General features: G+C 58.5%; 41 protein-coding genes and 4 pseudogenes (1 of these 45 only partly in view). 26 read left to right on the top strand and 19 right to left on the bottom strand.

What is annotated here, in order from left to right:
• The first annotated feature begins 172 nt into the window (after positions 1 to 172).
• The 5 genes and pseudogenes from FHX05_RS25425 to FHX05_RS25410 all read left to right on the top strand — a co-directional run bounded on the left by FHX05_RS25425 (position 173) and on the right by FHX05_RS25410 (position 3,576).
• Positions 173 to 936 (top strand): IS5 family transposase gene (locus FHX05_RS25425; protein ID WP_183875332.1). Its coding sequence is split into 2 segments (ribosomal slippage): positions 173 to 488 and positions 488 to 936, totalling 765 coding nucleotides; the frame shifts between segments, so codons are not numbered across the junction.
• Between the two features lie 11 nt (positions 937 to 947).
• A pseudogene (locus tag FHX05_RS25420) lies at positions 948 to 1,844 on the top strand (IS3 family transposase); the annotation flags it as partial.
• 78 nt (positions 1,845 to 1,922) lie between these two features.
• Positions 1,923 to 2,576 (top strand): NAD(P)/FAD-dependent oxidoreductase, encoded by a 654-nt coding sequence (locus FHX05_RS30520; protein ID WP_246699090.1) that lies wholly within the window; start codon positions 1,923 to 1,925, stop codon positions 2,574 to 2,576.
• Positions 2,573 to 3,058: a hypothetical protein gene (locus tag FHX05_RS30515; protein ID WP_246699089.1), complete on the top strand. Its 486-nt coding sequence runs from the start codon at positions 2,573 to 2,575 to the stop codon at positions 3,056 to 3,058. The genes FHX05_RS30520 and FHX05_RS30515 overlap by 4 nt, the downstream gene beginning before the upstream one ends.
• 227 nt (positions 3,059 to 3,285) lie before the next feature.
• Positions 3,286 to 3,576: a hypothetical protein gene (locus FHX05_RS25410; RefSeq protein ID WP_183875331.1), complete on the top strand. Its 291-nt coding sequence runs from the start codon at positions 3,286 to 3,288 to the stop codon at positions 3,574 to 3,576.
• Between the two features lie 332 nt (positions 3,577 to 3,908).
• On the opposite strand, the gene ugpC is transcribed toward FHX05_RS25410, so the two are convergent.
• The 9 genes from ugpC to FHX05_RS25365 form a co-directional block, all read right to left on the bottom strand.
• Complete coding sequence (ugpC, locus tag FHX05_RS25405) at positions 3,909 to 4,970, bottom strand: sn-glycerol-3-phosphate ABC transporter ATP-binding protein UgpC (RefSeq protein ID WP_183875329.1); 1,062 nt, start codon at positions 4,968 to 4,970, stop codon at positions 3,909 to 3,911.
• Between the two features lie 83 nt (positions 4,971 to 5,053).
• Positions 5,054 to 6,352: a D-tagatose-bisphosphate aldolase, class II, non-catalytic subunit gene (locus tag FHX05_RS25400; protein ID WP_183875327.1), complete on the bottom strand. Its 1,299-nt coding sequence runs from the start codon at positions 6,350 to 6,352 to the stop codon at positions 5,054 to 5,056.
• Entirely contained in the window at positions 6,349 to 7,302 is a 954-nt protein-coding gene (locus tag FHX05_RS25395; protein ID WP_183875325.1) for an SIS domain-containing protein, read from the bottom strand. Before FHX05_RS25395 ends, FHX05_RS25400 begins: the two co-directional genes overlap by 4 nt.
• Positions 7,303 to 7,314: 12 nt before the next feature.
• The gene (locus FHX05_RS25390) at positions 7,315 to 8,172 is read right to left on the bottom strand and encodes a carbohydrate ABC transporter permease (protein ID WP_183875323.1); all 858 of its coding nucleotides are present in this window, start codon (positions 8,170 to 8,172) and stop codon (positions 7,315 to 7,317) included.
• Positions 8,172 to 9,089 carry a sugar ABC transporter permease gene (locus FHX05_RS25385; protein WP_183875321.1) on the bottom strand — a complete coding sequence of 306 codons (918 nt, stop codon included), beginning with the start codon at positions 9,087 to 9,089 and terminating at the stop codon, positions 8,172 to 8,174. Before FHX05_RS25385 ends, FHX05_RS25390 begins: the two co-directional genes overlap by 1 nt.
• Positions 9,086 to 10,342 carry a sugar ABC transporter substrate-binding protein gene (locus FHX05_RS25380; RefSeq protein WP_183875319.1) on the bottom strand — a complete coding sequence of 419 codons (1,257 nt, stop codon included), beginning with the start codon at positions 10,340 to 10,342 and terminating at the stop codon, positions 9,086 to 9,088. The genes FHX05_RS25385 and FHX05_RS25380 overlap by 4 nt, the downstream gene beginning before the upstream one ends.
• Positions 10,335 to 11,333, bottom strand: coding sequence for a BadF/BadG/BcrA/BcrD ATPase family protein (locus tag FHX05_RS25375; RefSeq protein ID WP_183875318.1), 999 nt, complete (start codon positions 11,331 to 11,333; stop codon positions 10,335 to 10,337). Before FHX05_RS25375 ends, FHX05_RS25380 begins: the two co-directional genes overlap by 8 nt.
• Positions 11,330 to 12,124 (bottom strand): DeoR/GlpR family DNA-binding transcription regulator, encoded by a 795-nt coding sequence (locus FHX05_RS25370; protein ID WP_183875316.1) that lies wholly within the window; start codon positions 12,122 to 12,124, stop codon positions 11,330 to 11,332. Before FHX05_RS25370 ends, FHX05_RS25375 begins: the two co-directional genes overlap by 4 nt.
• A 187-nt stretch (positions 12,125 to 12,311) precedes the next feature.
• Positions 12,312 to 13,628, bottom strand: coding sequence for an alpha-glucosidase/alpha-galactosidase (locus FHX05_RS25365; RefSeq protein WP_183875314.1), 1,317 nt, complete (start codon positions 13,626 to 13,628; stop codon positions 12,312 to 12,314).
• 255 nt (positions 13,629 to 13,883) lie between these two features.
• Here FHX05_RS25365 and FHX05_RS30510 point away from each other — a divergent pair, with 255 nt between their 5' ends.
• Together FHX05_RS30510 and FHX05_RS30505 are read left to right on the top strand one after the other, a co-directional pair.
• Positions 13,884 to 14,270 carry a hypothetical protein gene (locus FHX05_RS30510; RefSeq protein ID WP_246699088.1) on the top strand — a complete coding sequence of 129 codons (387 nt, stop codon included), beginning with the start codon at positions 13,884 to 13,886 and terminating at the stop codon, positions 14,268 to 14,270.
• On the top strand, positions 14,255 to 14,605 hold the full coding sequence (locus tag FHX05_RS30505) for an AraC family transcriptional regulator (RefSeq protein ID WP_246699087.1): 351 nt from the start codon (positions 14,255 to 14,257) through the stop codon (positions 14,603 to 14,605). Before FHX05_RS30510 ends, FHX05_RS30505 begins: the two co-directional genes overlap by 16 nt.
• Positions 14,606 to 14,890: 285 nt before the next feature.
• Here the strand turns inward: FHX05_RS30505 and FHX05_RS25355 are convergent, their stop codons facing one another.
• The gene (locus FHX05_RS25355; protein ID WP_183875312.1) at positions 14,891 to 16,678 is read right to left on the bottom strand and encodes a PAS domain-containing methyl-accepting chemotaxis protein; all 1,788 of its coding nucleotides are present in this window, start codon (positions 16,676 to 16,678) and stop codon (positions 14,891 to 14,893) included.
• 432 nt (positions 16,679 to 17,110) lie between these two features.
• Between FHX05_RS25355 and ligD the strand changes: the two genes are divergently transcribed.
• From ligD to FHX05_RS25330, 5 genes are all read left to right on the top strand, one after another.
• A complete protein-coding gene (gene ligD, locus FHX05_RS25350; RefSeq protein ID WP_183875310.1) occupies positions 17,111 to 18,154 on the top strand; it encodes a non-homologous end-joining DNA ligase in 1,044 nt (347 codons plus the stop codon).
• Between the two features lie 370 nt (positions 18,155 to 18,524).
• Positions 18,525 to 18,674 (top strand): hypothetical protein, encoded by a 150-nt coding sequence (locus FHX05_RS25345; RefSeq protein WP_183875308.1) that lies wholly within the window; start codon positions 18,525 to 18,527, stop codon positions 18,672 to 18,674.
• Between the two features lie 479 nt (positions 18,675 to 19,153).
• Positions 19,154 to 19,474 carry a DUF736 family protein gene (locus tag FHX05_RS25340; RefSeq protein ID WP_085421452.1) on the top strand — a complete coding sequence of 107 codons (321 nt, stop codon included), beginning with the start codon at positions 19,154 to 19,156 and terminating at the stop codon, positions 19,472 to 19,474.
• Positions 19,475 to 19,568: 94 nt separating this feature from the next.
• Complete coding sequence (locus FHX05_RS25335) at positions 19,569 to 20,012, top strand: DUF3846 domain-containing protein (RefSeq protein WP_183875306.1); 444 nt, start codon at positions 19,569 to 19,571, stop codon at positions 20,010 to 20,012.
• A 2-nt stretch (positions 20,013 to 20,014) separates the two neighbouring features.
• The gene (locus tag FHX05_RS25330; protein WP_183875304.1) at positions 20,015 to 20,254 is read left to right on the top strand and encodes a hypothetical protein; all 240 of its coding nucleotides are present in this window, start codon (positions 20,015 to 20,017) and stop codon (positions 20,252 to 20,254) included.
• Positions 20,255 to 20,443: 189 nt separating this feature from the next.
• On the opposite strand, the gene FHX05_RS25325 is transcribed toward FHX05_RS25330, so the two are convergent.
• The 6 genes from FHX05_RS25325 to traC form a co-directional block, all read right to left on the bottom strand.
• Positions 20,444 to 20,764: a helix-turn-helix transcriptional regulator gene (locus FHX05_RS25325; protein ID WP_183875302.1), complete on the bottom strand. Its 321-nt coding sequence runs from the start codon at positions 20,762 to 20,764 to the stop codon at positions 20,444 to 20,446.
• Positions 20,761 to 21,135, bottom strand: a complete 375-nt coding sequence (locus tag FHX05_RS25320) for a type II toxin-antitoxin system RelE/ParE family toxin (RefSeq protein WP_246699086.1) — start codon at positions 21,133 to 21,135, stop codon at positions 20,761 to 20,763. The genes FHX05_RS25325 and FHX05_RS25320 overlap by 4 nt, the downstream gene beginning before the upstream one ends.
• A gap of 94 nt (positions 21,136 to 21,229) precedes the next feature.
• Positions 21,230 to 21,490, bottom strand: coding sequence for a WGR domain-containing protein (locus tag FHX05_RS25315; protein ID WP_246699098.1), 261 nt, complete (start codon positions 21,488 to 21,490; stop codon positions 21,230 to 21,232).
• Positions 21,491 to 21,925: 435 nt separating this feature from the next.
• Positions 21,926 to 23,869 (bottom strand): Ti-type conjugative transfer system protein TraG, encoded by a 1,944-nt coding sequence (gene traG, locus FHX05_RS25310; RefSeq protein ID WP_183875300.1) that lies wholly within the window; start codon positions 23,867 to 23,869, stop codon positions 21,926 to 21,928.
• A complete protein-coding gene (locus FHX05_RS25305) occupies positions 23,856 to 24,071 on the bottom strand; it encodes a type IV conjugative transfer system coupling protein TraD (protein WP_183875298.1) in 216 nt (71 codons plus the stop codon). The genes traG and FHX05_RS25305 overlap by 14 nt, the downstream gene beginning before the upstream one ends.
• 4 nt (positions 24,072 to 24,075) lie before the next feature.
• Entirely contained in the window at positions 24,076 to 24,372 is a 297-nt protein-coding gene (traC, locus tag FHX05_RS25300) for a conjugal transfer protein TraC (RefSeq protein ID WP_183875296.1), read from the bottom strand.
• 255 nt (positions 24,373 to 24,627) lie between these two features.
• On the opposite strand from traC, the gene traA reads away from it, so the two are divergent.
• The 14 genes and pseudogenes from traA (at position 24,628) to FHX05_RS25230 (ending at position 38,171) form a co-directional block, all read left to right on the top strand.
• Complete coding sequence (gene traA / locus FHX05_RS25295) at positions 24,628 to 27,930, top strand: Ti-type conjugative transfer relaxase TraA (RefSeq protein ID WP_183875294.1); 3,303 nt, start codon at positions 24,628 to 24,630, stop codon at positions 27,928 to 27,930.
• A pseudogene (gene traF / locus FHX05_RS25290) lies at positions 27,927 to 28,292 on the top strand (conjugative transfer signal peptidase TraF); the annotation flags it as partial. The gene traA and the pseudogene traF, both read left to right, overlap by 4 nt.
• A 28-nt stretch (positions 28,293 to 28,320) precedes the next feature.
• Positions 28,321 to 29,037: an IS6 family transposase gene (locus FHX05_RS25285; RefSeq protein ID WP_183875290.1), complete on the top strand. Its 717-nt coding sequence runs from the start codon at positions 28,321 to 28,323 to the stop codon at positions 29,035 to 29,037.
• A gap of 275 nt (positions 29,038 to 29,312) precedes the next feature.
• Positions 29,313 to 30,725 (top strand): hypothetical protein, encoded by a 1,413-nt coding sequence (locus tag FHX05_RS30500; protein ID WP_246699085.1) that lies wholly within the window; start codon positions 29,313 to 29,315, stop codon positions 30,723 to 30,725.
• A gap of 1 nt (position 30,726) precedes the next feature.
• Entirely contained in the window at positions 30,727 to 31,173 is a 447-nt protein-coding gene (locus FHX05_RS25275) for a hypothetical protein (RefSeq protein WP_246699084.1), read from the top strand.
• A gap of 81 nt (positions 31,174 to 31,254) precedes the next feature.
• A pseudogene (locus tag FHX05_RS25270) lies at positions 31,255 to 31,943 on the top strand (IS6 family transposase).
• A gap of 233 nt (positions 31,944 to 32,176) precedes the next feature.
• The gene (locus tag FHX05_RS25265) at positions 32,177 to 32,977 is read left to right on the top strand and encodes a hypothetical protein (RefSeq protein WP_183875286.1); all 801 of its coding nucleotides are present in this window, start codon (positions 32,177 to 32,179) and stop codon (positions 32,975 to 32,977) included.
• A gap of 134 nt (positions 32,978 to 33,111) precedes the next feature.
• Positions 33,112 to 34,089: pseudogene (locus FHX05_RS25260) on the top strand (IS5 family transposase).
• Positions 34,090 to 34,186: 97 nt separating this feature from the next.
• Complete coding sequence (locus tag FHX05_RS25255; RefSeq protein ID WP_183875284.1) at positions 34,187 to 34,645, top strand: hypothetical protein; 459 nt, start codon at positions 34,187 to 34,189, stop codon at positions 34,643 to 34,645.
• Between the two features lie 123 nt (positions 34,646 to 34,768).
• Positions 34,769 to 34,909 (top strand): hypothetical protein, encoded by a 141-nt coding sequence (locus FHX05_RS25250; protein WP_183875282.1) that lies wholly within the window; start codon positions 34,769 to 34,771, stop codon positions 34,907 to 34,909.
• 170 nt (positions 34,910 to 35,079) lie between these two features.
• Positions 35,080 to 35,433, top strand: coding sequence for a hypothetical protein (locus FHX05_RS25245; RefSeq protein WP_183875280.1), 354 nt, complete (start codon positions 35,080 to 35,082; stop codon positions 35,431 to 35,433).
• A 191-nt stretch (positions 35,434 to 35,624) separates the two neighbouring features.
• On the top strand, positions 35,625 to 35,921 hold the full coding sequence (locus tag FHX05_RS25240; RefSeq protein WP_183875278.1) for a DUF1778 domain-containing protein: 297 nt from the start codon (positions 35,625 to 35,627) through the stop codon (positions 35,919 to 35,921).
• Positions 35,918 to 36,415, top strand: coding sequence for a GNAT family N-acetyltransferase (locus FHX05_RS25235; RefSeq protein ID WP_183875276.1), 498 nt, complete (start codon positions 35,918 to 35,920; stop codon positions 36,413 to 36,415). The genes FHX05_RS25240 and FHX05_RS25235 overlap by 4 nt, the downstream gene beginning before the upstream one ends.
• A 613-nt stretch (positions 36,416 to 37,028) precedes the next feature.
• On the top strand, positions 37,029 to 38,171 hold the full coding sequence (locus FHX05_RS25230) for a polysaccharide biosynthesis/export family protein (RefSeq protein ID WP_183875274.1): 1,143 nt from the start codon (positions 37,029 to 37,031) through the stop codon (positions 38,169 to 38,171).
• 11 nt (positions 38,172 to 38,182) lie between these two features.
• Here FHX05_RS25230 and FHX05_RS25225 read toward each other — a convergent pair whose 3' ends face one another.
• The 3 genes in view from FHX05_RS25225 to tssM are tightly spaced (at most 23 nt apart) and all read right to left on the bottom strand, a layout consistent with a single transcriptional unit that may run on beyond the window.
• A complete protein-coding gene (locus tag FHX05_RS25225; RefSeq protein ID WP_183875272.1) occupies positions 38,183 to 39,067 on the bottom strand; it encodes a protein kinase in 885 nt (294 codons plus the stop codon).
• 23 nt (positions 39,068 to 39,090) lie between these two features.
• Complete coding sequence (tagF, locus tag FHX05_RS25220; protein ID WP_183875270.1) at positions 39,091 to 40,476, bottom strand: type VI secretion system-associated protein TagF; 1,386 nt, start codon at positions 40,474 to 40,476, stop codon at positions 39,091 to 39,093.
• 10 nt (positions 40,477 to 40,486) lie between these two features.
• Positions 40,487 to 42,169: the final stretch of a type VI secretion system membrane subunit TssM gene (gene tssM, locus FHX05_RS25215; protein WP_183875268.1), read on the bottom strand. 1,800 nt of this gene lie beyond the right edge of the window; the window shows 1,683 of its 3,483 coding nt (coding positions 1,801-3,483); its start codon lies beyond the right edge, outside the window; the stop codon is at positions 40,487 to 40,489.

Below are 42,169 nucleotides of genomic sequence, written 5' to 3'. Positions count from 1 at the left end.
TCCAGCGTCGTCTCGATTGATGCACCAATCATCCATGACCTCCGAATCATGGAGACCTATAGATTCAGACCATGGATAAATGTGCAACTGTAATGCTACGGCGTAAACTCATTAAATTGCTTGTCGTTTATGATCCGCTCTGGTTCAAGGCTTCCAACGAAGGAGGCATTTGATGACGCGTCGTCGCTACGAACTCACGGACCACGAATGGTCAATTATTTTGCCTCTGCTGCCGAACAAGCCTCGCGGCGTTCCTCGTGTCGATGACCGGCGGGTCCTGAATGGCATCCTTTGGCGCTTCCGAACCGGCTCGCCGTGGGCGGAAGTTCCTGAACGTTACGGGCCGCCAACCACCTGCTACAACCGCTTCGTGCGTTGGCGGAAGGCCGGTGTCTGGGATCGTCTTCTTGAAGCGGTTTCAGAGGCTTATGACGGCGACATCGTTATGATCGACTCGACCTGTGTTCGCGTTCATCAGCACGCGGCCACGGGAAAAAAGGGGATCGAGACGATGGTGGCATGGGACGTTCCCGCGGCGGGCTCACGAGCAAAATCCACGCGCTCGTCGATGCCGAAGGTCGGCCAGTCACGCTCCGTCTGACCGGCGGCCAGATTGCCGACTGCACTGAAGCCGATGCGCTGACGGACGACCTCGGCGAAGGTGATATCCTGCTTGCCGATAAGGGCTATGACACCAACGCCATCCGAGCCAAGGCGGCCGAGCGCAAGGCCTGGGCCAATATTCCGCCGAAGACAAACCGCAAGGGCTCCTTCGTGTTCTCGCGCTGGGTCTATCGACAACGCAACCTCGTGGAACGCTTCTTCAACAGGATCAAACAGTTTCGAGGCATCGCAACCCGCTATGACAAGCGTCCGGAAAATTACCTCGCCGCCGTAAAGCTCGTCGCCGCAAGGGTCTGGTGCCAGAGTTTATGAGTCGACGCCGTAAGAATGCACTGAGGAACTGGTACCGCGAATACGAGCAGCATCGAGATCTGCGCGTTCGTTCTGTGGCTCGCGGGCCGAAGTTTTCCGAGGCCCAGAAGCAGGCTGCGCTTGAGCACTCCCGCACTCACGATCGCTGTATCCCTTCAACGATGAGAGCGTTGGGCTATCTAGGTCGGGGGACTCTGACGGCATGGGTTCGAGAGGTGTTTCCGGAGGCGAGGACTTCGATGGTCGGTCGATCCTGGCGTCCGGCTTATCCCGAGGCCTTGAAGCAGGCCGCGGTCCTTGATCTTTGCAATGGAGAAGAGAGTGCCCAGGAAGTTGCCGACCGGCTGGGCGTATACCGGCCAACATTGTACAGTTGGAGGAATGAGTTACTCGGTCATGAGGCTGCCTCATCGATGAAACGCCGCAAAACCTCTGCGCCGGCACCTGAGCGCGAGGAACTTGAGCGACAGCTTGAGGCCCTCCAACGCGATGTCCGCCAATTGCAGCTCGAGCATATCTGCTGAAGAAGGCAATGAATTCTTAAAAAAGGGCCTGGGCGTCGATCTGCAGACCCTGAGTAATCGGGAAAAGACACAGCTGGTTGACGCCCTCAAAGATATCTATCGATGCCAGAGCTGCTTGCGCAGTTGGGAATTGCGCGAAGCTCCTACTTCTACCACCACGCCCGAGCGAACCTGGAAGACAAGTATGTCACGATCCGTCGCAACCTGGCGGAAAACTTCGAAAGCAACCATCGCTGCTACGGCTATCGTAGACTGCAGGCGTCTCTGGCGAGGCAGAGTGTGACAATCTCGGAAAAGGTGGTGCAGCGATTGATGAAACAGGAGCGCCTGGTCGCCGCCGGACCACGGCGACGGCGTTTTGGCCCGTACCTGGGAGAAATCAACACGCATGAGCATGCGCGGAACGTTGTGATGATGTAACCTCAAGCGCTGAAGGCAAAAGCTTGCTTGAGGAATCGCAACATGGGTGACAAGGAGACAGTCATCATCGGCGCAGGCCCGGCCGGATTGGCATGCGCCGCGGCGCTCCGTGCAAGAGGTCGCCGTTCCATTATCCTTGAAGCGACAAACAGGCTCGGCGCATCGTGGCGGAGACACTACGACCGTCTTCACCTCCATACTGATAAAAGCCACTCAGCGCTTCCGGGAAGGCCGATGCCCGCCCGTTTTCCAAAATATCCGTCGCGATTGCAGGTCATCGAGTACCTAGAAAGCTATGCGCTGGAAAACAGCCTTCGAATTCTCACCGACAAGACTGTCGCGTGCGTAGCCAAAGAGACGGACTGGATTGTCGAGACCACCGACGGCGATGTGTTCCAGGCGGGAGCTGTTGTAATCGCGACCGGTCTCTCGAGGATACCTGTCGGACCGCATTGGACCGGTCAGGATAGTTTTCCAGGAACCATCATTCACTCTTCCGTATACCGTAACGCTTCCGCCCTCGGCGCAGGTCGACTCCTGATAGTCGGCTTCGGAAACTCCGCAGGAGAGATCGCGCTGGAATGTGCCGAAGCGGGTCTTGATGTCGCCATGTCGGTGCGCGGTCCGGTCAGGAGATATTTGGTGTGCCAAGCGCGACGATCGCCATCGTTCAACAGCGATTTCCTTACAGAATGATCGACGCATTTAACGCGCCTTTTCTGCATCTACGCTATCGCGATATCGAGGAGCTGGGTCTCAAGCGTTGCCGGCAAGGCCCTTTGGCCAGGATGATAGAGCAAGGCAGGACTCCCTTGATCGACATCGGTACCATCGCGAAGATCAGGGATGGTCGGATCAAGGTATACCCTGGCATCGAAATGTCGGACGGTGCGAGCGTGTTCTTCGCCGATGATCGGTCTGCGGAATTCGATGCGATTGTGCTAGCGACAGGCTTTAAGCCGTCTCTGGAGACGCTTCTGCCTGACTTGACACAACGGTTATCGAATGCGGGGAAGCCGGCACGGGGCGAGCTTCAACCGGGAAATGACGGTCTGTACTTTTGCGGCTTTAACCCGGCGACGACAGGCCTGCTTCGCCAGATTGGCATCGAGGCGTCGCAAATCGCAAACTCGATCGCGGCGGCAGGCGCGCAAGCTGTTTTATCTCGACGGAGTTGAAGCGGAGAAAGCCGTATAGGTGGGCACCGTTCCGCGGTCTCGAGCAGGACGATCCAAAACTCAGTCTAAATGCACGGCGATGATGCCTTGATCGCTTCCGGGAGATGATGACGGCAACTGTACGGTTATGAACGAGCTCTTGCGCAGTACTCTGCCTCTGATCGACAGGCTGGAACAATATTCCACTTTGGCAGTTGATCATGAGTGAAATTAAGGAGGATACGCAAATGCGAAAGATCATTATTGCCTGCGCCGCCGCCATCACCATCGGTGCTGCTTTGCCTGCGGCCGCCGAAGAGGTCATCGTCGACGGGCCTTCCTATGATCAAGGCTATCGTCACCATCGTCATCACCACCCCTATGTTGCGCTAAGTGATCGCGGCATCGCCGTCGGAACGGTTCGCGATCGCGACCGTTACGATCGCTATAATGACCGCGGTCGATGCATGACACGGAGCGTCACCCGCACGGATGAAAACGGCGATCAGGTGACCAGAACCATGAGGCGTTGCGAATAGCGATGACAATGGGGTTCACAAACCTACGAACGTTGCTCGTCCCGAAGACGACCATGCCTTCGCCTTGTTAGCGTGCCCCTGATCGTGGTTTTCTATCAAGTTGCTACGACCGAAATGAGCCACTTTTTACGATGTAGCGATTGTCTCCGTCATGGCGGAGGTCATCATTCAGGACTTTGAAACGATCGACGTCGCACATTTGGCGATATCTCCCGTTGCGGGCGCTGCCTTCCAAAGGAGACTGAGCAGTTCCTGCACGGAGCGCGGGATGCTGCGGGGAGGGGCGGTCTGCAACCCGAATTATCCCATGTTCTTACCAAAGCTAAACATTCTCATAGTCGTTGGCCTGTCGTGCCATCGAAAAGGTGAAGTTTGTCGATATCGGGCTTCACGGAAATGATGTCACCGGCTCCCGATACCACGCGCTCGCGCAATGCCAACACCAGTTGATCTGACCCCACGCCTGCGACGATCAGCGTCTCTGCTCCGGTCGGCTCCACGACGACCACGTGGGCATCGATGCCGTCCTCCCCGATCGAAATGTTCTCCGGCCGAATACCATAAATGATCTCGACTCCTCGCGAGACGTGGAGTCCTTCGGGCAAAGGAAGGCGCGCTCCACCATCGGCGACGAATTCCAGCGGGCCGGCACTACTGATCTTGCCGCGGATGAGATTCATGCCCGGGGAACCGATAAAGCCAGCGACGAAGAGGTTGGCGGGCCGGTCATATAGTTCGAGCGGCGAGCCGATCTGCTCGACATAGCCGTCACGCATGACGACGATCCGGTCCGCCATTGTCATGGCTTCGATCTGGTCATGGGTGACGTAGATCGTGGTCGTACGCAGGCGCTGATGCAGTTGCTTGATTTCCGAGCGCATCTGCACGCGAAGTTTAGCGTCCAGATTGGACAATGGTTCGTCAAAGAGAAACACCTGCGGCTGACGTACGATCGCACGGCCCATGGCGACGCGCTGGCGCTGGCCACCGGACAGATTGCGCGGATAGCGGTCGAGGAGGTTTTCGAGACCAAGAATTTGCGCCGCATCGCGCACACGCTGTCGGATCTCTTCCTTCGGCGCCTTGGCCAGCCGAAGCGAAAAGCCCATATTCGCCTCGACCGTCATATGCGGATAGAGCGCGTAGGATTGGAACACCATGGCGATGTCGCGGCTCTTGGGTTCGACATCGTTGACCACCCGGCCGCCGATCACGACGTCACCGCCGCTGATCTCCTCAAGACCGGCAATCATGCGAAGAAGTGTCGATTTTCCGCAGCCCGAAGGGCCGACGAGAATAACGAATTCGCCGTCCTCGATATCGATATCCACTCCATGCAGAACTTCGAAGTGACCGTAGCTCTTGCGGACACTCGTCACGCTGACCGATGCCATTATGATCTCCAATTAGAAAAGCGTGCGTCTGATCGCCAACACCCTTGCCGACCACAAGGGGTCGGGCAGGGTGGCACGGCGACCTATGCGATCGTGGCTGCAGAATAGGGTTCCAAGGCCGCGTCGATCGTCGCAATGCAGAGATCGCGCGCTTGAGGCAGAACCTTCTTCGCGACCACTGCCGGATAGACCCGGCCGAGATACTGGCTAATGAGCGTTTCCGGAATATCGCCCTCGAAGCGCGCAAGCAGAGCCTCGACTGCCGCGGCGGCCTTCTCGTTCGGCCAATAATAGCGGATGCGGTCGCTATAGCTGAAATGGCGTTGCAAGCGCTGCTCGTCGACGGAGCCGCCGTAATGGGAACTCCAGTTGGCCGGATTTTCGAGCATGACGGCCTCCATCGTCGCATGGATCGCATCGGGTGGAACCCTTCCGGCGAGAACCGACGCGATGGTATCGAGGCCATAGAGCGCCTCGCGCAAGGCAAAGGTCAGGCCTGGCCCGACCTTGAGGATGGCGAAACCGCCGTCCACGAGGGCGGCAAGCGCATCCGCAGGTTGATAATCCGTGGAATGAGCCTCGAAGAGCAGGCCGGGCATTTGATCCAGAGCGCCAATCAAGGCATTCGCGCGGTCCGGTCTGTAGAGGACGACATTGGCATTGCCGAACTCGACGCCGGGCTGGACGACGATGGCGATCACCCGCTCCAGAGCGCCTTCGACACCCGCCTCGGTAAAGGCGGCACGATGCACTGCCAGCGTGTTTATCGCCGCCTCTGGTCGCGTCACCTCGAGCTCGTCGAGGGCATGGGTGGCGCCGCCCGGCGGCGGGACCTCGGTTCCGATAATATAGACGGGTGGCCGGCGGCCGGAGCGAAGAGCGATCTGTTCGGCCACGCGGGCAAGCTGCGCGGCACGCTCCGCCGTCAGCTCGTCGGCCAGGGCCACCGGCTCGTCCGCGCAGCCCATCGAAGTATCGAGGTGGATCTTTTCGAAACCCGCCTCGACATAGGCGGCAATCATCGCCTCGGCCTTCGCCATCGCTTCCTTAGCGGGCAGCCTCCTCCACGGGTTCGGCCCAAGATGGTCGCCGCCAAGGATGATACGATCCACAGGAAAGCCGATTGCGGCGGCCATGTCTTCGACGAAGCGGCGGAAGTCGCGTGGCGTCATTCCGGTATAGCCACCATCCTGATTGACCTGATTGCAGGTCGCTTCGATCAATGCGACCGCCTCATCTAAGGCTGCACGCCTCAGTGCCGCCTCGATAACGAGCGGATGCGCCGAGCAGACCGATGTGATCCCGCGCGGCATTGTCTTGACGCGATCGCCGAGAAGCTTCTTCAGCGCAATGCTGCGATTGTGTTCGACAGAGTCATTCATCCGAGCATCACGACCTTGGTCAGATGGCGGGGCGATACCGTATCGACACCCTTCGACTGCGCTGCCCGTTCGCCGAGGATCTGCAGGGCCGGCAGCACGCAGAGGCCCGCAAGTGTCGGATCGCAATCGACGGGCAGCTCCAGATCGCCCGGACCGCCAAAGCCGATGACGGTCGCACCTTTTTGCCGCAGCTCTTCGACCAGCAGCGCTTCCGCAACCTTCTGATCGGCGCTGTAGAGCATGACGACCGCTGTATTTTCATCAACGAGGCTGATCGGTCCATGGCGGTATTCCAGCGGATGGAAGCCCTGGGTGATGATCTGGCTCATTTCCATCAGCTTCAAGGCACCTTCCAGGGAGATGCCGTAGAGCGGCCCGCCGCCGAGGAAAACGAAATGCGACCGACCTTCGATGATCTTCGGAAGAGCCGCATCGAGCTGATCGGCCAGACGGCGTGCGGACTGGACAATCGATGGCGGGATCTCCACGCCGACCATCTGCATGCCCAGAAGCAGCATGAGGCTCGCCGAGACCGTCATGACGATCCCTTCATCGCCGTGGGTCGCCGCTTCGATCAGCCGGTCGCAATTCCTAGCGAGCGAGCTTTCGGGCTCGACCGTGATGGCGGTAACGAAAACGCCGGCTTTGCGGCTAGTCTTGGCGGCAGCGACGGTTTCCGTCGTCTCGCCGCTGCGCGAAAGGGCCACCAGATGGACCTTCTGCCAGCGCGGCCAGAAGGCGGCCGGCCGGCTCAGCCATTCCGCACCCGGTACGGCAATCGCCGGATAGCCGGCAAGATTGGCGTGAGCCGCAAGCGACAAGGCGAGATTGTAGGATGTGCCGCAGCCCAGAAAAACCGTCAGTTCGGTATCATGCGGGGCGGAGACCGGTCCGATCGCCTTTTCCCAATAAGGGAATTGTTCGAAGATCACCTTTTCCGTCGTATTCATGCTAGCTCCGATTTACTTGACCGATCCGGCCAGCAGACCGCTGACGAGGTATCGATTGAGAAAGATGACGACCAGGACGGGAATGATGATGGCAATCGATCCGCTTGCCGTGATCAGCCCATAGTCGACGAAGTTCTTGGTGACGAATTCCGGGATCAGCACCGTCAACGGCTTCGTCGCCTGCGGCGAGAAGATGAGTGGGACGAGATACTGCCCCCATGCGCCAAGAAAGGTCAGGATCGCCGCCGCCGTCAGGCCAGGGCCTGCGAGCGGCAGGACGATGTTGAAGAAGATGTAGAGCCTGCCGGCGCCATCGAGCTGCGCCGCCTCCTCAAGCGCGATCGGCAATGCCTCGAAGACGCTTCGCAACAGCCACAGGGACAGGGGGAGGTAAGCCGAGACGTAGATCAGCGCCACGCCGACATAGGTATCGACCAGATGCAGGCTGATCATGATCCGGTAAAGCGGAATGAGCACCGCATAGCCGGGGATTGCGAGCGTCGCGACGATGGCGGCAAACAGAAAACCCCGGCCGGGAAACTGGATCCGCGTGAAGGCATAGGCGCCGAGTGCCGATATCGCCACGCAAAGAAGCGTTGCGGCCACCGACGTCACGATGCTGTTGATCAGCGCTGCGCGGAACTGCGACCAGACCTGGACCCCGCCGATCCTGGCAATATCGATGCCGAAGAGACGCGAGAAATGATCCAGCGTGAAATGCCGCGGAAAGAAATGGATCGGTCTAGCCGAGAAGTCCTCGGTCGGCGTGACGGAGCTTGCGAGCGTCCAGTAGATCGGTCCGAGCGACCAGATCAGGAGAACCGCGACACCGGCCCAGATCAGCAAATGATGGGAAAGGCTCTGTTTCATCAGTCAAACCGGGTGTTGCGATAGACGCGCAGGACATAGACGAGCGAGACCAGCAGTGAGACCAACGTGATCACGAGAGATAAGGCCATGCCATAGGAGAAGCGCAGGTTCTGGAAGGTCTCGAGATAGATCTGGACGAGAACCGGTCGCGTCTCGAGGCTGGAACCCGCCAAGACCCAGGCCTCGTCGAAGAGGTTGAATGCGTTGACGGTCGCGTTGGTCATGGCAACGGCAATGGCGCTGCGCACCAGCGGAAGCGTAACAAGGGTAAACATCTGTGCGCGCGTTGCACCATCGATGCGCGCGGCCTCATAGAGATGAGCGGGAATGCTCTGCATGGCGGCCAACACGATGACGACGGTCAGGGGCATCATTCGCCAGACGTGAACAACCGTGACTGCGATGATGGCGCTGGTGCGATCGTTGAACCAGACGTGGTTTTCGAATGGCAACCCGATGGCCGAGAGAACGCCGTTCAGCAATCCCGCACCCGGTTGGTAGATCCAGAGCCAGATCACCGCATTGACGACACCGGGCAGCGCCCAGGGCAGGACGACAGCTGCGAGCAGCCATTGCCGGCCGACCTTGACCTGATTGATGAGGGCGGCGGCAAGCACGCCGAACACCGTCTCGGCCACGACCGCGAGCACAACGTAGACAAACGTATTGACCCAGGTCGTGCCCAATGGCCCGTCGGAGAGCATGCGGGTGTAGTTTTCCAGCCCGACAAAGGGCGTTCCCGCCTGCATCGGATTGACCCTGTGGAGGCTATCCCACACCGTTCTTCCGATCGGGTAGAAGACAAGGGCCGCCATCGTGATCAGTATCGGCGAAACAAGCAGGATACCCAGCATGGTGTCGGCCTTGACGCCGGCACCACGCCTGCTCCTGCCACCGGCAGAGATTGCGATTGTCATTGCGCCGATGCCTGCTTTGCCGCTTCGGCGATGTTCTGCATGGCCTGATCGACGGTGACCTGGCCCTTCGCCGCACTATTGATGGCCGTATTGACCGCGCTTGAGAATTCCGGATACCAGGGGGGCGTACCCTGCGGGAACAGCGGCTCGACGGTCTTCGACTGCGCGACGAGCGTGTCACCGCTCAGCAGCTGGCCGGCGGCATTGAGTTCAGACAATGCCGATGTGCGGGTCGGCAATGCGCCATTGGCCGCATTCTTCTTCTGGAAGTCCTTGCTGGTGAACCATTTGACGAAGGCGATGGCGGCTTCCCTATTCTGGGAAACGCGGGGGATGGCGAGCGCTTCGGGAAGGCCGAAGCTGCGGGTCTCGCCGCTTGCGGTCGGCACCAGGATCGCCTCGATCTGACCGGCCACTTTCGACTGCTTGGGATCGTTCATCTGACCGATCCTGCCCGGCTCACCCGAAATCATGATGCTGGTGACGCCCTGGGCAAACATGCTCTCATTGATCTGGCTGTCCTTGAGGCCGGTGGAGGCGGGATCGACGAGACCTTCCCTCAGCAGCATCAGTTCGAAGGCCAGCGCCTTGTAGCCGGCCGAATCCTTCGAGACGAAGAGCGGCTTGAAATCCTTGTCGAACAGTTCGCCGCCAAAGGCTTTCGTCAGCAGATACCAGCTGGTCGATGCGCCTTCGGTGGCCGAGAGCGGCAGGCCTATCGGATAGGTCGCGATCTTCTTTTCCTTGATCTGCTTGGCGGCAGCGACAAGCTCGTCGAGTGTCTTCGGCATCGTCGTGATGCCCGCGTCGGCGAAATGCTTCTTGTTGATCAGCATGACGCGGAAGTCGTTGGTATAGGGCACGCCGAGCAGATTGCCGTTGACCGTGAAGATCTTGGAGACTCCGATATCCTTGACCGTATCGGCGTCGATCACCTCGTTGAGCGGCAGATACCAGTCCGCGGCGCTGAACTGGCCCGTCCATGACCAATCGAACTCGGTAACATCGGCCGGTGCTGTGCCTGCGATCAGCGAGGTGACGAGCTTCGGGCGGATATCGTCCCACGAGAGTGTCTGCATATTGACGTGAATGCCGGTCTCGGCTTCGAAGTCGCCGGGAATGTTCGGTGCCTGCGGCGAAGGCATCAGCACCGTGATCGATTGTCCGGCAAGCGGTTTCGCATCCTGGGCGAGAGCCGGACCGGCGGCAACGAGCGCCGCGAGAGCGACGAATGGCAAAGTAAATTTACGCATGTTCCCTTCTTTCCTTGTTATTGAGGCTTGCTTCACTGGAATGCACCGCTGCGGTCTTTGACGTCGCGGCGATTTGCGTGATCCAGCCGTCATCCACCGGCCAGTCGAGAAGGCGGGCAGCCGCCAGAAGGGCGCCGCCGATGGGAGGAAGCTTCGGGCTTACGGCCGGGCGGCCGATGCGCCGCTCGAGTGCGGCAAGCAGGGCGCGGCTTGCAAATGTTCCGCCGGCATGGGTCCAGTCGGCGGCCGGATCGCAATGCGGCGCTATGGCTTCGACATGCTTTGCCAGTTCCGATGCGGCCTGTTCGATCAATTGTTTCGCTGCTCCGTCACCGGAGCGCGCAACGCGATCGACGAGAATCGATAGGGCAGCGATCTCGGCGCGAGGGTTTTCGAGTTCGCTCACCCATCCTCCCAGCGCATTAACCGGATCGATGCTGTTGAGGTTGAGGAATTCGAACATGGCCTTCGCCAACGCGGTCGGGCCTGCCCGCCCGTCGAGGCTCTGGCTGACGAGGCTGAGAGCCGCCCGCCCGATCCAATAGCTGCTGCCCTCGTCGCCGATGACGTCGCCCCATCCGCCGACGCGCGCCGATGCGCCAGCGCTGTTGCGTGCCCAAGCCATCGAACCCGTGCCGGATAGGATCAGAATACCAGGCTTTCCGGCGAAAGCGCCGAGATGAGCCGCATCGACATCGTTGAGAATATGCCGCTTCGCCGTGGAGAAGCTGGCCTCGATCGCCTCGCGCTGCTGTTCCGACAGGCGTGCCACTTCGCCATAGGCCGGCAGCGCGGCAGCGACGGCCGCCGGCGGTTGCCGCTCCAGGAAGGGGCGCAGGGCAAGATCCAGTTCGCGCCGCCAGTTTGGATTGTCCATCGGATTGACCCCGCCGTTGCGCGACATAAGCAGCACGTTGCCGGCTCGGTCGGCGAGTGCCGCCAGCACCTTGCTGCCGCCGCCATCGATGCCGAGGATCAGGTCGTCGCTCATTCCGGCGCTCCGAGATCCGCGATCGTCGTTTCAACGCCGAGATTGACAAGTTCGCTGCGCCAATGCGCGGAAAGAGCCGCATCGGTAATCACCCTGGCAGCCCTCAAGAGGGCGACCTTGTAGGTCGCCATCGTGCCGAACTTCGAGGAATCGGCGAGCACGAAGCGGTGCGCCGAGCGGCTCAGCATGCATTTGTTAAGGCTCGCTTCGGCGCTGTCGACGCTATAGATCGCGCCGTCCGGGCTGATGGCGCTTGCGCCGAGGAAGAGCTGATCGAACCAGATGCTCTCGAGCATCGCTTCGGCCTGCGGCCCGACAAGCGAAGCATTTTCGCTGCGAAGCTGCCCGCCGAGCAACACGACTTCCAGATTGGGGATGTTGAGGAATTCCTGCGCTACCGTCAGGCCATTGGTGAAGATGCGAAGCGGCATTGGGTTCAGGCGGATGAGGCGGGCAAGCTGCAGCACCGTGGTTCCGGCATCGAGAAAGATCGCCGTGCGCGGCGTCAGCAAATCGTAGGCTGCCGTTGCGATCGCGCGTTTGGCCGACAGATGCCGCTTGGCCCGCTCCTGAAAGGCAAGCTCCACCGATGAGCCCTCGGCGATGCGAGCGCCGCCATGCACGCGGTCAATGGCGCCTTCTCGTTCGAGAACCTGCAGGTCCCGGCGCACCGTCGCCAGGGAGGCGCCGATGGCGTCAGCGAGCGCCTGGATGGTCGAAAACCCGTTCGCATATAGATGGCTGCGAATAGCGTCGAGACGATCGACTTTCAGTCCCCCGGCCTGACTCAACGAAGGTTCCTCTCTCGTAGTCATTTCTATTTCGCTCAGATTTCCACCCAATAAGATCAATGTCAATCATATTTCTGATCTTTTTTGATCTATCCGTAATCCGCATCGAACCAAAAAAGCAAACGCGCGGCCTCCTCTCTCGAAGAGACCGCGCTCGTGAATTACCGTCGATCAAGACATGGTGGGGCTAGTGGTAGGCAGGCAAAAGACTGCCGTGTTGCTCGATCATATCGTCAACAAGCGCCCATATTTGATCGGGCGATAGCTCCGCCGCGGTGTGCGGATCGAGCAGGGCCGCCTGATAGATGCAATCCCGTTTCTTCGTCAGTGCCGCCTCGACCGTCAGCTCCTGCACGGAAACGCTTAAGCGCATGACGGCTGCGAGCTGCGAGGGTATCCGCCCGATGCGGATCGGCTGGATGCCGTTGTGATCGACATGGCATGGAACTTCGACGATGCATTCGTTCGGCAGATTCTGGATCAGCCCGTTGTTGGGGACATTTCCGTAGATCAGCGCGGGCTGGCCGGTGACTGCCGCATGAATGATGCTGGCCGCATATTCATTGCTCCGGCAGACGCCGATCGGCTTACCGCCTTCAAGGTCGCGACGCAGTTCATGCCACTCGGCGATCTGGACCTCGCAACGGCGGATATATTCGTCCAAGGGAATGTTGAGGCGCTCGATCAGATCGCTACGGCCTTCCTTGATGTACCAGGATGTATATTCCGAGAAATGCTCGCTCGATTCCGTGACGAAGTAGCCGAGCCGTTTCAAGACGTCGAAACGCACCCGATCGTCCAATGGGACCTGTCCTTGCTCGGCCAGGGCGTGGAGGCGAGGATAGAGATCCTCGCGACTACCATCGGGGTGCAGTTTTTCATATTTGAGAAAGAAGGCGACATGGTTGATGCCGGCCGAGAGATAGTTGATATCGGCGACGTCTTCGCAAAGGCAATCGGCAAGATGGGCCGCCGTATGCTGCACGCTGTGGCAAAGCCCAACGGTGCGGATGTCGGGCGCAATCTCCTTGATCGCCCAGCAATTGATCGCCATCGGGTTGACGTATTGCATCAGCAGAGCATTGGGGCATACCTCTTGCATATCACGGCAGATTTCTTCGAGAACGGGAATGGTGCGAAGCCCACGGAAGACGCCGCCGATCCCGAGCGTATCGGCGATGGTCTGCCGGAGGCCATGCCGTTTTGGGATCTCGAAATCCGTCACCGTGGCCGGTTTGTAGCCGCCGACCTGCATCATCAGGATGACGAAATCCGAACCTTTCAGCGCTTGCCGGCGATCGAGCGTCGCCTCGACGCGCACCGTGTCGAGATGAAGCGCCTCGCAGAGCCTGCGGGCAACGATTTCGGATGTTTTCAGTCGCTCCGGATCGATGTCGAAGAGGCTGATGGCGTAATCGCCGCCGCTCCGACTGGAAAGGACGTCGCCCAGAATATTCTGGGCAAAGACGGTGCTGCCGGCACCGATCAGGCAGATCTTTGGCATGAAGGGATCTCCACATGGAATGGCTTTGAACCTCAATGCCTCTTTCAATTGGGAATTTCCTCCTGCTATCAATGAAACTATTCCCGGATTCGCGCCACCCGGACAGACCCCATGCCGAAACCCAGCAATTCCGTCGAGCGTGAAGCTCTCATCACATCCGCCGGCGGCTTTCTGATCGAGCGGCATATCGCCGATGCCATGAGCGCCGCGCATTAGCACGACCATGTCGAGCTGAACTTCCTCATGGAAGGCCAGATGACCTATATTTTCAACGGCAGGCAGAATCTGGTGGAAGCGGGACGACTGGTGCTGTTCTGGGCCGCCATTCCGCACAGGACGATTGCAGTTAGCCCCAATGCTCCGCTCATCTGCATCTATCTTCCCCTCGTCGATTTTCTCGGTTTGCCGATCGACCGCGGCGCACGCGGTCGCATCATGCAGGGGCAGATCTTATATGAGCCCCGCCAAAACCCCATCGATGGTGCTGTTTTCCAGCGCTGGCTAGACGAATGGACCATCGGTGATGCCGCGCGGCGCGAACTGGTCTTCGACGAGGTCAAGTTAAGGGTACGCCGCCTTTTTTTTACAATGACGGGGAAAACGAAAGCGCGTTACGTCATTCTAAGATGGCGAATTCCGTAACCGCCGTTCGTCACACCGAGGCCCTCACTGATCTCATCAACAAACATTTCGACGAGCCGCTCACAGTTCCACAATTGGCCAAGCTCGCAGGGGTGCACCCAACCACCGCCAACAAGGCGTTTCAGAAAGTCCTTGGGATGTCCCCCAATGAATATTTAATTCGATATCGGATAGCCCGAGCGATGAAGTTGCTTGCTGACACCGACGATCCAGTATTGAAGATCGCTTTTGATTGCGGTTTTGGCTCCAGCAGTCGATTTTACAAGCTGTTCACGGATCGAACAGGCGACACGCCTCAGGTCTTTCGTAAATTGATCAGTAACAAGACTTCTTAAAGCCATGATCACTCCCAGGGGCGGTATCCTTAATGTGATCCTTCGGTGTTGACGAATATTGGCTGCCGCTGTCCGGGATATTGACTCCGCTACATTGCGCCATTGGATCAAAATCTCCATGGGACGATCATCGGGCTTGCAGTCGAAAAGCTCAGTGCAGAACATCTCCGCTTCCATGTTTACACTCGCCATGCGGCGTAAATTCTTTATTTCGGCAGCTACTATGTAGGACCGCGATTGTGCTGGCCAGCCGCTTTCAACCAGGTATAGCGTTCTTGGTGGCGATCAAAACTCTTCCCAGCTGTCGTCGTCCACGGACAAGGCAGCGGAGCCCTGCGTCTGGGGCTGCGGCCGCGTATGCCGGCCAGCGGCTTGAAGGGGAGGATGGGCCGGACGATTGAGTGGCTTGGCCGGTTGGGCTATTCGCGCCCCCTCGCCATATTTGAATTGCCCGAGTAGCTGGAACAATGCGGCTGCCTCGCGTGCGAGACTATGGCTGGCGGCCGTCTGCTCCTCTACCATGGCCGCATTTTTCTGTGTGCTTTGATCGACGGTATCGACTGCCTGATTGATCTCGCCGAGAGCGGTCGACTGTTCTCTTGCCGCCTCGACGATCGCCACGACGTTGGTGTCGATCTCCTGGACTTGGGCGGCGATTTCCTGCAGAGCCCCGCCGGCACTGGTAACCAGCGCGACGCCATCGGCGACCTGGGCGCCAGATGCGGTGATCAAGGTCTTGATCTCTTTTGCCGCCTTTGCCGATCGTTGAGCGAGTTCGCGGACCTCTTGTGCGACAACGGCAAAGCCTTTACCGGCATCTCCGGCCCTCGCAGCTTCGACTCCCGCATTCAGCGCCAAAAGGTTCGTCTGAAAGGCAATCTCATCGATAACGCCGATGATGCTGGATATCTCGCGCGAAGAGGCCTCGATCTGATCCATGGCGCCAATGGCATTGCGCACGACGCCGCCTGAATGCTCGGCATGGGCTCGTGCTCGCGCAACAAGTCTTCCTGCTTCTTCAGCCCTTTGGCTGGAATTCTTCACGGTCGTGGTGATCTCCTCGAGGGCGGCAGCGGTCTCCTCAATCGAGGCTGCCTGCTGCTCAGTCCTCTTGGCAAGATCATCTGCAGCAACCCGGACCTCATTCGATCCGGAGGCAATTGCATGCGCGTTTTCTGCGACGGTTGCCATCGCTTGCTTCAGCTTGTCGGAAGCACTGTTGAAATCGGTTCGCAACCGCTCAAGCGAGGGAATGAAAGCCTTCTCGATTTCCTGCGACAGATCCCCCTCAGCGAGATTTGTCAAACACCCGGCGAGTTGATTGACATTTTCGACACGGCTGGTCACGTCGGTGGCGAATTTGACGACTTTGAAAACCTTGCCGTTTAGATCGAAAATGGGGTTGTACGACGCCTGAATGTAGACCTTTCGACCACCTTTCCCGAGCCGCATGAATTCATCAGCGATGAGCTCACCAGCAGCTAATTTTTTCCAGAAATCCCGATATGCACTCGACGCGGTGTGGGACGGCTCGCAGAACATTGAGTGATGCTTGCCTTGAATTTCCGCGAGCGAATAGCCGAGCGCAGAGAGGAAGTTTTCGTTCGCGGTCAGGATCTCGCCTGTGGGAGTGAATTCTATCACAGCCTGCGCGCGCGAAAGTGCCTCGATCTTGCCGGAGTCCTCGGCCGTCTTCAGCTTACTCGCCGTAATATCGGTAGCAATCTTGACGACCTTGACCGGCTTTCCCCGGCGAAAGACCGGATTATAGGAGGCTTCGATCCAGACCTCTCTACCGCCCTTACCGATGCGCTTATATTGTTGCTGGTCGAAAGTGCCGGCCGCAAGCTTCGACCAAAAAGCCTTGTATTCCGGAGAGCCCGCGTAAGCTGGTTCGACGAACATGCTATGATGCTTCCCGACGATCTCCGCCAGTTCATAGCCGAGTGCTCGACAAAAGCGTTCGTTGGCAGTGAGGATCCTACCGGCAAGATCGAATTCGATCATGGCCTGCGATTTTGACAATGCGGTAAGAACAGCAATGGCATCTGGACCACGATCAAAAATAACCATTCGATCATCCCTGTATTGTTTCGGAGTATCCGAAGTTAAATTGCAGTAAAATATTGCCGGACACTGATTAAAATGCAATTAACTATAATTTATATATGCTAATATTATAATTATTTCTCGATATTTACTCCACCTTCTATGCGAAAATTCTATTACTGATTGTGGGGATGCGGCCACGAGCGGATATAAACAAGATATACTGGTACATGGCCTAGTGGGGAAAGTTCTGCACGCCACGCCGAAGACGGAGCGGTTATTTCAGTCGCAGATGCTTGAGCCGAAGCCAATATGACATCGTTGCTGAACCTACCCGGATCATTCACGTCGTGGCGCCGAAGCCTTGAATGCGACAACCGCCACGAAACCGAATGCTTGCTTCTCGAGATGAGGAAAGACTCGACTCATTAAGCTTTCTCTGTTGCACTGTTTTCCATGACGAAGTCCCTGCGTAAGTCATCAAAACCACTTCTCGCCACCTCGGAGATGCCGCTGCGAAGCCGAGCCCGCAAAGCTCGTGATCCAGATCAACCGCAATTGCCGCTCGATCCAATGCCGGAGCGGATCGAGCCGGCGCTGGCGCTTCTGAAGTCCGAGGTCCCGAAAGGATCGCAATGGCTCCATGAGATAAAATGGGACGGCTACCGACTTGCCGTCCATGTTGAACCTGGCCGCGTGCGCATCCTCACGCGTGGAGGGCACGATTGGACTGATCGCTTTCCGACGATCGCCAACGAGGCCGCAGGCTTTGGCACGACGATGATCCTCGACGGAGAGGCTGTCGTCCTGGATGAGCAGGGAAAGTCGAGCTTCGGCGCTCTTCAGCGAGCCCTTGGGGGAAGGGGCGGGCACCGCCGAGCGGATGAGGCCATCTTCTATGCATTTGATCTCCTATATTTCGATGGACACGACCTTACGAAGCTGGACCTCACCGAGCGTCGGCAGATCCTGGAAGGGTTTCTCCTCGATCATGCCGGCGTCATTAAACTCTCCGAAGAGGTTGACGCCGACGGCGACGAACTTTTAGCTGCCGCATGTGCGCATGGACTCGAGGGTATCATCGCCAAAAACCGTGAGCAGCCTTATCGCTCCGGCCGCACTGGTGATTGGATCAAGGTGAAATGTGTCCAGAGCGACAGCTTTTTCATCGTTGGCTATGAACCATCCGCTGTTGCACACGGCGGGATCCGTAATTTGTTTCTCGCTGCCTACAAAGGCCACGATCTCGTTTACGTTGGCAATGTCGGAACGGGCTTTAATGAACGAGATGCGACCAGGCTTCGCAAGGATCTGGACAAGCTCAAGACATCCCGGGCGCCGATCGCGCTGAAACAGCGCGGTGTCGTCTGGGTCCAACCGACACTGATCGCCGAGATCGAATATCGTGCCTGGACCGATGACGGAAAACTGCGTCACGCTTCGTACAAAGGACTCCGGGAGCGGCAGGACAATGCCGAGGTCTATCGTCTACCGCAATGAGGTCCAGAGCGATCAACATTGGGTTAGCCCCAGGCCGCTCTGAAATCGTGAGAGGAACCAAATGCGTCGCTGCATAGGCGGCGCATCGCCCGTTCTCGGCGCTTGCCCGTCCCGGCCGCCATCGAAGCGGCGCGCGACAGGGGCGAGGGTGCCCTTGTTGCCCCACCCCTCGGCGCTCCCCGCCCGCCCATGAAAAAACGGAGCGCAAGGAGCGGGGGCAGTCGGTCCCGCTTCCCCTTCGGGTCACAATGTTGAAGCTCCTGCGGCTGCCCTTCTTCCACTCCTTGCGCGTCGAGAATTCCCGAAATCCCGCCTGCGGCCGGCGCTATGCTGACTTCTCCGATGCTCTTCATTCTTGCGGGATCGCGCCTTGCTCGTTGCACGTCGCGCCGTCGCGATCGACCGGGAAAGTCTGCGCGCCAGCGCCGTCCGCATTCGTTTTCCAGCCGCAGCGCCGCCGGGCGGCGCGGTCGCGGCCGCGGCAGGCGGAGGAAACCTGCGCTCGAACATAGCGCGGTAGGGTTTTCCGGAGCCTTGTGGAAAACGACCCGCCTGGCCTTTGACCGTATATCCGAAAGATCCGGGCCATCCGCTCGTCGAGCCGAGCGAACTTTATGCCGAAACGACGGGGCCGGCTCCGCCGATCCCGGTGACGATCGCTTTGTCCGGTCGGGGGCTTGGCACCCCCGCATCGAGGCCCGTTCCGGCCCGCCTTATTTGCTGTCGCCCCTGACATCGCCGGCCGCCCGGATCAAGGGGCAGGCGCGGCAAGCCGCTTGTCGCGTCGGAATAAAAACGGCTTTCCGCCGTTGGCCGAACCTTCCGTTTTTCCCCCACCACGACCCCTTGACCCGAACAACCGCCGCCGAGGGGCGGGCTTTCGCCCTCCCCCCTCTGTCCGGGGGCATGTCAGAGGCCATTCCCCCGGAAAGACCGGGGAGGCTTCGCCCGAGGGGGCTTGCCCTTCGGGGTGGCAACCGCAACCAACGGAGACAGACAATGACCGACTACGCAAACTTCATCCGCTTCGGTGAGGACAACACCCTTACCGGCAACATCGCTTCGATTTCCTACGACCTCGATATCACCGGCAAGGAGAACCGCAGCACGAATCCCGATGCGCCGGTTTACCGCCTCTATGGCAAGTCTCCGAGGGGCCGGCAGGTCGAGATCGGTGCGATCTGGCAGAGGAAGAACCAGAGCGGTGGGGACTATTACAGCCTCTCCATCAACACCGGTCACGGCAGGCTCAATGCCAATCTCGGCCGCTACCCCGGTCAGGACGACGAAGACCTGATGGCTGTTATTCCCTGGGATTGAGAAATGAGTAGGGCCCGGGCGCTGCCGATACGGCGGCGCTCCTCAAAACGCGGACAACAGCAAGATCACTTCGAGGGAAGAAGGAGATTATCCAATGACAGAAACATTCACGGGCTACCTTGTCGATGCCAAGGCAGGTACCATTCGCAGCGTGGAAATCGACCGCAGCGACGTCCTGAAGTCCATTTACGCCCATATCGGCTGCACCTGCATCGATGCCGTGTGGATGGACGATCAGCATACTGTATATTGCGACGACAACGGCCTAGTCGACGGGCTCGAATGCTTCACGCAGCTGGCGGATTTTCCGTCGCCTCTTGCGGGAAGCCTGCTGGTGATGGGCGTGAACGAGGAGGGAGACAGCGTATCCCCGACACATTCCATCGATGTCATCGCCGACCAGTTCCTGATTTTCCGCGCCGTCTTCGATCCCGCCTTCGAGCATATCGACAGGCCAGGCATCATCGGAACTCGTGTCGCGGGCTTCGACATTCGCATCCAGCAAGATCGTCCAAAAATCATCCGCTCGGAGGCTTGAACATGACCGACCGGCAAAAAGAGGTTGAGGTGTACGATACTCCCTCGAACCTGGGCGGCAGCTTCACCGTCTCCATTGTCGAGGAACTCGATGAAATGACCGTCAAGGTGCGCGTCTGGTATGGACGCGCCACCATCAACGGCTGGGAGACGTGGCGGGAATGGGATGGCTCCTTGTTCACCACGACACGCGACCGTCTCACGAAGAAGCGCATCATGCCGCTTTTTTCAAACCGACCATAGATCGCGGAGCTGGCAGGGAAGGGCCGAACCGGCCCTTCTCACAAGATGGCACTGATCAGGAATGCCCTTCCGCTTCGCCGAGCAGTGCAATGGCGTTTGCAGTCATGTGGGAGGTTTCCGTGACAAGATCGCTAGCGCGCAATTGAGTTAAACATTCGCGACCCGGCTATGACTTTCGGATCACCGAGTTCACGCGGCCATCGGAGTGCGACCGTTGCCGCGTGACTTGTGGCGCACAGATATGTCGATCCTATAGTCCAGGCGATCGAGGCAGCGCAGTAGTCTACCTATCGAGAACTTACCCGTCCGACCGGTGACGATTGACGAGACGTCGGGTTGAGGCAAACCGAGCAGTTCTCCAGCTTTGGCCTGGGTAAGACGCCGCCGCTTGATGATGGCCCGGATCTCTCGAGCCAGTTTCGCCTTGAGTATTTCTTCTTCAGGATTGTCAAAACCAAGATCGGCAAACACATTACCGCTGCTTTTCACGGAAGTGATGTCTTCGCTCATGATTTCACTCCTTTTCCATAGTGTTCACGGTGATGAGCCTCAGCAGCTTTCAGGCGGGCTTTTATCACCTCGATGTCGTGCTTGGGCGTTTCCGACCCCTTCTTCGACTTCTTCTGGAAGCAGTGAAGGATATAGATCACGCCCGCAAAGCGAACCGTGTAGACCCCACGGTACGTGTCGCCGTCGTAGTCATCGACTACTTCCAGAACGCTTCGTCCGCCGAAACCCTTCAACGCCTTGGCGTCCGGATGTTCTTCGCCGTTCTGGGCATCGTTGATGGCAAAGCCCATAACACGGCGAACATCTTCCGGAAAATCGCGCAGATCGTCTAGCGACGATCCCATCCATTCAACCGGCTTGGGTTTTCTCATCTGCTGTACCTTATAGCAGTAGGGACTATATTCAATTCCAATGTCGGGCGCAATAGGTCATCCGAAGGTCAGCGTGTTGGTCAAGAGCCGACCTTCAATGACGGGCCGCCGCAGGGGTGACCCGGTATCCGCGGCTTCGCTTGCGGCGGAGAAGATCCAGGAAGGTAGTGACCGCATCTCGCTCACTGGCAAAATGCTGGACCTTCATCTGGCCCTGGGCTCCAATCCGGCCCCAGCGGCGTGTCAGGCAGATTTCGCCGAACAGGTTGGGCTCGATTGTCATGGCGTAGAAGCGGGCCATGTTGCGGGCTTCGTCCGTGCGTTCGACGTAGAGGTGGTAGGGTTGAATGAGCATGCCAGCATAATCGCTCGGTCGCCAATTTTCGTCCAACGAGAGATATGAATCGATTGCGTTCGACCGATTCATTTCCGTGAAGTTCCGGTGAACACTATGGGCGGTCCGCCTGCGGCGTTCAGCTCTATTCGCGGAGGCGAACGAAGACCATCGGTCTTCGCCCATTCGGGTCACGATCTTCCCGCGAACACCGCGAGCCATCAGCGTAAACGAACGCCGATCAATATCCGAGGAAGCCGAGGATGTCGCCGCCATAGAACTCTCCGTAGTCGTCGGGAAGGCCAATGACTTCCCCACTGTCATTTTGTCGATCAGCGCGCTGCCGGCTTCCCGTACCACTGCCGTGATGCCGTGCTTGCGGCATTCATCGATCGCCTCGGCCGCGGTCACCTGTGCTTCGCATGCTTCCCAATATCTCACCGTTGGGTCCTCGATCTATCGCATGACCGGTTCATGCGTGCCGGAAAAGTTCTTGTGAAACCGGTTCTCTCCGACACAGGCCTTCATGTCCTCGCGGCGGAACCAGACGGCGCGCCCGCATCGAAGGGGTGCGTTGCCCGAGGTGAAGACGATCTGTTCGTCGCCGCGCATGCGCAGAACCTCGTGCGGAAGGATCAACGGCCGGCGGTTGAGCTGCTTCGATCGCGACCTCGACGATCCCTTCATACCGGACGAGCGATTGGTCTGGTCGACCTCGACCGTGGTGTCGCCGCAACGCTTCGAGATGTAGTCGGCCGTATCGGGATCGTTGATCGCCGCGAACGAAATCCAGGATGCGGATTCGAACCATTTGCTCGTCGCATCACGCCCGCCATAAGCCTCGCGCATCTGGCCAAGCGACTGGAAGATCATCGTCAGCGTGATGCCATATTTGCGGCCTGCGTCGCGGGCGGTTTCGAGGATGCGCAGGTAGCCGAGACGTGCCACCTCGTCGAGGAGGAAGAGGGTGCGATCCTTCACGTTGCCGTTGCGGTTATAGATCGCGTTCAGCAGCGAACCGATCACTACACGCGCCAGTCCTGGATGGGCTTCCAGCACCTTCAGATCGAGCGCTATGAAGATGTCAGTCTCACCGTCTGCGAGATCGTCGGTCGAGAAACTGTCGCCGGAGACCAGGCCGGCATAGTTGGGATACGACAGCCAGTGTGTTTCCTTCACCGCATTGGCGTAGACACCGGAAAACGTCTCCGGCGTCATGTTGACGAAGACGGCGACATTCTCCTTCACAAAGTCGGACTCAGACCCTTCGTAGATCTTCGTCAGACGCGCACGCAACTGCGGCTCGGGTTCGGAAAGATTGGCGCGGACCTGTCTCAATGTCTGGTTTTTCTCGTCCGTATGCCCAGACAGACAAACGTCGGCGATCAGTGCGGTCAGAAGCTGCATGGCCGAGGCCCTGAAGAAGTCGTCGCGGGCAGATGCCGTGCGCGCATTGTCGGTCATGATCCACGTCGCAACGGCGACGATATCCTCTTCCTTGGTATTGCCATGACGACCGATCCAGTCGAGCGCATTGAAGCCGACACCAGAAGCGGTCGGATCAAGCACGATCACCTTGCGGCCGGCCTGACGCCGGTGCTCGATCACCATCGGCGCGACCTCGCTCGATGGATCCAGCACCACGAGGCCGCCGCCCCATCTCAGCGCGGTCGGGATCGTCACCGACGTCGTCTTGAAACCGCCGGAGCCGGCAAAGACGATCCCGTGCGACGAGCCGAAGGAGCCGTCGAAGCAGAGCAGCGGCGACTTGCCGCCGGCGCCCCAGCTTTGCGGTTCATCGGAGCGGAACGGCATAGTGGCAACGCTGTCGCGATCGACGCGATAACGTTCACCGATGACGATACCGCCGGCTTCTGAAAACAGTTTCGCGGCTTCGGGCAGTTTCATCCAGTCGGCCTCGCCGTGGACAGCGCGTTTGCCGGCGATGCGGCGCGGCCCGGACGCCGCGAACGCAGCATTGCCTTTCAGCGCGACACGCAAGCCGAAGATACCGCTGAAGATTGCTGCGGCAGCACCCACCATCGTCGCCGGGTCGGAATAGGCGAGAACGGATTGCCCCGCCGGCACGTTTCCGGCGATACCGGCAAGCTGGACAATCTCGTGCATCATGGCGATGACGACGGTCACGGCGTTTCCGGCAAGCACGCTTCCGCCGGCCGCCTTGATGTTCGCGGAGCCGTTGACGGCGAGCAGCGCGATGACGCCGATCGCGGCGGCGCCGACATAGGGCAGGGCGAGCCCGGCGCGGCCCAGCATCTGCTTCGCCTGCGCCGATGTTCCGAGTGCCGCCAGCCGAAGTTCCATGCCTGACGTCAGGATCATGGCTGCGACCATGATTGCCGCGGGCAGGATTGCCAGAAGCAGCCTATTCGCCGTCATTGCCGAAGGCCTCCGCACCAATCGCCGCAAGGCGCGCCTTCTCCGTCTCGTCGCCCTTGATCCGCTTGGCTGCATCGATCAGCAGGCCGAGCAGCAAGGAACGCTTCTCGTAGCGCAGCCCGGCCTTGACGATCAGGCCGCCGAGCTCGATTTTTTCCCGCGTGTCCTTCTTGCGCGCATCTGATGTCACCGCTTTAGCCATGCGCTCAAGCCTCACCAAGACCGCCCGCATCCGCGCCAGGCGACTGCGTCGCGGAATCCCCGCTCGCGGCTCGTCCATCTCCAGCGTCCTTCTTCCCGGTCGCAGCTGGTTTGCCTCCGCGAAACCGTTTGGCGATCTGCTCGAAGGCCGCCTGAAGCTCGGCCTCGTCAATCTCGATTTCCCCGAGACCTGCCTTCAGCGCGATGCGGCCGATGCGTTCGGCCTCACGAGTCTCGGCCTGCTTCAGCTGGTCTTGCAATCTTGCGATCTCTTCCCTGATCCGCGACGACGGTTTCTTCATTCCGGTTGCTCCTTTTTAGGTCTGGGCGTTGCACTTGCGACGCCCAGATTCTTCCGGATGTGCCTGAATTGAAATCTGCAGATCTGCAGATCGCCAAGGGCGATGCTTTTGTGAATGATCCCGCCGTTCCGAAGGAGCGGTTCCAAGGGCGCAATTATACGTCGCGATGCGACGTCTTGCTTTTATGCCCTGGCGTGGCCAGATGGCCCCGGCCGCTCCGGACGAACACCGTTCGAACCCGGAGTTTCCTTCGTCGTGGCCATCGCCCATTTCTCAGCCAGCATCGTCAGCCGCGGCTCGGGCCGCAGCGTGGTGCTCTCTGCCGCCTACCGGCACTGCGCGAAGATGGAGTATGAGCGCGAGGCCCGAACCATCGACTACACCCGAAAACAGGGGCTCCTACACGAGGAGTTTCTTCTCCCGGCCGATGCCCCGAAATGGGTCCGTTCGCTGGTCGCCGACCGTTCGGTTTCCGGAGCGTCGGAAGCCTTCTGGAACAAGGTCGAAGCTTTCGAGAAGCGTGCCGATGCGCAGCTAGCCCGTGACCTGACGATTGCCTTACCATTGGAACTCTCGGCCGAGCAGAACATCGCCCTGGTCCGGGATTTTGTCGAGAAACACATCCTGGCGAAAGGCATGGTCGCCGACTGGGTTTATCACGACAATCCCGGCAATCCGCATATCCATCTGATGACGACGTTGCGGCCGCTCTCCGACGACGGGTTCAGGTCGAAGAAGGTTGCGGTCATCGGTGAGGATGGCCAGCCGGTTCGGACGAAATCCGGCAAGATCCTTTACGAACTCTGGGCCGGTTCGACCGATGACTTCAACGTGCTGCGCGACGGTTGGTTCGAACGGCTGAACCATCATCTGGCGCTCGGCGGCATTGATCTGAGGGTAGATGGCCGCTCCTACGAGAAGCAGGGTATCGATCTTGAGCCCACCATCCACCTTGGCGTCGGAGCCAAGGCGATCGAGCGCAAGGCGGAACAACAGGGTGTCCGCGCGGAACTGGAACGGATCGAGCTGAACGAGCAACGACGCTCGGAGAACGCCCGCCGGATTATGCGCAATCCCGCCATCGTGCTTGACTTGATTACGCGGGAAAAGAGCGTGTTCGACGAACGCGATATCGTCAAGGTCTTGCATCGCTATGTCGACGATCCCGCCGTCTTCCAGCGGCTGATGATCAAAATCATCCTGAACCCGGACGTGTTGCGGCTGCAGCGCGACACGATCGATTTTGCCACGGCCAAGAAACTGCCGGCGCGCTATTCGACCCGAGCGATGATCCGGCTGGAAGCAACGATGGTGCGGCAGGCGTTGTGGCTGTCGAACCGGGACGGTCATGCTGTGTCTGAAGGTGCTCTGGCCGCAACGCTCCGGCGGCATGAGCGGCTCTCGGAAGAACAGAAAACCGCAATCGAGCGGATCGCCGGACCCGCGCGGATCGCGGCCGTGGTTGGACGCGCCGGCGCCGGCAAGACCACGATGATGAAAGCTGCCCGCGGGGCGTGGGAACTGGCCGGATACCGCGTCGTCGGCGGAGCGCTTGCCGGCAAGGCGGCCGAGGGCCTGGAGAAGGAAGCGGGCATCGAAAGCCGCACGCTCGCGTCTTGGGAGCTGCGCTGGAACCGGGGCCGAGACGTTCTGGACGACAAGACGATCTTCGTCATGGACGAGGCCGGCATGGTGGCCTCGAAACAGATGGCCGGGTTTGTCGATGCGGTGGTAAGAGCAGGCGCGAAGATCGTGCTGGTCGGCGATCCCGAACAGCTTCAGCCGATCGAGGCCGGGGCCGCTTTCCGCGCCATCGTCGATCGCATTGGCTATGCCGAGCTCGAAACCATCTATCGCCAGCGCGAGGACCGGATGCGCAAGGCCTCGCTCGATCTCGCACGCGGCAATGTCGAGAGGGCATTGAGTGCTTATGGTGCCAACGTCAGGATTACGGGCGAGCGCCTGAAGGCCGAAGCTGTCGAGCGCCTGATCGCCGACTGGAACCACGACTACGATCAGACGAAGACGACTTTGATCCTTGCCCATCTGCGCCGAGATGTTCGCATGCTCAATGTCATGGCCCGCGAAAAGCTGGTCGAACGCGGCATGGTGGGTGAAGGTCATCTGTTCCGGACCGCCGATGGCGAACGCCGTTTCGATGCTGGCGATCAGATCGTCTTCCTGAAGAACGAGGGATCGCTCGGCGTCAAGAATGGCATGATCGGTCATGTCGTAGAGGCCGCAGCAAACTGCATCGTCGCAACGGTGGGCGAGGGCGATCAGCGCCGCCAGGTGATCGTCGAACAGCGGTTCTACAACAATCTCGATCACGGCTACGCGACGACGATCCACAAGTCCCAGGGCGCTACCGTCGATAGGGTCAAGGTGCTCGCTTCCCTGTCCCTGGACCGGCATCTGACCTACGTGGCGATGACCCGCCATCGTGAGGATCTGCAGCTCTACTACGGGACGCGGTCCTTCTCCTTCAACGGCGGACTGGCCAAGGTTCTTTCGCGAAAGAACGCCAAGGAGACCACGCTCGATTACGAGCGCGGCCAGCTTTATCGGGAGGCTCTGCGCTTCGCTGAGGCCCGCGGCCTTCACATCGTTCAGGTCGCTCGCACGCTGGTACGCGACCGGCTCGACTGGACGCTGCGCCAAAAGGCAAAGCTCGTCGATCTCGGCCAGCGTCTTGCTGCCTTTGCCGTCCGGTTCGGCATTTTCCAAATCCCTGACACTCCAACGATGAAGGAGGCCGCGCACATGGTCGCAGGCATCAAGACATTCTCAGGCTCTGTTGCCGATACGGTCGGTGACAAGCTTGGCGACGATCCCGTCCTGAAACGGCAATGGGAAGAAGTTTCCGCGCGTTTCGCTTACGTCTTCGCTGATCCCGAAACCGCCTTCCGCTCGATGAACTTCGACACGGTTTTGGCAGACAAGGAGATGGCGAAACAGGTTCTCCGGAAACTCGAGGTGGAGCCGGCTTCGATCGGCCCGCTGAAGGGCAAGACCGGCATTCTCGCCACCAAGTCGGAGCGCGAGGTGCGTCGTGTCGCCGAGGTGAATGTCCCGGCCCTGAAGCGGGATCTCGATCAATATCTGCGGATGCGTGAAACGGTCACGCAGAGGCTGCAAACGGACGAGCGGGCCCTGCGTCAGCGGGCTTCGATCGACATTCCAGCACTGTCGCCGGCGGCGCGCGTGGTGCTTGAGCGGGTGCGCGACGCCATCGACCGAAACGATTTGCCAGCTGCGATGGCCTATGCACTCAGCAATCGGGAGACTAAGCTCGAAATCGACGGCTTCAACAAGGCGGTGACCGAACGCTTCGGGGAGCGGACGCTGCTGAGCGACGCCGCGCGCGAGCCCTCCGGAAAACTGTACGAAGAGCTCTCCAAGGGCATGAAGCCGGAACAGAAGGAGCGGCTCAAACAGGCCTGGCCGGTGATGCGGACAGCGCAACAGCTCTCCGCCCATGAGCGCACCGTTAATTCGCTAAAGCTGGCCGAGGAACCGCGTCTAATCCAGCGCCAGGCGCCGGTGCAGAAGCAATGAAGCGGCGATCGGCTATCCTGTTTTTGACCGGCGCTGCCGTCGTCATGTCCGCACTGGCGGCGACTGGGTTCACGGGCGGCTACCGGCTCAACCTGACCCCAAGCGAGCCGCTCGGCCTCTGGCGTATCGAGAAGCTTCAGCGTCCGGTCTCTATCGGCGATCTGGTGTTTTTATGCCCGCCCACGACAGCCGTATTCGAAGAGGCGCGGCGGCGCGGATACCTGCGCCGAGGGCTGTGCCCCAGCGGATTTGCGCCGCTGATCAAGACTGTCGCAGCACTTCCCGGACAGCGTGTCGAAATCACCGAGCAAGTGCTCATCGACGACCGTTCGATCCCCACAGGCATCGTAACGTTAACCGAGCATCGATCAAAATATGGGATCTGGCTGCATGACCAGATTTAGCCGTGATCCTCTTTATCGTCGCCACCGATTTCCAGCGGAGGTGATTGCCTATGCCGTTTGGCTCTATTTCCGGTTTCCACTCAGCCTGCGGATGGTCCAGGATCTGCTGGCAGCGCGTGGCGTCATCGTCTCTCATCAGACCGTGAGATTGTGGGCTGAGAAATTCGGCAGACACTTTGCCAATGATATCCGGAAGCGATCAAGCGGCAGGCTCGGCGACAAATGGTATTTCGATGAGGTTGTCATCACCATCGGTGGAAAGAAGTACTGGCTTTGGCGCGCCGTTGATCAGGACGGGTTTGTTCTCGACGTGTTGGTGCAAAACCGTCGCGATGCCAAGGCGGCAAAGCGCTTGATGCGAAAGCTTCTGAAAAGGCAAGGCCGTTCGCCGCGTGTGATGATCACCGACAAGCTTCGATCCTACGGTGCGGCGAAGCGGGAGATCATGCCAGGCGTCGAGCATCGCTCGCACAAAGGCTTGAACAATCGGGCCGAGAATTCTCATCAACCCGTCCGGCGACGGGAGAGGATCATGAAGCGCTTCAAGTCAGCGCGACAACTTCAGCGTTTCGTTTCCATCCACGACCCGATTGCCAACCTGTTTCACATTCCCCGCCACGACATTCCATCCAACCACCATCGTCAATTGCGAGCAACAGCCTTGGATACTTGGCGCCAAATCGCTCGCCTTCACACCGCATGAACCAAAGCCTCACTCCCAGATCTTGGTTTCAGAGCGTTAAGTTTACAGTGCCAGGCCGACACCTACGGCGTCTCGATTGGCACCAACGGCATCATGCCGACGCCCCCGGTCAAAGACAGCGAAAATAAGACTGGCCAGGCGCTCTCCGCCATCGGCAGCAATATTCCGATCACGATCACCGATCCTGCCCACCAGATGCAGGATATCGGCACAATCCGCCGTGATACCAACAATACCAACACCTCGCTGCCCGATCTGCCGACCTCGAACATATCATGCGAGACCAGTACAAGACCCAGGCGGATCTGCAGGCGGCGCAAGCCACCATGGCAGGATTGGTCGGTGATATTGCGACTGACCTATATGCGAAGGCCACGAGCCAAGCAGAACGCGATCTTTGGAAAGAGGGCGGCGAAGGTCGTGTCCTGCTGCGTGCCATTGGTGCCGGCATCCTCGGTGGTGTAAACGGCTGGGAAGGTGCGGTGAAGGGCGCTCTTGGTGGTGCCGCCACAACCCTCATGGCGCCCGCCATCGCCAATCTCGTCAAGGGCATGCTGAAAGACAGCACCCTGTCCGATCAGAACAAGCAGACTCTTGCCACGTTAATCGGAACAAGTCTCAGCTCGGCGGTGGGTACCGTGGCTGGCGGGGGAGAAGGAGGGTCCTACGGGGCTGCGAATTATCAATTTAACTACCTGACCCACGCACAGCGCGAGGAGCAAATCTCCAAGCTAAGAAGCTGCAACGGCGATCAGAATTGTGTAGAGAAAATCGTCGATGAATATCGTGATCTGAATATCTCGCAAGAAAATCAACTCATCACCTGCCAGACAAGGGCTTGCGTTGACGCCGTCGTTGCATCCCTGAAGGATTCGGCCGCGACACTTGGCAAAGATTATCTGGAACTGCTGGGTTATTCCAGTGAAGCGGCCGATCTGGCCGTTGCATATCAGCAGATCGGTGTTTTCGGCAGTCAGCTGAAGGCTGATATCGACTACGCTTATTTCACCGCTAACTACTGTGAGCAAAATCCGGGCAGCAGTTGTAAACGTGACGGCGGGGTGGTGTATTTTGGCAGCCAGTTGGCTCTGGAGGCAACTTATGGTGCGCTAGGAATCGCAAAGATTAAGGTCGGTAGCGGTTCAAATGCAGAAGGCGAGATTGTTACAGGTTGCCCGGGTGGTCGTTGCACGAGTGCAATAGATGATGTGGCACTGATTGCGGAAGACGATGCTGCGGCCTTGGCGAAGGGCGATGCGTCGGCCGGATCAGTTGCCCACAAGCAACAGCGATGGGATGAATATCAAGAGAGAGGGGGCACCTGGAACTACTCTCAGTGGTCGAACGTATATGATGCAAACATGACGCGCGCGACTGCTGCAAATGACGCTGTGCGTGCATATAGGGATGCGCTAGGTTGGGGTAAGACAGAAGTTACAGTAAACGCGAATATAGGAGGCCAACAATATGCAAGACGCCTTGACATTGCTGACATCGAAGATCAGCGCGGCATTGAGTTAAAAACCGGATATCAAAGCGCGACCCAGGCAAATCTATGGGAAGTAGCTCGTGATAAAGCCCTTGTAGACAGTGGCTGGGATGTTAAATGGGTTTTTCAAGGCAGTGCTTCAGGAGCTCTAAAGCAGGCACTCAAGGATGCCAATATACCCTTTGAGGGCGGAAATTAGAATGAATCGTAAGGATAGAGAAGATAAATTTCAGGTCTGGTTGATCCATATGGACGATGCAATTGATGTCTTTAAGCGGAAATTGCCCGAAGATGTATCTGGTAATCTAGATTATTCTCCGGCGTCTTTGGATATTCTTGAGGGATGGTTGCTAAGTAGGTATTCCTCTAAGGAGGATATTAAACGCGAATCTGAATCTATTATTTTCGATGGTTCGGCCAGGTATCTGGGAGAAGCTTTCAGAAAAACCCTCGGCGGGCGGTGGATCATTAATTTCAAAGATCGTGCCGATATCTTTTATGGCATACCACAACTCAGCGATATGAGTGGTCAAGAAGTCCCATTTAGCCCATTGACAACGGTAACGGCTTGCTTCAGCCGGCGAACTGGGAATTATTTTTCAACCATCCTGAGAAATCTGAGGAAAAAAGCTGACGCTGGAATGTGATGACAACTGTTAAACAGGTGAAGCTTGTCGGGTGGCGTTGCCTTAACCGGCTGGTTTGAATCGACTTGATATTCCAGCGCCATGACCGAAGCCCCACATGCCCACTTCAAACGCCACCGGTTTCCTGTCAAGATCATCGCCCATGCGGTGTGGCTCTATTATCGGTTCCCACTGAGCCTGCGCGACGTCGAGGATCTGCTTGCCGCGCGTGGCATTGAGGTCTCGTTTCAGACGGTCTCGGAATGGGCGGCGAAATTCGGCTTGAAGTTCTCTCATCAACTCCGCCGCCGCTCACAAGGCCGCTTTGCCGACAAGTGGCAGCTCGATGAGATGGTGGTGACGATCAAGGGAAGAAATACTGGCTGTGGCGCGCCGTCGATGCAAACGGTTAGGTCCTCGATGCCCTGCTGCAAAGCCGAAGGAACAAGGCAGCAGCGCTGCGTCTGATGAGGAAGCTGCTCAAAGGGCAGGGTACCACCCCACGGGTGATGGTGACGGACAAATTGCGGTCCTACTCTGCTGCGAAGGCCGAATTGATGCCGGGCATCGAGCATCGGTCACACAAAGGCATCAACAACCGCGCTGAAAATTCACATCTTCCCGTACGACGACGCGAACGGCGGATGATGCGCTTCAAGTCGGCCCGGCAATGCTAGCGTTTCGCCTCGACGCAGGGCCAGATCGCCAATCTCTTCCTTCTTCGCCGCAAAGAGTTGACCGCAGCCGAACACCGCCAGCTTCGCGTCCACGCCATCTCCATCTGGCGGTAAATTGCCTTGTCGATTCATGCGTGAAGTGCAGGCCGAAGGGACTATTACGTCTCATATTCGGTTAAGGCGACGCCACCAATTGACGAGCTCCGAAGGAGCGACATAACCGTTGATGGAAGTCCGGCAACCAAGATTCTTGACATTCGAGTTCAGCCGGGTGGAATTGATGCAGCACAAGCATTGGTAGACTGCGGCAGAAATCAAGGCATAACGGTGCTGGTGAAGGAGTTTCGATGATGGCGCGCGACAGATCAGAAAAACTAAGGCTTGTTTTTACCTTAAAACCGCGCAGTGGAAAGACGGTCACCATCACCGAGAAGCCCAAAATCGAAGTGCAGCGGCGATACGGCGAACTCTCTGCTCTCGAAGCTCTAGAGGCCATTCTCTCAGTGCTGGGTACGCTGCAACTGGATGACAAGCTTCACGCTAACGGCAGGCCTATAAAGCTAAACAACCTTTTAGCATCAGCTAAAAATACTGACCATCTAGGTCAATTTGAGACAACCACACTCGTCTTTAACTATGGTGCTGTGGCGAACGCTGAACTTTGTCAGGTGATAATCGCGGAGAAGATTGCAGGCGCCGCTATCGATTGGGAGAAATGGGCGGCACCGTTCATCGTCTCTCCCCATTTTGTGCAGGCATGGATTGCCGATGTAGAATACGACAAGTGGCAAAACACTGAAGATCCCTTAATCTACAAGGCTGCCAATCGGGATTACTCATCTCTACCTATGCGTTCGAATGGGTTGCCGCCGCCAGTGGAGCAGATGGTGATTGATATTTCCCAGAATCCTGGTCGCTGGGAATTTCGTTCCGGGTATATAGAGGCAGTCGGTTCCATCATGTGGCTCAGCGATCTGTTCTGGCGGTATGTCGGTTCAAACCGCAAAGAGTGGCTAGCCGAATTTTCACAGGCGAAGACGGAGCAATTGACGGAGAACGTGCTCCGCGTAGAGGTCTTCGAGACCAGTTTTAAAGACCAATCTACCCGTGATCTGCAGGATCGTTTGCGCAACGTTCTTTACGGCTGAGGTTGTGTAGAGAAATGCCGGCGCTGTCGATGGCAATGGCGATCTGGAGTCAGATGTAAGAAGGCGTTGGTGCGCGGATCGTTAATTGCATTAGCGTAGGTGGTCGGCACTCGCAGTAACCGGTCTTTGCAACGATGCCTTTCAAACACAATGTCTCCCGCCGCCATCGCATCGGCAAGATGAAGTTTAAGCTGACGAACTGGCCGGAATACGAGGCGGGTCTTCGTCGACGCGGTAGTCTGACGCTGTGGATCACGGCGGAGGCCCTGTCGTGCTGGGGGGCGCCGAAGCGCACGCCACGCGGTGGCAACCACGCTATTCGGATCTGGCGATCGAGACTGCTTTGACGCTGGGATTGGTTTTCGGCCTGAGACTGCGCCAAAGCGAAGGGCTTTTGAGTTCGGTGCTTGAGCTGATGGGATTGAATCTGCCCGTGCCCGATCACACGACCCTCAGCCGACGGGCAACAACCTGGATGCCATCTGCCAAACGACGGGCTGCGCCAGATGCACCACTTCACGTCCTCATCGACAGTACCGGGTTGAAGATCTACGGCGCGGGCCAATGGCTGGAAGAAAAGCATGGCACCAAATCCCGTCGGGGCTGGCGCAAGCTGCACCTGGCGCTGGATGCCGACAGCGGCTATCATCGCACACGTCATGACGGATCAAGATGGCTGCGACGCCTCTCAAGTTGGGCCGCTGCTCGACCAGATCGACATGCCGATCGATCAGTTCACGGCCGATGGCGCCTATGACGGCAACCCGACCTATGAGGCTGTCGCCGGACACAGTCCTGACGCGACGGTCGTCATTCCGCCACGCGCCAATGCGATAGAACGGCCGGACGCCGGTCTCTCCCGTCAAAGAGACCGCCAAATTGCGGCGATCAACGCCGATGGCCGAATGAAGTGGCAGGTCGCGACCGGCTACGGAAAACGATCCCTGGTCGAGACCGCGATCGGTCGTTACAAATCGATCATCGGACACGGGCTACGGGCACGCTCATTCCGCGCCCAGCAGACGGAGGTCGCCATCGGCTGCGCCGTCCTCAATCGAATGCTGGAATGTGCACGCCCGAATTCTGCCCGGTACAGACACGCTACCGAGTAGCAAAGGCATCAAAGACTGACATCCGCTTACATGGCGATCGCTGCACCAACGCCACCCGCGGGCTCAGTCGCTTATGTGCCTTACTCGCTCACATTGGTTGAACGGCAACATCGATCAGGCCGTGCGCTATGCCGAAACGACCATCGCGGAGGCGGGCAAATCGGAGCATCCGATCACACTGATCAGCGCGCTCGGTATGATGATGTCGCTGTATTTCTGGATCGATGATTTGCTACAGGTCGAGCGCAATCTCGCAACATTCGAGCGCATCTCGGAGAAGACATTCTTCGACCCGTATCGCGCGGTCGCGCAGGGGCTAAAAGGCCTGTACTTGCTACGCATTGACCGCACATCGGAGGGAATACGATATTTACGCGACACCCTGAAGAGGTTAGCGGTTCGGCGATACAAGATGCTTGTGTCGGATTTCGCCGCGGAGCTGGCCCTCTGCCTGGCAAAACAAGACGACCGCGCGGAAGCGCTGGCTCTCCTCGACGAGGTGATCGCCAGCTATACCGAAGTCAACATGGTCATCCACCTACCGGCGCTTTGCTGACAAAAGCTCTGGTGTTCATCCAGGGGAAAGTGCCGGATCTTAAGTCCGCTGAAGAGTATTGTGAGAGATCGATGGCCTTGGCTCGGCAGCAATCGACACTTTCATATGAATTGAGAGCGGGCGTTGCAGCTCGCTCAGATCTGGATCGCGAATGGCGAGGTCCAAAGAGCCCGTGATCTCATCGGGCCTATCTACGGCCGCTTCTCCGAAGGTTTCGAAACCCCCGATCTCATTCGTGTGCGGGAAATGCTTGGCATTTCCTGACAAGCGCCGGTCATGACGACCATACCACAAAGCATCAGTGCTCGAAAAGACTTGGAGAAGCATGATAGGCGTCAAGACCATCGCTGATCAGTTTAGCCTAGCGTTGCAAAAGGCTGGCCGTAAAACACACGCGTCCTTTCGATTTCCTCATTCTCACAAAATCAGGCGCGATGGTGCTTGTGTTCTTCACTGCGCAGGTTGGATTGACCATTGCGCCGGTGCCCGATGCGCATAACGCAGGTCGCTTTATCTCTAACATCGACGTCGACAAAGGAAAGGGACCGGTATCCCTCGATAACGATACGTCTCAAATGCATTCGACACCAAACGGCTCCAAAGAGAAGACAACCCCCACTATCGCTGATTCGACATTGGTGATCATCATCGGTTGCGTTTTACTTGCTGAAAAAAAAGCGAATGTGGTAGCGTACCTCGGATTGGTGTCGAGGTGCCGCATACTATCAAGCGCCACCTGTGCGTTAATGGTTGCCGGAAATGTAACTGGCAAGCGAGCTGGCGCCTAGAGCAAAATGCTGTGATGTTTGAGAAGCTTATAGATCCAGATCCCACTGGTCTGTGGTTCGATTCCCATCAAGAGCATAGATGAGCTAAATGCAGTGAAAATGGAATTGCGCGAAATGTGTAACGACAATGCCTCTACGGATCTTGTAAAGATATTGTCGTTACGCTATATAGGCGCAAACAGGAGTTTGCCGTGCCGACCCCACATACGAACAAAAATCCGGACGCAAGCGTACCGCTGAATATGCGCATCAAGCCTGCGACCCGCAACTTGATCGATCGCGCTGCTGAGTTGCTTGGTAAGACGCGAACGGATTTCATGTTGGAAGCTTCCGAGCGCCGAGCCGAGGAAGTGCTGCTCGACCGTACTATCTTCACGGTAAGCCCCGAAATCTATGCTGAATACCTTGCCCGGCTCGATGCACCCGCGCAACCCAATGAGCGTTTAGCTCGCACCATGTCGACCAAATCACCCTGGGACGAGGCGTGACCCTCAGCGCACCGGCACCTCTGGCCGATCATCATGAACTGGCCGAGTTCAATTCCGGAGTCGTTGAACTGGACGACTGGCTGCGACGCCGCGCCCGTTCTAATCAAGCAAGTGGCGCCTCGCGAACCTTCGTCGTGTGTGAGGAGAGCCGCGTCATTGCCTATTACGCCCTCGCTTCCGGCGCCGTCAAACAACCGGAGGCGCCTGGCCGTTTTCGGCGCAACATGCCTGATCCAATTCCGGTCGCTGTGCTTGGTCGCCTGGCCATTGATCAATCCTACCAAGGGCGTGGGATCGGCAGGGCATCGGTGCGCGACGCGGGCTTGCGCCTGCTCAATGCCGCTGAAGTACTTGGCATTCGAGGTATGCTCGTTCATGCGATTTCAGATGACGCACGAGCCTTCTGCGAGGCCGTTGGTTTCCGGTCTTCTCCGTCGGACCCCATGATATTGATGGTCGGACTGCGTGACCTCAATAATGCGCTGAACCCTTAGGCGGAACTCATCGATAATTTTGGCTGAATGCAGTCCATCTCGCTTCTAATTCGCTGAGTTTTCGGCAGGAGGTCTCGGCCTCAAACGAGGGCCGCGAGTTCCAATCCCTATTGGGAGCAAAGAGATGGACGGCGGTGTATTACACGTTCACAACGGTTTCCGTAAAAGAGATGGGTTCCGATTCAAATCCTGCCAACTGCAGACAGCGATCAGGCCAACAACATCCCTTGGTAGCAGGAGCTCTCAAGACTGTAACGCGAGGAATACGGAAACGACCAGCACTTCAAATGTTACCAACACGGGTAAAACGATATTCGGCCGAGTGAAAAATCCGACCGGTTGAGTGGTGCGAGCTGTCGTATCCTCAATCGACGCTCTCGTGATTTTTTGAAATTCGATTCGCTGTGGCGCTTCTCATTTTAGGCGCTCGGGCGTCGAATTTGGCCGCCTCGAAAGCGGTTAGAGAGGTGTTGAACCGCACTTCGGTTGCCATTTGGACACAATGGTAAACAACCGAACTGTCATAATTCACTATTTGTTAGGTCCGGATATTGCTTCCCGCCTTCTGGTTGATATTTCTGCCTTGCTTCTAACATCCGAAGGAGATTCCGGAATGCGGAAATGGGCGGCGATTTTACCCTTGGTTGTCCTCAGCGCCTGTGCAGGGCCGTCTGATGGGCCAAGCGCCCTCAATATTCGCAATGCAAGAATGCCCGATACGCAGCGGAAGATTCCGGTCGTGCCGCTCTCCGAGGCTCCGATGGGTTCGCAGGTTGTTGCGCCGTCCTATTTGCCCGGTGATCAGGGGCTTACGAGCCTGCGCTCTGGCGGCTTTTCGGATGCCCGCTTGCGTCCGGGCGACGTGTTCGACGTAACGGTGCTGGATACCGGCGAGGACGGATTGCTGTCCGCCACGCAGAGCAAATCGCTCAATCTCGGCCGCTTCACCGTTGATTCCCGCGGTTTCGTCACCATGCCCTATGTGGGCAAACAGCGCGTCATCGATTCGACCCCGGAAGGGCTGCAGTCGAAGATTGTCACCGCCCTCAAAGGCTCTTCGGTCAACCCTCAGGCTGTCGTGACGGTGGTCGACAAGCCGTCCAGCGCCGTAACGGTCGATGGCAAGGTTCGTTCTGCCGGCCGCTTCCCGCTGACGGCGCGCGGAGAGCGCGTGCTTGATGTCCTCGCGCTTGCCGGCGGGGCATCGTCTGCACCAGCCAACACGACCGTCACGTTGACGCGCGGTTCGCAAAGGGCGAGCGCGCCGCTGGATCGCATCCTTCAGGACAGCAAGCAGAATGTGCGCCTCGTGCCCGGCGATCAGCTGTTCGTCAACGGCAAATCGCAGACCTTCACGGCACTTGGCGCCTTCAAGAGCGTCGGCGAGTTCCCGCTGGAACCCGGCCAGACCACCTTGGCGCAGGCGCTTGCCCGCGCCGGCGGCATGCTCGATGATCGTGCGGACTCCCGCAACTTCTATCTTTTCCGGAACCAGAATATCTATTCACAGGTTGCGCCGAGCCTTGCCAAAAACGCCGGCGCTCCGACCGTCGTTTCGGTCAAGCCAATCATCTACAGCGTCAATCTTAAGCAGGTCTCGAATTTCGTGCTGATGCAGCAGTTCAAGATGCAGGATGGCGACACGATTTTCGCCAGCAACGCAGACACGGTCGATTTTGCAAAGCTTTTGACCGTCTATCAGAAGAGCGTGCCGACGGCTGCCGCCCCGCTGCCGGGCAGTTCATCGACGAACTGACAGGGTCCGAACTAGACTGCCTCTATCAAGGCAAGGGCCGCCATTGCGTTTGACGGCCTTCGGGAAGGAACAGGGTCTGCCAGGTGTCGGGCGGCCGCCTTTATAACGGTGATCGATTGCCCGGTCTCGTCGCAATGTTCCAAAAGCAGGCTCATGACGCGTCCGGCCGAAAAGAGGTCGGCACTGAATTGCATGGCGGCATCGCCTGAGACTTCTGGTGCGGTGAAGCCCAGTGTTACCGCCTTGGCAATATCGAGATCGCTGTATCGGCTTCCACATTCGACCGCCGTACCGAAATCGGCGATTTTCAGCTGATTGAGATCTCCATCTCGAAGTAGAAGATTGGCCGGCGAAATATCTCCGTGTACATAACCGGCTTGATGGATCGTGCTCAGTCCGACGAGTATGGATTTCGCCGCCGCCCTGACATCCGCCGCCGACAGCGAAACTTCCGTCAATCGCTGCGACAAGGACGGCCCGATCCATTCCATGATGAGCGCCGGGCGTCCATCGGGCAAGCGGATGGCACACTGAGCAGAGGCAAGGTGGCTGCAGCGTAGCGTCAGGCCTATGCTTGCCTCACGCAACAGCAAGGCTTTGGCGGTCGCCTCGCTTGATCGATCCGCCGGGATGGTTTTCATGGCATGGAGCGTGCCGAGATCGCGATGACGCAATCGGCTGATTTCCGTACGCTCGTTGCGGTGCGTAACCGCCTCGACGAGGAAGGTATTGGCGATGAAAGCCGGCTCACCATCGGGCAAGGAGGGCAGACGCCGGTCCAATGCATCGCGCAATCGATCGATCAGTAGATCGCGCATCCCTTTCGGCCGTTCGGTTTCGCCATCATGGGTTAGAAGATATTGCAGCTCGGCAAAGCTGGCTGCGATCCTTTTCATCTCCTCGTCGTTCGTATCGCCACTCATGTTGCGCCGATGACGATCGCGCTGACATTCTCGCGGCAATTGGCGATGAGTGCTTCCTGAATCAGCGCCGCGGCCGCTTGTTCCAGCGGCGTCTCGATCAGGATTTCGGCGATGACGCGATCGGTAAGCGTGCGCGAAAGCGGAGCGCTCGCAAGCAGGAGCCGGTCGCCGCGTTGAAGCCGGTCGCCAACGACTTCCGAGACAAATTGATCCTTCAGCCCCAGAGCTCGGCCAAGTGTGCGCCGCAATCCTATATCGATATGGTCGTGGGTCAACAGCCGCATCATCCCGTCGCGAAGCAGATAGCAGCGCGCATCTCCCGCCCATATCGCCGCAAACTCGCCATCCAGCAATGTTGCGGTTACGACGCTGGCGACAGGAGGCTCGCGTTCGGCGGTGGCACTCTTGGCGCGCAGGATCGCATGGGCATGGCTGAGCTTGCTCTTGATATCCTGTATCAGCAGCTGCAGCGCCTCACGCCGCGGAATACCGGCGAGGATTCCTGTTGTGATCCGCGCCGCCTCAATGGCCCCGATGCCATCGCCGACACCATCCGCGATAGCGTAGACATGCGGTGCTGCGCTGACGAGGAGTGCATCGGCATTCAGTGAGAGCCGTGTTCCGGCATGGCTGGCATGGCTGTGCGCTATTGCGAAATCTGACCATGCCGCTTTCGTCGTTTGCGGCGCTTCGATCGGAATAGCGGCAACCGAATGCACTACCGGTTCGGCAGTCTCAGCTGCTTTGTGAACGTCTGCCGTGACGAGCCTGACGAAATCCTGCGCCGTAGGGGCAGTCACGGTGCGAAACCCCTTGCCCTGGCGCGTGCCGGGATTGATGCGCCACCAGAGAGAGGCGGGCGCTGGGACATTGCCTGTGGTCGCGAGCCGTGTCGTGGTCGATCGCTTGTCGACGAATGGCAGGCGAAGCCGCTTGGTGCTCCCGACGAAACGCCGCATTTCGAAATCGGCCTTGTCGGAGGTTTCCGCCAAGGCTTCGGCAGCGGTAAACCAGCTATCGTCGTCGCACAGATCACGCAGCTGTCCGGAAAAGTGCTGCAATTGGGCTGCGATGATCAGAGGAAAACTTCGGCCGACGCGGTCGCGGCTGGGCAGAAGAACGCCTGCGACAGCAGACGGCGCCCAGACTCCCTTGCCGACGACGAAGCGCCAGGCAGCCGTCGCATGAAACAGACGACGCCAATCCGATCCCAATGCTGCTTCGAGTGCGATCAGGCCATTGTGAACCCATTGATCGAGTTCGCTCTGGAGACGCGAGCCGAGTGCTGAAGAAACGAAATCTCCGTGCGTCGGCAACTTTCCGAAAAAGCCGATCGTGTCGGCTTGCATCGGCGATTGAGAGCGGGCGAGCGGTTCATTCATCTGGGAGCCGTCAGAACTGCGCCGGGCAGCTGAAATCGGACAATGCCTGCAGCCGGAACGGGTTAAGCACCGAACCGAACTGCACGTCGAATTCCGCCGTCTGGCCCTTGTCTTCAAATCGAGCCCGGAAAAGATCGGGGGCCCGGACCGTCACCTTGGCGGCATCGAACAGGCGGAAGGGCGACCAGTCGCCGGTCTGTGTGATGGCCGGTTGCAGATCTCCCGGGAAAAATCTGACATTGGACTGATTCACTGCGCCAGCGGGCGGCCAGGCAATGGATTTTGGCACTACCTGCCCGTGATTATAAAGGACATGCTCGCCGACGATATCAACCATTACTGAATTGGCATTGTCCGACAACGAAACAGGCTTGATATTGATCGATATCGAGGGTTTCTCACTGCCGGCCGGAAAGAAGGCATGCTCGATCTTGCTGGCATTTTCGAACTGCGCGATCGCCTGGCTCGGAATGCTGTCGCCACCAAAGGTGCCACGCCAGCCCCAAGGCTGGGCGCTTGTGTCGACAAATGCGTCCAGCCGGTTCTTGAAGAAAGACTGGAATAGGCCTTGCGGTCCGAACAATCGGATGAAATCCGCCATGGCGATATCCTGGCCGGATTTCCGGTCGAAGGGATAGCGACCGGTGACGATGCGGGCGCAGAGATCTGCGCCCTCCGCGGCCCAGAGGTCGTTGATGCGGGCGCGGGCCGTCTTGACCGCCAGCGAGCCGATATCGGCGGCAACCGCCACCATCCATGCATCGGCGGGCGCCGGCAACCCGCGAGCCTGCTGCAGCAAGTCCTGATTGGCATTGGCGAGCTGGCCGCCGGCGTCGAAAACGCGTGCCACTTCCGCCGTCGAGTTCGCCGCGCGTGACAACTGGCCATAGATGTTCTGGAGGATCGGCTGGAGGCTCTGGATCTGGGAGCGCGGCTTATTGCTGCCATTGGCATTGCTGTTCTGGGACGTGGGTTGCGCATTGGCGGCATTCGCCTCGAGCGCCGCCCGCAACGGACCGTAAGGATCGGGTGCGCTGACCGCGCTTGTGGTGGCGGCAGTCAGCGTTGCGTCCGGAACATCGTCAAGCAAGGCAATTTCGGCGCCTGCCGCAGGCCGCAGGTCGGTGGCGGCTGCTATGGATTTCAGCGCCATCTCCACAGGGCTTGGGTTGGCTGCCAGGATACGCGCCGTCTCGGTCGCATCGGCAAGATTGCTCGACGGGCGCACCTGAAGGTCGGCAAGCAATGAAGACCATTGCTGCTGGAATGCGTCGAAATAAAGCTGCAGTGTTGCCTGGGAAATCGCGTCAGCGGTCAATGCCGAAAGAGCTGCGCCGCCGTTGCCGCGGACCCATTGCTCTTTGAGCGCTTCCGAGGCTGCAGTCGCGACCGTTAGCAGCACAACGTCACGATAGCCTTTGGCCGTGAAAATTCCCGGAATGCCCTCCCGCAGCGTTGCCTTGGATTTGCGCTGGAAAATCTGGGCTCCGAGCGGCCCCAATGCGTCGGCGGGAAGCCAGGCATCAAGCTGGCGGGCCTGCCGGGAATGGATGAGGATATCATAGGCTCGGGCTGCAAGACTTTGTGAGTGGATCGTTTCCCGCGCCTTGGCAATCAGGGTGTTGTCCAGCTCGATCTGCGGCAGATTACCCGCAGCCATCGCCTCGACATGGCCGACGAGTGCCTTGCGTGC

This window comes from Rhizobium sp. BK491 (assembly GCF_014194925.1).
Taxonomy (GTDB): domain Bacteria; phylum Pseudomonadota; class Alphaproteobacteria; order Rhizobiales; family Rhizobiaceae; genus Rhizobium.
Note: the sequence above shows the minus strand (reverse complement) of the source record. Positions and strands in the feature narration are given on the sequence as shown.

Excerpts from the sequence above, each read along its gene's own strand:
- FHX05_RS30520 (WP_246699090.1), top strand. The coding sequence starts at position 1,923 with ATGGGTGACAAGGAGACAGTCATCATCGGCGCAGGCCCGGCCGGATTG.
- FHX05_RS30515 (WP_246699089.1), top strand. The coding sequence starts at position 2,573 with ATGATCGACGCATTTAACGCGCCTTTTCTGCATCTACGCTATCGCGAT.
- FHX05_RS25410 (WP_183875331.1), top strand. The coding sequence starts at position 3,286 with ATGCGAAAGATCATTATTGCCTGCGCCGCCGCCATCACCATCGGTGCT.
- ugpC (WP_183875329.1), bottom strand. The coding sequence starts at position 4,970 with ATGGCATCGGTCAGCGTGACGAGTGTCCGCAAGAGCTACGGTCACTTC.
- FHX05_RS25400 (WP_183875327.1), bottom strand. The coding sequence starts at position 6,352 with ATGAATGACTCTGTCGAACACAATCGCAGCATTGCGCTGAAGAAGCTT.
- FHX05_RS25395 (WP_183875325.1), bottom strand. The coding sequence starts at position 7,302 with ATGAATACGACGGAAAAGGTGATCTTCGAACAATTCCCTTATTGGGAA.
- FHX05_RS25390 (WP_183875323.1), bottom strand. The coding sequence starts at position 8,172 with ATGAAACAGAGCCTTTCCCATCATTTGCTGATCTGGGCCGGTGTCGCG.
- FHX05_RS25385 (WP_183875321.1), bottom strand. The coding sequence starts at position 9,089 with ATGACAATCGCAATCTCTGCCGGTGGCAGGAGCAGGCGTGGTGCCGGC.
- FHX05_RS25380 (WP_183875319.1), bottom strand. The coding sequence starts at position 10,342 with ATGCGTAAATTTACTTTGCCATTCGTCGCTCTCGCGGCGCTCGTTGCC.
- FHX05_RS25375 (WP_183875318.1), bottom strand. The coding sequence starts at position 11,333 with ATGAGCGACGACCTGATCCTCGGCATCGATGGCGGCGGCAGCAAGGTG.
- FHX05_RS25365 (WP_183875314.1), bottom strand. The coding sequence starts at position 13,628 with ATGCCAAAGATCTGCCTGATCGGTGCCGGCAGCACCGTCTTTGCCCAG.
- FHX05_RS30510 (WP_246699088.1), top strand. The coding sequence starts at position 13,884 with ATGACCTATATTTTCAACGGCAGGCAGAATCTGGTGGAAGCGGGACGA.
- FHX05_RS30505 (WP_246699087.1), top strand. The coding sequence starts at position 14,255 with ATGGCGAATTCCGTAACCGCCGTTCGTCACACCGAGGCCCTCACTGAT.
- FHX05_RS25355 (WP_183875312.1), bottom strand. The coding sequence starts at position 16,678 with ATGGTTATTTTTGATCGTGGTCCAGATGCCATTGCTGTTCTTACCGCA.
- ligD (WP_183875310.1), top strand. The coding sequence starts at position 17,111 with ATGACGAAGTCCCTGCGTAAGTCATCAAAACCACTTCTCGCCACCTCG.
- FHX05_RS25340 (WP_085421452.1), top strand. The coding sequence starts at position 19,154 with ATGACCGACTACGCAAACTTCATCCGCTTCGGTGAGGACAACACCCTT.
- FHX05_RS25335 (WP_183875306.1), top strand. The coding sequence starts at position 19,569 with ATGACAGAAACATTCACGGGCTACCTTGTCGATGCCAAGGCAGGTACC.
- FHX05_RS25330 (WP_183875304.1), top strand. The coding sequence starts at position 20,015 with ATGACCGACCGGCAAAAAGAGGTTGAGGTGTACGATACTCCCTCGAAC.
- FHX05_RS25325 (WP_183875302.1), bottom strand. The coding sequence starts at position 20,764 with ATGAGCGAAGACATCACTTCCGTGAAAAGCAGCGGTAATGTGTTTGCC.
- FHX05_RS25320 (WP_246699086.1), bottom strand. The coding sequence starts at position 21,135 with ATGAGAAAACCCAAGCCGGTTGAATGGATGGGATCGTCGCTAGACGAT.
- FHX05_RS25315 (WP_246699098.1), bottom strand. The coding sequence starts at position 21,490 with ATGCTCATTCAACCCTACCACCTCTACGTCGAACGCACGGACGAAGCC.
- traG (WP_183875300.1), bottom strand. The coding sequence starts at position 23,869 with ATGACGGCGAATAGGCTGCTTCTGGCAATCCTGCCCGCGGCAATCATG.
- FHX05_RS25305 (WP_183875298.1), bottom strand. The coding sequence starts at position 24,071 with ATGGCTAAAGCGGTGACATCAGATGCGCGCAAGAAGGACACGCGGGAA.
- traC (WP_183875296.1), bottom strand. The coding sequence starts at position 24,372 with ATGAAGAAACCGTCGTCGCGGATCAGGGAAGAGATCGCAAGATTGCAA.
- FHX05_RS25285 (WP_183875290.1), top strand. The coding sequence starts at position 28,321 with ATGACCAGATTTAGCCGTGATCCTCTTTATCGTCGCCACCGATTTCCA.
- FHX05_RS30500 (WP_246699085.1), top strand. The coding sequence starts at position 29,313 with ATGCGAGACCAGTACAAGACCCAGGCGGATCTGCAGGCGGCGCAAGCC.
- FHX05_RS25275 (WP_246699084.1), top strand. The coding sequence starts at position 30,727 with ATGAATCGTAAGGATAGAGAAGATAAATTTCAGGTCTGGTTGATCCAT.
- FHX05_RS25265 (WP_183875286.1), top strand. The coding sequence starts at position 32,177 with ATGATGGCGCGCGACAGATCAGAAAAACTAAGGCTTGTTTTTACCTTA.
- FHX05_RS25245 (WP_183875280.1), top strand. The coding sequence starts at position 35,080 with ATGGTGCTTGTGTTCTTCACTGCGCAGGTTGGATTGACCATTGCGCCG.
- FHX05_RS25230 (WP_183875274.1), top strand. The coding sequence starts at position 37,029 with ATGCGGAAATGGGCGGCGATTTTACCCTTGGTTGTCCTCAGCGCCTGT.
- FHX05_RS25225 (WP_183875272.1), bottom strand. The coding sequence starts at position 39,067 with ATGAAAAGGATCGCAGCCAGCTTTGCCGAGCTGCAATATCTTCTAACC.
- tagF (WP_183875270.1), bottom strand. The coding sequence starts at position 40,476 with ATGAATGAACCGCTCGCCCGCTCTCAATCGCCGATGCAAGCCGACACG.